Origin of the sequence: Halobacillus amylolyticus, assembly GCF_022921115.1 — a bacterium.
GTDB classification, from domain to species: Bacteria; Bacillota; Bacilli; order Bacillales; family Halobacillaceae; genus Halobacillus_A; species Halobacillus_A amylolyticus.
Window position 1 is genome coordinate 3,940,144 of record NZ_CP095075.1, and the last position, 55,952, is coordinate 3,996,095.

Genomic DNA, 55,952 nt, shown 5'->3' on the forward strand with positions numbered 1-55,952 from the left:
GTTCACTATCTTCCGGAACAACAAATGGTGTAAAGTTTCCATAAGGGACACGCAGGAGCTCGGCCTGTCCGCCTGGGTAACCACCAAATGTATTGGAATAACCAAGAAAACCGCCAGCTTCACCATATTCATTTGAGTTATCACATTGACTTTCAAGATCCATTTTGCAATACATACATTCTCCACAGGCAACGTTAAATGGTATGATCACCCGATCCCCTTTTTTTACTCTAGTGACTTCTGGGCCGACTTCTTCAACAATGCCCATTGGTTCATGTCCAATGATATAATCTTCAGGGAAGTGGGGGATCATGCCGTGGACTAGATGCAGGTCTGATCCACAGATGGCAGTATTTGTGATTCTTACTAAAATATCATCCCTTTTTTTAATGGTTGCATTAGGTACTTCCTTCACTTTGACATCCTTAATTCCCTGGTAAGTAACAGCCTTCATATTGAGTTCTCCTTTTCTAATATAAGCAATAGTGGATAAGTAGCATGTGTGGTTATTCTTTGCCGTTTAGCAAAAGCTATGAGGGAATAAAGGAGGTTTTTATTATGAGTAAGCGTAAAAAACAAGAATCGATTGGTGAACGTTATTATGAAGCGGCTGATTATCAGCGGAGGGATGATACGTCCCAGGGGTTAGCAACTACGCATGAGCAAGTGACTGACACGTTGACCGAGGGAACGTACGATGCCCAAATTGACCAGGTTGATAAGGATGGACGGCTTGTGAGTCATGAAGGAAAGTCAATTACAAGAAAACGCAAGAAATAAAAAAAGAGGGTGGGACAAAACCCAGTCTCCTAAACGAAGAGTAGCCCGCCGAACAAAGTTTTTGTTCGGCGGGCTACTCTTTTATTTTAATCTAAATAAATTCTATTTTGAAAACAAAATAAGGACACACTCTGATAAAATTATAGTTACCACACAATAACCATCGGAGGTGTCCTTATGTTTAAACAGTATAACATGAATCAAGTGATTTTGCCCCTGGATTTAGAAATGAAACTCCAAGAAAATGATATCGCCTATGCCGTCCACGATCTAGTCGAACAGATTCCAAACGAAGCCTTCGCTGCTTTCTTACGGAAGACGGGCTGTCCGGCTTACCATCCCCGAATGATGATGAAAATCATTGTATGCGCCTACACGCAATCGGTTTTCTCCGGAAGGAAAATCGAAGCGCTTCTCCAAGATAGTGTCCGCATGATGTGGTTAGCTCAAGGTTATGAACCGAGCTATCGAACCATTAATCGATTCCGTGTCCACCCCGACGTGCAAGCCCTCCTCCGTGAGTGCTTTGTCCAGTTCCGTTGCCAACTTGTTCAGGAAGAGTTGATTGATGACGAAGCGATTTTCATCGATGGAACCAAGATTGAAGCCAATGCCAATAAGTTTACATTTGTCTGGCGTAAGGCTGTGGAAAATTACAACGCCAATCTGATCGAAAAGTCCAACCGCATGTATGATGAATTGGTTGAAAAGGAAATCATCCCAGAAATCGTACGGGAAAATCCGGAAGAATTATCGGTCAAAGAGCTTACAGATATAGCTGAAAGGTTGGAAGAAAAGGTCGAAGAATGGAGCCAGAAAATCGAAGAGAGCGAAGAAGTGAGCGAACGGAAACAACTTCGTTCCGAGCGCAAAGAGCCAAAGCAATCCCATAAACAGTTTCAGGATTTTGCGGCGCGCAAGCAGAAATACGAAAGCGACACGGAAATCTTTGGAGAACGAAACAGTTATTCCAAGACCGACCATGACGCCACGTTTATGCGAATGAAAGATGATTATATGAAGAACGGGCAACTGAAAGCCGGTTATAATATACAGGTGGCGACCGAAGGCCAATATGCGCTCGCTTATGATGTTTTTCCGAACCCAACGGATACGCGCACGTTCCTTCCTTTCCTGGATCACATCGAACAACACTTCTTTGAACTACCCGATCATCTTGTCGCCGATAGTGGGTATGGAAGCGAAGAAAATTATGAAGAAGTCCAGGAGAATCGCAAGCGCACGCCATTGATCACGTACAATACGTACCGCAAAGAGAAGAAGAAAAGTTTTAAAAAGAAGGCATTTCATTCAGCCAATTGGGAGTACAGCGAAGAAGATGATGCATTCATTTGTCCGAACGGAAAACAACTGACGTTCCGGTATTTTTCCCACAAGACTGATCGTTATGGCTTTGTCCGGAAGTTTAAGGTGTACGAGTGTGAAGACTGTTCCGGTTGCCCTCTCCGTAGTCAATGTACCAAGGCTAAAGAAGGCAACAATCGCAAGATCTATTACAATGAAAAATGGGAAGAACAAAAACATATGGTCAGAGAACTGCTTTCAGAAGAGAAAATGGGCGAACTTTATGGTAAACGTAAAGTCGATGTAGAACCATTTTTTGGATTTCTGAAGGCTAATTTGCGTTTCACTCGAATGTCCGTAAGGGGTCAGGAGAGTGTGAAGAATGAATTAGGATTTGCCTTCATGGCGGTGAACTTGAGAAAGTACACCGCTCAAAGGCAGCAGAGTAAGGCCAATAACTTTCCTCATTCAATAAAAAAAGGTTCCGATCATCAAAAACCGATGATCGGAACCTTTTTTATTATTTCAGGCTAGTTATGTCCCAGCCCCTTCATAAGTCTCAAAGGGAAGGAATGCCAGGTTTGACAGCTTCTTCAGCCCTTTTTATGAAATTCTCTATTTCATATAAATGTTTGGTATGACGGTCAAACTGTTCCTTATTTCTTTCATCCAGAGCCCAGTTTATTTTATACAGATTATAATTTCTTGCCAGTAAAAGGTCATCCATAGTAGCTACATATCCCTGTTTATAATAACTTTCGAGCCTACTTGCTGACATATAAAAGTCATGATCGTCAAATGATAGCGACAAATACCAACCAATTGGATCCACGTAATGCGGTGGAGCTGTCACTTCAATCATGTCGTGCTTCTTAAATGAATCCGTTTGACGGAGTTCTTGATAGGCGGATTCATTGGTATAGTCAAAGGCATGTTTGACGATAAAATACAAGTCCATACAGGATCCCCTCCTACGTTCTATTTTAATTGAAAATGATTATCATTGTCAAAAGGGTGAATTTTATTAACTTTGAATGGGAAAAACTGTGCTAAAATAACGAGAATCATTGATGTAAGTTAAGGGGGGAGCAATATGAATAAGCCTAGGGTTCTAATCATTGAAGATGAAGAGAAAATCGCACGCGTATTGGAGCTCGAACTGAGTTATGAAGGGTATGAAGCGGTCAAAGCTTTTGATGGAGTTGAAGGCTTGAAAAAAATATCAGGAAAATCGTGGGGTTTACTTTTGCTTGATGTAATGCTCCCTAGTTTAGGAAAACGATTGATCCCTTGATGCTGCTATTTGTTTACATAGTTGTTTAAACATATTGTAATCATAATTCCTAACGGTTTGATATAATGATAAAAAGACAAAAATTAAAGAGGGTTACTAATGAGGGGATGGATATGAAACCGATCAAGGAATTGATCCTTGCTATCAAGTTTGACAAAGATCAAGTCATTGAAATACCTAGTGAGCTCCAATTAATTGGGCAGGGTAGAAGTGCGGCTGTGTTTAGGGTGGTTGGTTCAATGAAGGCAGTAAAGGTTTTCTATTCCGAACAGCGGGATTTGGCTGAAAAGGAAGGGAAGATTTATGAGCAGCTTTCAAATTATGTATATTATCCCCAGTTGATTGAAGTGGGCGAAGGATACTTAGTTATAGAGTATTTAGAGGGAATGACCCTTTACGACTGTTTAGTTAGCGGTATTCCAATCACTCCTAGCATGGTAGATATGGTCGATGAGGCGTTGAATTATGCCCGTGCGAAAGGATTGAACCCTTCTGATATTCATCTTAGAAATATTATCCTGACAAATGATCATAAAATAAAATTGATTGATGTGGTAAGGTTTACTCAGGAAAAAGAATGCCCTCATTGGCCAGATCTAAAGAGGGCCTATTATGCTTATTACCAAAGACGCTTTTTTCCTAAGAGGTTTCCACCATTTTTTATTGAGATGGTCATAAGATTATATAGAAGACGGCTTTTGCCGATTTAAGCCATGATGAATGCTTCATCATGGCTTTTTTTGGTTCTATAAAGTAAAAACCTTCCACCTCAGGTCATCCAAATTTTGGATGACCTGAGGTGGAAGGAAATGGTTGGGTTAGTAACGTAGCTTCATGAGGATGTTTTTGATTTCTTCGTCTTGCATGAGGATGGATTCATATTTTTTTGTGATCTCTGTCAGAGCTATATCGTGATAGAAGAATTCAGTGAAAAACTTGACGAGCGGATTTGACATGGTTTTTAAGCCATGCCATGTTTGATTCTCTACACCAGCGAAAAGCATTTCTCTTTCATCAATGATGATGAGTTTATGCCTTTCTAATGCCTCGTGTCTTTCATCAGGCAGGAGCACATGGATATCGCTTAGCAGTGATTGGACTTCTCCAACAGACAATACTTCTACCTTAATCCCTCGCTTATTATGTGATTCTAGTTCGGAAAGCATTGGCTGGATATCGTCACTCCAACCTGATAGGTAAATGGAATGCTCTGCTTGCTCTATAAGCTCTTTAACTAATGAAGTGATGGCCGGTTGACCTTGCAATGTCCACACTCGGTCATCGTTAGGGGTTAAAGTATATTCACGATGTTTAAGCTCTTTCACGTTTTCCTCAAACTCGAGGGTTAATTTTTTTATAGTTGTTTCTAAGGATAGGGCACTATAAAGCTTTTTACGTTCATGAAAGGAAGTGAGCAGCAAGCCTTTTTCCACTAACCTGTTAAGAACTTCATAGACCTTCGATTTTGGAACATGAGAATATTTTACGATTGAACTAGCATCAAGCGGCTGATCACTTGCGGTTAAGACTTCAAATACTTGACTTTCATATTGAGTAAATCCAAATTTTTCTAGCATAGTTACACCCTCATTTAAAAACATTTAGTGCTTAAAGAATACACATATTTATTCATTTCGTAAAATCAATAATTTCCTCTTGTTTTTACGTGGATATTTGGTTACCATTATGGTGGTAACCAAATAGAAAGGGACGTTTTATATGGATAAAAAAGTGTACATGTTAGCGATTGTATCCTTCGTTGTTGGAACAGTTGAATTAATTATAGGGGGGACGTTAGATTTAATTGCAACTGATTTAGGCGTGACGCTAGGTCAAGCCGGCCTGCTGATTACCGTTTTTTCACTTGTATTTGCGATCGCTTCACCGATCTTGCTAACGGCAACCGCTAAATATGAGCGGAAGAGTTTAACTCTCGTATTTCTATTGATCTTTTTTCTAGGAAATATGCTTGCATTCTGGAGTCCGAACTATGCGGTGATCATGCTTGCTCGAGTCATTTCCGCTGCTAGTGGGTCATTGCTCGTTGTACTTGGTGTTACGATTGCGTCGACGATTGTGAAAAAAGAGTATCGGGCGCGTGCAATCGGTACGATTTTTATGGGAATTAGTGGATCGCTTGTGCTCGGTGTACCGATTGGTTTAACAATTGGCAATGCATTCGGCTGGCGTGCCCCGTTTCTGTTTATTGCGATCCTAACCTTGCTTTCAATGGCAGGTGTGGCAATTTTCTTAGGGAAAATTGAACCTAAACCCGTGATTCCCCTTAGGGAGCAGATGCGTACATTAAAGGATAATAAAATTTTCACGGCTCAGTTAACGTCGTTTTTATTTTTGACGGGTCACTTAACGCTTTATGCTTATTTAACACCATTTCTTAAGTCAACGATGGACTTGAATGCGGCTTGGGTGAGCATTGTGTACTTGATCTTTGGAGTTGCAGCAGTACTTGGAGGCGGTATCGGCGGTATTATATCTGACAAGTGGGGGGCAGAGCGCAGTATTATTGGCATCATTACTGTCTTTGCCGTCGCGATTTTTATGATTCCATTTGTTACATTCTCACTCCCGTTATTCTTAGTGGTTATGGTTGTGTGGAGTATGTTGAGCTGGGCGATTACTCCTGCACAGCAAAGCTACTTGATTCACTCAGCTCCGGAAACTTCTGAGATTCAACAGAGTTTGAATAATTCTGCTTTGCATTTCGGAATTGCACTAGGATCAACTGTAGGAGCCTTTGTTATTGAACAGGCTTCTGTCACTCATAATGCCTCTGTTGGCGGGCTATTTGTTATACTTGCCCTAGGAACAGCCTATTTCTCCATTACAAGAAACAACAAGGTACATGTATCACAAAAATCAGTACACACTTCCTGATTATTTAACATTTTATCCCACCTCAGGTCATCCACAATTTGGATGACCTGAGGTGGGTTCATGAGTGTTTTTACACAATATGGCTATTATTAGTGATAGAATGGTATCGTAATTCATTAATATGGGAGGATGATGGATATGTTTAAGAAAATGGCTACAGATGCTTTAGGCTTAAGTGACATCGGCAGTGTTATCAAACCTGAGGATTACGATAAAGTAGACGCTGACGATTATGTCATGCATGAAGATGATGAAAAAATTTACTTCCTAATTAAATCGAAAGCAGATGAATATTGCTTTACAAATAAGGCGCTTATTCATGTCGATGGCACGAGTGCGGCGAGTAAGCAGCGCACACTCCGCAGGTATTCTTACAGTACCAATCAATTCTCAAATGTTGAACTTGAAACAGCGGGTACCATTGATTTAGATGTTGAAATTAAATTTCAGTTAGGCAATACTCAATTTGATATTGATGTGCATAAGAAATTTATCGAAGATCTTAAAGACCTCTATAAATCATTACTTAAAATAGACGAGATTAATCATGAGAATGACATCGTAACTGGTTATGCTAAGCAAAGCTTACAGACAGCTTCCTCAACTTTGCAAAATAGCCGCAGTCAAGAAACTCGTGTGTCAGAAGAATTTAAGGATATTAATGAAGCTGCATTTAACTGGCTGTTAGAAACAAAAGAGAAGTATCATGTGAAAGATTTCGGTCATGTATTTGAGTTGTTCATCCATAACTAGTTTAAACCAGCACCCTCTGTCTTTAGAGGATGCTGGTTTTTTAGCTTATTAATTTTAAACCGACAGCTGCAGTTATGATAATTCCGATACAAACGAGCCGTTTCCATTCGGCTGGTTCATCGAAATAGATCATCCCTAGAATCGCACCGCCAGCGGCACCAGTACCTGTCCAAACAGCATAGGCTGTTCCCATAGGTAGTTCCTTCATCGCTATTGAAAGGCAAACGAAGCTGAGCGCAAACCCGAGTAACATAGCTATGAGGGCTGTAACGGAACGAGACTTATGGTACTGGTTGATCATCGTCACACCAAACATCTCAAACAATCCAGCGGCTATTAAGATAATCCAGCTCATGCTGTTTCACCTTCCTTCTTGTCATGGGAATCAGTTAATACCTTCAATCCAATAATTCCGCTTAACAAAAATAAGATGAGTAGGATTTTTGACCACTGAAATGGCACTCCAAATAGGAGGATTTCGGCCAGGACAGTCCCTGCAGTTCCTAAACCGGTAAATACAGCATAGGCTGTTCCAACTGGGAGCTTCTTACCAGATGCAATAAGTAAGTGAAAGCTGATATAAATAGCTATTAATGTTCCGGACCAATCCAGCCAACTGTCGGCATGTTTCAGTCCAATTACCCAGCCGACTTCGAAGAGTGCGGCTACGATTAATTTCCCCCATTCCTTATTCATGGCGTATGCCTCCCTTTTAAATAAAAAAGGAGATATCTGCTAATGAGATATCTCCCGGGCTTTTTTCCCTCCGTGTCACAGCGTGATTAACTGTGTGTCTTCTCTCGGACCAGTCCGCTCATATGAACGCGGAACCCTAGAAAACAGCTTATAAAGTTATGTTTAGTATAGAATAGAAACTTTGTTCAGGCAAATAATAGGGGAACAATGAAGAAGAAGGAGGTAAAATGATGGGTAGAGATGAGCATAACAGCGGTAAAGGGAAGAAGAAACACAAACTTCCGCAGACTCCAGATCAGCAAAAACATCCTGGCAGGGATATAGAATTCTCTGAGGAAATTGCAGACCATGAGGATTTTGAAGCATTAGAAAGAAGTCGTGAAGCAGATCAACGGGTCCACAACAAAAACCAAAATAAATAAAAAGTAAAAATTGCCAAAATTGCCCACCTCAGGTCATCCAAATTCTGGATGACCTGAGGTGGGAATATTTGTGTTTTGAAGTAATATCTATTTTTTGTACAGTATAAAATGTTTGAACTTAATTTATTTTATGGTAAAATACAAAATTGTGTTGAAATCTGTCAGCTTTATATAGTTACATATAAAAAATGGAGGAGGAATGAATATGAGAAAATTACGCAAATGGTTACCTGTTGTTTGCTTGAGTATCCTTCTTGTGCTTACTGCTTGTGGGGAGTCCGAATCTGGTTCTACTAGTAGTGATGGTGAGGAAGATACTTCAGGAGATAAAGGCACAATTAGTATCGGTATGAACAACTGGGCAGAAAACGTCGCTGTCTCAAATATGTGGAAAATTATTCTAGAAGAAAAGGGCTACAATGTAGAGCTTAAACAAGTACAAAAAGGCTTTCTTTACGAAGCACTCTCAAGTGGTGATTTAGATATTGGGATGGAAATATGGTTACCAAACACAGATAAGGCCTTCTATGATAAATATAAAGAAGATATTGACTGGCGTGATACGTGGTATGAAGGTACGAAACTAGGAATTGCCGTGCCATCCTACATGGAAGATGTTAATACAATTGAAGATCTTAAAAAGCAGCCTGAGAAGTTTCCTGATCAAAGAATCGTAGGAATTGATGCAGGGTCAAGCATTATGTCTTTTACAGAAAAGGTGCTAAAAGAGTATAACCTGGATAACTATACACTTGCATCATCCTCTGGGCCGACAATGATGGCTGAACTGAAAAACTCCATGCAAGAAGAAGAACCGATTGCGGTTACACTTTGGAAACCTCACTATGCATTTGCCCAACTGGATCTTAAATTCTTAGAAGATCCAAAAAATGTTTATGGTGATTCTGAAGACATTTCTTATGCAGCACGATTAGGGTTAGAAGAGGATCAGCCTGAAGTGGTTAAATGGTTCGATAACTTCATGATGAATGACCAACAACTAGGAAGTCTAATGGCTGCATTGAATGACGCGGAGAGTCCTGAAGAGGGAGCACAGAACTGGATCGATAATCATCAAGATGTTATAGCTGAGTGGACTAAATAAGAATGTAAAAACAACCTGCTAACACTAAAGCAGGTTGTTTTTTTGAATTTTATAATCTTATCAGGAGGGCTCTCCAGCGAAGATACTTTAGTTTTGGCTTATCATAGGAAAGTTTTTTATAGTGAATGTTACAATAGAAAGATAAAAAGGAAAATTAAAAGGGGAGATCTAGTGCTACATTCTATAGATCAAGCAAAAAAATCGATTGGACAAGTTATTATCGGAAAAGATGAGGTCATAGAATTGCTTTTTACCGCAATACTCTCAGATGGACATGTTTTATTAGAAAGCGTCCCTGGTTCTGGCAAGACAAAACTTGCCAAGAGTTTTGCGAAAATCATGAATGGTCAATTCAGCCGGGTACAATTTACTCCTGACGTTCTACCAAGTGATGTGACAGGGATTCAGTTTTTTAATCCGAAAACACAGGAGTTCGAACTACGGGAGGGGCCCGTTATGACGAACGTGCTTTTAGCGGATGAGATCAATCGGGCAACTCCGAAGACTCAATCAAGCCTGCTTGAAGTGATGGAAGAGAAGCAAACAACGGTTGATGGAGAGACGTTACATATTGCCCCACCTTTTTTCGTTATTGCGACACAGAATCCTGTAGAGGGAAATCACGGAACATTCCCTCTGCCTGAGGCACAACTTGACCGTTTTATTTTTAAAATAAATATGGGCTATCCGTCAATGAATGAAGAGAAAAATATTCTCAATACCTATCGTTTAGAGGAGCCGATTCAAGAACTGCGGGCATCGCTTAAAATGGAGGAGGTGCTTCGATTACGTGAAGAAGTAAAGAAAATTACAGTTGCCCAAGACACTGTTAATTACTTGCTTGACTTAGTCAGACTAACGAGAAATCACCCAGATATTGATTTAGGTGTCAGTACAAGAGGAGCACTTGTATTTATGAGAGCAGTGCAAGCAAGGGCATTATTGAAAGATCGATCGTATGTCACTCCTGACGATGTAAAAGTGCTTGTTCCTTATGTATTTGAACATCGAATCGTGCTTTCTATGGAGGGGGCCATCAGAAAAACGACGGAACAGGTGGTCGCTGAAATTATTGAACAAGTTCCTGTTCCGGTGGAGGCAGGGGAAAACTCTTGAGGCAATGGCACAAAGAAATAGATAGTGATTCACGTAAACAATATGATTTTTTGATTGCCTCTTTTATTTTAACATTTGTAGTAGCGGTGTATACGGACAGAACCATCCTGCTGATTCCCTCCGGATTAATGTTGACGTTATTTATCGCTAGTAAAGCCTATGACAGGTGGAGCGGTGGGAAGCTTCATTTGGTCAATCGAAGACAGTCGATTCGCATGTTTCCTAATGATCAAGGGAACATCTACTTTAAATTGCAAAATTATTCAAAGGCACCTGTAATTAATGGGAAACTTCAGTTCGTAACAGGGTCTACTGTGGTATCAGAAGCTTATCCTTATCGAGATACACCCGCCGGATACAAGTATTCTTTGCCCCTTTCATTAATGAGAAAAGGTGAGACTACCGTGCAACTCCCTGTAGTTGCGAAACAAAGAGGCGTGGCTAGGATTAGTGATATTACATTCTTTTTTCCTCATTTAATAAAATTTAACCCGAACATGATGAAATACTTGCCTGATTTTGAGACAGAACTAATCGTTTACCCTGAGCTTAAATCAGTAAAGGGAATAGAAGCCATTTTTGAAATAGCACAAGGCAGTCATGCTGCACTTCTTTCTCCATATGAAGATGTGTTAACACCCCTAGGTACGAGGGAGTATGTCTCGAGTGATCCTTTCCATCGAATTCATTGGAAGGCATCTGCCAAAACACAGCAATTAAGGACGAAGGTTCTCGAGAAACAGGTAGATATCAGCTGGTCTATCGTTGTTAATATTTCAGAAGAAACGAAGCTTGGAAATGTGCATATTTCAAAACAGTTGGAAAATCTGCTCTCATATGCAGCTTTTTTAAGCCAATATGCAGTTAGAAAGGGCTACCAGGCAGATATGTATATTAATGGACGTAAACAGCAAAATCCACCTTACTATTATCAGGAAGAAGGTATAGGGAATCAACATTTACGTGAATCTTTAGAAACGTTGGCAAGAATTAGGAAGGATCAATTTATCTTGCCGTTAGATGAGTTAGTACATAGGATGGAAGCTCAATTATATAAAAGGAAAACAATCATTATTATTGGTGAAATTCCCAATGGGGCCCGAAAACAGCTGGAAATTTGGCAGGCTAGAGGGATACGTTTGTTTCAAGTTATGGAAGAACAAGGTCAAGCTGTTGCTGTTCCTTTAGAAAAAAGGAGGGCGGTTCATGCTTGAGAGTCAGAGATCGATTACCCAATTCTACCAATATGTAAGTGAAGGTGTCTTGTTATATTTTTTGTTGTTTCCTTTTATTCATATCAGCGAGCTTGTGGTCAACTTTTGGTTTTATATTCTGTCGCTTCTTCTATCTTTTGTTTGTTTTAAGGTGGCCAGATTAAGGAATCTGACATTTGCTCCTTTCGTGCTTGCAGTACCTGTAGTAGTAGCTGCAGCTATCTTTTTATTTAGTTTTCCTGTATCCATAGCAATCCTTGCGACATCGGTTCTTGTCTGGCGTTTTTTAGTACATGAACATGAACCAAATAAAGAAAATGAAGCGATTATTTTGCTATCAAGTATTGTATTTGTGTTTGTAGAATTGATGGTTACTTATGAACGAGTACTTGTATATGCTTTGATGTTCCAGTTTATCGTCATTTTATTTGGTCATCTAATCGCTCATTTCTATCAAGTTCCACAAAACGAACGAAAAAAAGGGAAACAGAGCCTTTACAGTGGCTTTTTACTATTTATCTCCGGAGCTACCGTAGTGATCTTAGCTTTAAGTCCGGTAAGGTGGATCGTCGAATCCGTTTGGCTTTTAATTACAGGTCTTTTTTTGCAAGGAGTAAAGGGTTTTCTTTTTACCTTAGAATCAGTAGGAATAGATGTTTCGAACATTCAACCGATCGATAAAAAGCCAAGGATTGACATGAATAACCAGTTTGAAGAAGAAGGGACGAAAGAAAATCTTGAAAAGCTAATACCTGATGAAAACCAGGTTAGCGAGGTGGGACAGGTTATTCAATGGGGATCGATTATAGCAATTGTGATCATTGTAACAATCGTTATTTTTGTTATGAGCCGGAAAAGAAAACAACAAGTGGAAGAGAAAAGTAACACTCCTTCTGTTTACTATTCTTCCATTTCAGATGAAGAACTCCAGGAAAACAAGGAAAAACGTTCACTGTTTTGGAGAAGTAAAGAGACAGGGGCCGTTCGTAAGCAATTCTATCAGTTTGAGAAATTCGCCAATAAACAAGGTTTTGGAAGAAAAAAGAGTGAATCAATAGAAGAATGGTTCAGCCGTGTACAGTTCAATGTAGTGAAAACTGATTTATATCAAAAAGTACGATATGGTGAGGCACAGTTGAATGAAAGCGAGAAGGAACGGTTCTTTGAAGAAATTAAACAATTGCGAACAGAAATACACAATAGAATAGAAAGAAGATAGTCAACCACAGGTGTATGTTTAATCGATTTCCTTACCGGAAATAGTCATTATAGATAACCGATTCTATAACTAAAAGGAGTCGATGAACCATATGGATTTGAAAACTGAAATTAAAAAGTTAGAACAAGTACACTTGGAGAAACCTCAACGAGTATTCACTATGTATTTGAATACAGACCCTTCTGATCCCGAACAGCAAGGTGGTGAATGGCGAATTCATCTTAAAAATGGACTAAATAACTTTGAATCATATCTTCAACAGGAGAATGACTCTGAGGAAAAACGAAATTTTGCGGTTGTTAAGGAGAAAGTGCAAAATTATATTGATGAAAATGAACAGCATTTTGCTAAAAGTGTCGTGCTTTTTGCTACAGCAGATGAATCCGTTTGGTTTGCTGAGCGATTGCAAATGCCGGTAACGAGTGAGTTTTATTGGGAAGAGTCCCCTGTGCTTGACCAACTAAAAGAGATGCAGGAGGCCTTTCCAAAAACAGGTGTCGTTTTAACACAAAAAAATAAAATTAAATTAATTGATGCAGAGCTTGGTCGGTTGAATGATACTCAGATGCTTGAGCTTGATTTAGATACTGAAGACTGGAAGCAGCACCAAGGACCGCACCACGCGGATGCATCCATGGGAAAGGGTGGTGCGAAAAGCTCCAAGCAAGATGAATTCCAGGAACGCTTTGAAGCAAATCGTTATCGCTGGTATAAAAATGTCGCACCAAAGCTTGATAAGCTAGCTAAAGATTATGGTTGGAAGCAAATTTATTTAGTCGGTAATAAAGATGAGACCAAGGACCTCAAGGAGCATATGAATAAGGACATTTATGAGATGATTAACAAAAATCTGTTAGATCATGAGGAAATGCATGTCCTTAAAGAAGTAGTGAGTTAGATGCTTAGGTGATACGGACTTGAGAAGTCTGTATCACCCTTTTAGTGTCGTTCAAAAAAGAGAAACTAGGTAAATTCCTAAGATAGTGAGTAAAGTTGAACCTACCCCGTAAAAAAATGCGAAGAAGTACGCTCTCTTTTTAATTAAATCAAATACTTCATAGCTAAATGTAGAGAAAGTTGTGAAACCCCCGCAAAACCCTACAGTTACTAATAACCGTACCCAATCAGAAAGAGGAAGCGAATCTTGGAAGCGGATCATAAGGCCAAGCAGCATCCCGCCGGTAACATTTACAATAGCTGTTCCCCATGGAAGGGGCGCGTTTCTATTGAATCTGCTTATTTCATAACGAAGAACAGCTCCAATCATCCCTCCTATAAATACACTGACTGATGAGATCATTTGCCACCCCCCACCTTAAAACCCATCCATGTCATGGCAAGTCCGCCAACTAATGAAAGCATGATATAAACAACTCCTGTAAATAAATGCTCTTCAAACAGCCTGACACTTTCTACGGAGTAAGTGGAAAAGGTAGTTAAAGATCCAACAAATCCTGTTGTGACTGCTTTCTGAATTGTCTTAGACAATGCTGAAACAAGGAATTTTTGATATAAAAAACTTAGCAGAAAACATCCCGCCAAATTTGCAAACAATGTACCATAAGGGAGAAGTCCCCCTAGATTGAAAGCTTCTGACAGCCAATATCGTATCGCAGATCCTGCCCCGCCGCCTAAAGCAATCCCTAAGTAAACAGAACTTCTCAAAGTGCATCATCTCCCCTCAAGCTTTTATTATTGTATCACGTTAGGAAAAAGCTTAATAATGCGAAAATGTGTGCTGGAAAAGAGAAAAGAAGTTAGAAGTTGGCTCTATTGTGGAACACCATACATATAAGATGGTCAAGCTTATTTCGCAAAAGTGAGAAAGGGTGAAAGATATGCAATTAACATTAGAAGTTAATGGAATGACTTGCGATCACTGTGAGAAAGCGGTAAAAGATGTGTTAAATGCACTTGAAGGGGTTTATGGTGTCGATGTTGATGTAAGTAGTGGAAAAGTGGATGTGACTTATGATGAATCCTATGTAAGCAAAGATTTAATGAAAGAAGCAATTAAAGCTCAAGGTTATCAGCCTGTAGGTTAATAGAACAGCCTGACCCTTCTAATCAGGAAGGGTCAGGCTGTTTTAAATTTTAAACGATTATTGTACCGAGTATGGCAACTGTGTTTTATACCCGTTAAATTGCTGATAAGATTGTTGGATCTTCGGCTGCTCGGCTTGTTCAACAGCATACCAGCCATTTTTGAACATAAGATTGTACAAATTGCGTTGACAGTCCTGTGTTTCTTTAAAAATCGTAGATAGATCTTGGTACAATGTTTCATTACTTGCTTCGTTTAGAGCAACGGAGTATGCACCAGTCATATATTTTTCAGTTGTGAGCTGATCATTAATAAAATCACGCTCGTTCATCTGAGGAGTCTTAGGAACAGATGTTTCAGGGTTCTGAATTTTATTGGAAGGTTGATTCTGATTCATGTGGATCACTCCTTAGTTAGGCTTGTTTTGCATGTTCAAGTGATTAAGAATTCGATCATAATGTCGTTGGTGCATCTGCCCAGCTTGTTCTAAGGCTTGCTGTAGTTCTGGCGTTTGACAATTTTGTGCAAAAAAATGGGCTTTCTTGCATGCATTTAAATTCCAAGATAGCATATCTGAAATATAAAGCTGGTCCTTGGTGCTTACGATAGCAGGTACTTGAGCCATCGGTTGTGATTCCTTAAATTGGCCGAATTGATTTTGCTGCATAATCGTTCACTCTCCTTATCATCATTCATTTTAGTATGATCGATATTCAATTTAATATGAGATAAATAAATAAGTTCCTGTCGAATTTCTGTACGAAATAATACCCATTTTCATGAAAAGGTGATAAAATATCATTATGTTACCGGTTACAAATTAAATTTTTCGTAATATTCTACTCTTATGGTTTACTTAAAGATAAGCTTCTATGGTCGAACATTAGTGGCAGGGGGTTTTTGTATGGAACAACTTCTCCGTAATTTCTTTTTATTTTTATCTAAAAATCGGTTTTTCACTAAGCTAGCCAAACGTTATGGATTGCGGTTTGGAGCAGGCCGATTTGTCGCAGGTGAAACCATTCCTAACGCTGTAACTACGATTCAACAATTGAATGGAAAGAGTCTGTCTGTGACTATTGATCATCTGGGTGAATTTATCGATACAGAAAAGGAAGCAAAAGAGGCTGCAGATGGGTGTATTGCAGCCGTAAAGGCGATAGCCGACAATGGGCTGGATTCCCAGCTGTCCTTAAAACTTACCTCGATGGGGCTTGATATATCAGAAGATATCGTTATCGAAAACATGAGACGAATTCTCAAAGTTGCAGAAGAGAAGGATGTATTTATAACGATCGATATGGAAGACCATGAACGTTGTCAAAGGACGCTTGATATTTTTAAGCAGCTGCGTTCAGAGTTCGAGCATATTGGTACAGTTCTACAAGCATACTTATACCGTACGGCAGAGGATGTTGAGGACTTAAATCAATACAATCCAAATCTTCGTCTTGTAAAAGGGGCATATAAGGAATCACCTAAAGTTGCTTTTCCAGATAAGAAAGATGTTGATGAGAACTATAAGAAAATTATTAAAATGCACTTGTTAAACGGCAACTATACAGCCATAGCCACACATGACGATGCAATGATTGAATATACAAAGCAAATCGTTGAGGAAAGTAATATACCTAAAGATCAGTTTGAATTCCAAATGCTTTACGGAATTCGTGTAGAACGCCAACAGGAATTACAACAAGAAGGCTATAAAATGCGTGTCTACGTCCCTTTTGGGAACGACTGGTACGGATATTTTATGCGTCGTTTAGCTGAGCGGCCGGCCAATGTAGCCTTCGTTCTTAAAGGTGTTATCGGGAAATAGCTCATCTATAGAAAGGCATAAACACGCAATTAGGTTTGTGCTTTTCTTACAGAATTATCTACAAAAAGATTGCGAAATGTCAGAATATATTTTATAGTAAAATTAGATACTTGGAAATGCCAAGGTATTTTTTTAACCATAAAATGAATGAGTGTTCATTCAAAAAGTGAAATAGAATGGGAGGATATCACATGACTCGAAAAATCGAGCGCGCAGCTGTTTTAGGTTCAGGTGTAATGGGAGCCGGAATTGCTGCCCATCTGGCTAATATGGGGATTCCAACATTAATGTTGGATGTTGTACCTCGTGAGCTAAATGAAGCTGAAAAAAAGAAGGGGTTGTCACTAGAAGATCGTGCTGTCCGTAATCGTATTGTCTCAACTAATAAAGCAGCATTGAAGAAACAGAAGCCATCACCACTAACCAGCAAAGCAAGCTTGGACCTAATTGAAGTCGGTAATATGACGGATGATATGGAAAAACTTCAAGAGGTTGATTGGGTGATCGAGGTTGTTGTAGAAAACCTTGACATTAAGAAAAAGGTTTTTGCAGGCGTGGATCGTTATCGCAAACCAGGAAGTATTATCAGTTCAAATACATCCGGGATATCCATAGAAGCGATGGCAGCAGATTGTAGCGAAGATTTTCAAAAACATTTTCTTGGTACACATTTTTTCAACCCGCCTCGTTATTTAAAGTTACTGGAAGTTATCCCTACGAAAAACACCGACCCTGATGTATTAGCTTTTATGAAGACATTTGGTGAAGATGTCCTTGGTAAGGGAGTTGTGGAAGCAAAGGATACCCCTAACTTTATTGCTAATCGAATCGGAACGTATGGCTTACTCGTGACTGTACAAGAAATGCTTAAAGGCAAGTATAGTGTCGGTGAAGTTGATTCTGTCACAGGTCCTTTAATCGGGAGACCTAAAAGTGCAACGTTTAGGACCCTTGATGTCGTAGGACTAGATACATTTATTCATGTGGCAAACAATGTTCATGACCAGGTCGAAGGAAAAGAAAAACAAATGTTCGAAGTTCCTGATTTTATGAAATCCATGCTTGAAAAGGGCAGGCTGGGCGCAAAAAGCGGGCAAGGATTTTTCCTTAAGAAGCGAGGGGCAGAAGGAAGTGAAATTCTCCAGTTAAACACTGAAACACTTGATTATGAACCAAGACAGAAACTTAAAACGCAAGCTACAGAAATTGCTAAGCAGGAAAAAGGAGCAAAGCGAAAATTAAAAGCGATTGTATCTGCTAAAGGTGACCGTGCTGGGGACCTCATATGGTCAATCATGAAGCCTGTTCTTGTGTATTCAGCTGAATTATATGGAGAGATAGCTGACGATGTTCCTTCTATTGATGAAGCGATGCGCTGGGGTTTCGGCTGGGAAATGGGTCCTTTTGAAATATGGGATGCAATTGGAGTCAAAGAATCTGTTGAGCGGATGAAGTCCGAGGGAGAAACAATGCCTTCATGGATTGAAGAAATGGTTAGTGAAGGGCATGAACATTTTTATAAACAAAAAAATGGAAACGTTTACTATTATGACCGAGGTTCTTACGAACAAAAACATTCTAACCCGAAAAGCATAAACCTGAAACGATTAAAGGAGACGAAAGAAGTTGTCAAGAAAAATTCTGGATCAAGCTTGGTTGATCTTGGTGATGGAGTGCTTGGGTTGGAATTTCACTCCCAAAGTAACGCCATTGGGCTTGATATTATTAAGATGATTAATTATGCCATTGATGAAGTGGATCGTAACTATCAGGGGCTGGTAATCGGGAATCAAGGCAAAAACTTCTGTGTTGGCGCGAATCTTGGAATGATGCTAATGGAAGCACAGGATTTCAACTTCTTTGAAATTGAAATGGTTGTGAAGCAATTCCAGGATGCCATGATGAAGATAAAATATTCAGATAAGCCAGTTGTCTCTGCTCCATTCGGCATGACATTAGGTGGAGGTGCAGAAGTTTGCTTGCCTGCTTCGGCGATTCAGGCTTCCAGTGAAACATATATGGGGTTAGTGGAACCAGGAGTAGGCCTCATTCCTGGCGGAGGCGGAAATAAAGAACTCTATATAAAACACCTGCGCAATATTCCACAGGGATTGGATGTTGATTTACAGGAGATAGCTAACAGCGTTTTTGAAAAAATCGCAATGGCTCACGTATCAACATCGGGAGAGGAAGCGAAAGAGAATGGTTTCTTGGATCAGCAGGATGCCATCAGTACCAATGGGGATCATTTACTATACGATGCGAAACAAAAGGTACTTGGGCTAGCTAAATCCGGTTATAAGAAGCCTAAGCGAACAAAGGTACCTGTTGTAGGAGAACAGGGTTATGCAACGATGCTGCTTGGTGCGAAATCTTTAGTGCTAAGCGGATATGCCAGCGAACACGATCTTAAGATAGCTGAAAAGCTTGCTTACGTATTAGCAGGTGGACGCGTAAAAGAAGGAACCCTCGTTGATGAACAATACTTACTTGATTTAGAAAAAGAAGCATTTTTAAGTTTAATTGGTGAAGCCAAGACCCAAGCGAGGATGCAACACATGTTAGTGAAAGGTAAACCACTTCGCAATTAAAACATAAAAGGGGGAAGGACCGTGAAGGATGCAGTAATTGTAGCAGGGGCCAGAACACCTGTGGGCCGTGCAAAAAAAGGAACACTTGCCCATACGCGCCCGGATGATCTGGCCGCCTTAACGATTAGAGAAACATTAAATAGAGCAGGAAATTATGATGGACCAATCGATGATCTCATTATTGGCTGTGCCATGCCTGAAGCCGAACAAGGAATGAATATGGCACGCAATATAGCTGGGCTAGCTGGCTTGCCGCATCAAGTGCCGGCAGTTACAATCAACCGCTACTGTTCATCCGGACTACAGAGTATCGCTTATGCAGCCGAAAAGATTATGCTTGGGCATAGTGAGACAGCACTTGCAGGCGGAGCTGAGTCAATGAGCTTAATTCCCATGGGCGGCCACGTTATCAAACCCAATATTCAACTTGTCGAGCAAGCACCTGAATATTATATGTCAATGGGGCACACAGCTGAGGAAGTTGCGAATCGTTTTCATATTTCTCGTGAAGATCAGGATGCTTTTGCTGTCCAAAGTCATGAACGTGCAGCTAAAGCCTTGAAAGAAGGAAAGTTTGAGGATGAAATTGTTCCAGTTGAAGTAAGGAACAGAGTTCTAGGTGCTGACAATAAACTTGCAGAACATACGACGACTTTTTCCATGGATGAAGGGGTGCGAGAGGGAACGACAGCAGAAGTTTTAGCTAAGTTAAAACCAGCCTTCTCTGTAACGGGTTCTGTGACAGCAGGAAATTCATCACAAATGAGTGATGGGGCAGCATCTGTCCTCGTGATGGATCGTGAAAAGGCTCAAGCTGAGGGTTTGACACCATTGGTAAAGTTCCGTTCTTTCGCCGTAGCAGGAGTGGAACCCGAAATCATGGGTGTAGGTCCTATTGAGGCTGTTCCTAAGGCTCTGAAATTAGCTGGACTTGAGCTTTCTGACATTGGTTTGTTTGAACTAAATGAAGCTTTTGCTTCTCAATCTTTACGAGTGATTCGCAAGCTTGGTATAGACATAAATAAGGTCAATGTAAATGGTGGAGCGATTGCATTAGGTCATCCGCTTGGCTGTACAGGGACAAAGCTTACATTAAGTTTAATTCATGAAATGAAAAGAAGAAACGAGCAATTTGGAGTTGTCACCATGTGTATTGGCGGTGGAATGGGAGCTGCAGGAGTATTTGAGCTATTATAAGAGGGGGAACTAGGATGAGTGAAACGAAGGAAATAATCAAAGGCGGCGGTTTTCTAGTAGAGGATTTATCAGCGGATGATGTAATTACACCTGAGGATTTTACTGATGAGCATCATATGATTGCGAAGACGACAGAGGATTTCGTTTTAGGTGAAGTAGTTCCAAAGATTGAAAAGCTAGAAAATCAAGAGTTTGAACACTCTGTAGCATTGCTGAAAAAAGCTGGTGAGCTTGGCTTACTAGGTGCTGATGTGCCAGAAGAATATGGCGGCCTGCAATTAGATAAGATCAGTTCCTCTCTCATTACAGAAAAAATCTCTAGGGTTGGCGGCTTTTCTGTCACACATGGAGCTCATGTTGGAATTGGTTCACTTCCTATCGTGTTTTTCGGGAACGAAGACCAGAAACAAAAGTATTTGCCCCAATTAGCTACAGGAGAGAAATTGGCTGCCTATGCTCTTACTGAACCTGGATCAGGATCTGATGCCTTAGGTGCGAAGACAAAAGCAACGCTTAATGAAGCGGGTACACATTATGTCTTAAATGGTGAGAAACAGTGGATTACGAATTCTGCCTTTGCTGATGTGTTCGTTGTTTACGCAAAAGTTGATGGAGAAAAGTTTACCGCATTTATAGTTGAACGTGATTATAAAGGGGTTTCTACAGGACCTGAAGAGAAGAAGATGGGGATCAAGAGTTCCTCAACACGTACATTAGTGCTTGAAGATGTCGAAGTTCCTGTTGAGAATGTACTTGGTGAAATCGGAAAAGGACATGTGATCGCATTTAATATTCTTAACGTGGGTCGCTATAAGCTGGCTATAGGCGGTGTTGGCGGAGCGAAAAAAGCCATCGAAGTAGCCGTGAAATACGCTAGCGAACGAAAACAGTTTAAAACACCGATCTCAAGTTTTCCGTTAATTCAAGAAAAGCTGGCATCTGTAGCGGTGAACACCTATGCTAACGAAAGTTCCGTCTACCGTACGGTCGGGTTGTTTGAACAAAGCATGGGTAAATTAACTAAGGAAGAATTAAAAGATGGGGCCGCAGTGGCAAAGGTGATTGCAGAATATGCTATTGAATGTTCCTTAAATAAGGTGTTTGCTACTGAATTGTTGGATTTTGCTGCTGATGAAGCCGTTCAAATTCACGGCGGATATGGGTTTATGCAAGAGTACGAAGTTGAGCGCATGTATCGCGATTCACGGATTAATCGTATTTTTGAAGGGACAAATGAAATTAACCGAATGATTGTTCCAGGCACATTGCTTAAGAAAGCCATGAAAGGTGAACTGCCGCTGTTACAAAAAGCCCAGGCGCTACAAGAGGAAATCATGACAATGATGCCTGAGGAGCCAGGCGATGAAGCCCTTGAAAAAGAAAGGTATATCCTGAAAAATGCCAAGAAAATTGCCTTGTTAGCAGCTGGACTTGCCGCACAGAAATACGGTGAAAAACTAGAGAATGAACAAGAAATACTCGTGAATATCGCGGACATTACCGGCGAGATTTATAACATCGAATCTGCCATCTTACGGACAGAGAAAGCCATTCAAAAACAGGGAGAAGATAAAAACAAACAAAAGCTTCTTTACACACAAGTTTATGTACAGGAGGCCTTCAACCGAATTGAAGGCCACGCGAAAGAAACATTAATTGCTGCCGAGTCTGGTGATTCGTTACGCATGATGCTTGGTGCTTTACGTAAACTAACACGCCATACACCTACGAATGTGATTGCTAAAAAGCGTGAAATTGCTAGTTCATTAATTAAAGAACAAAAGTATGTGGTTTAAATAACGGAAAGCCCTGGCTGTGAAGTTACTCATAGTCAGGGTTTTACTTTTCTGCTGTTCTTGTGTCAAGCTGCGGCGCCCAGACACGCAAGACTAGCAGTTCGCCTTCATGAAGAAAAACCACTTCACTGCGCCGCTCCGCTTATACTTGGCCCCACACGACGTGGGGTCGTTCGGCGTTGAAACAGGACGTTTCGGTTTTAGCCGAACTTCCCCTACCCGGGCACCTGCGCTTTTGTTGAAAGGAATTACTGTCATTATGAACTATCAAATGATATTTTTAGTGTTAGTGTGGTAGAATAAGAATCAACCATGAGTGAAGGAGGATAAATAATGTCATTAACCTTCTATTGGTATCCTAATTGTGGAACATGCAAGAAAGCTAAAAAATGGTTGGACGATCAAGGGTTAAATTATGAAACAGTACATATCGTTGATCAAACACCAAGTGAAGACGAGCTTCAAGAACTTATTAATCATAGTGAAATCCCAGCCCGTAAGTTTTTTAATACAAGCGGGAAGAAGTATCGCGAACATAATATGAAAGATAAGTTAAAGAATGCATCAGAAAAAGAAATGATTCAGTATCTTGCTTCTGATGGTATGTTAATTAAACGGCCGATTGTAACAGACGGAAAGAAAGTGACCATTGGATTTAAAGAAGAGCAGTTCACTGCCACATGGGTCCAGTGAGCAGAAGGCTGGAAATAAAAGCACAAAGCTTTTATGTTTATAATTATTATTTATTATTTTTAATTTGGAGGGATAGGTATGAGTTTACCTAAAGATTTACGTTATTCTGAAGAGCATGAATGGGTGAAAGAGGAAGACAGCAAAGTTCGTATTGGAATTACCGACTTCGCACAATCTGAACTTGGGGATATTGTCTTCGTAGAACTTCCAGAAGTAGGCGACGATATTGAAGCAGATGAGCCATTCGGCAGTGTTGAATCTGTTAAGACAGTGTCAGAGTTATATGCGCCGCTAAGTGGAAAAGTGGTAGAAATTAATGAGGAGCTTGAAGACAGTCCGGAATTCGTTAACGAATCCCCATATGATAAAGCGTGGATGATCGTTGTTGAACCAAATGATTCATCTGAAATGGACGAGCTAATGTCTCCTGAACAGTATGAAGAAATGATTAACGAAGACTAGGAGAACATTTTCTTAGAAGAAGGTACAGGCAAGGTTACCTGTGGTCTTTGCCTGCATGATCATAGACTGATATTAATCATGTGCAGACCATGCTAACACAGCATGGTCTGCTTCTGTATAGTGGGTGATAGGGTTGAATGAAGAAAGAATTGTGATCGTTGAAGGGATTACTGATAAAAAGAAGCTGAACAAAGTCTTGAAAGACCCTGTTGAGATTATATGTACACACGGGACGTTAGGTGTTGAGCGAATGGAGGAGTTAATCCTCGATAACAACCTTGATCATCGTCCTGTATTTATCTTGGTTGACGAAGACGATTCTGGCTATAAACTTCGAAAGCAGCTAACAGAGGAACTCCCTCATGCGCTCCATATTTATATTGATAAAGCTTTTAGAGAAGTTGCAGCCACACCAGAGCCCGAATTGGCTCGTGCTCTGCTTAGCCGGCATTTTAACGTTAAGCCGATTTACTTAATTTAGGAGGGGCAACTTGCTTTCTTTAGAACGATTAAATGTAGCTAAACAACTCTGCGAGCAAAAGCAAGCACTTACATTTATTCACAGCCCTTTTTGTGGAACCTGTCACGTTGCCAGGAAAATGTTAGACACAATTGAAGACTTGTACCAGACAGAGCTTTTTTATGAATTAAACGCCTCTTTGAATCCAGACCTGATGCAGGACTATAAGATCGAAAGTGTTCCTTGTCTGCTAATAATGAAGAGCGGGTATGTGATAGAAAAAGTGTATGCCTTTCACTCTGTGCCAAATATGCTTGACAAAGTATCAGAATATGTAGAAAGATAGCCTTATTTCCCGGGAAATGAAGAACGATTCTATGCAATCAGGGAAGGTTTCTGCCCCCTTTACCTCGAAAACTTTAAATAAAGTTACTAAGGGGGGCTTGTTTTGGTTGAAATGATAGAGGAATGGATCAAACGGGTGAATAACAGAAAAGACTTACTCCCAAAATGGAAGAAGAGACAAGTGTTTTTAAAGATTCAAGATCATCGGTCTGAGTTTATTAATGTATCTATTACAAGAGAGGGGATGAAACTTGTGCATGAAAACACCGTCAGTAGCGCACTTACGATTTCGTCCTCTAATAAAGTTTTCCAACAGCTTTTTGGTGGTAATTTGAAATTAACTTCACTACCACGTTCCATCGTTAGACTTGAAGGCGAATATAGGGATATCCTTTTAGTTGAATCACTACTGGTGCTTTCTCATTAAATTAAAGTACCAATCGCCTCTACAATAGTTAATAAAGATGCTTTATCACCAAACTGATGTGTGATGTAACCATCTTTATTAATTATGATCGTGGTTGGTACTCCTGCACAATTGTACGCATCGTACACTTTACGATGATTGTCTACTAGGGTTGGCTGGGCGAGGAACTTTTCAGCGAAAATTTCACCATCTTCAATATTTCTCTCACGTCCCTGTACATTAATTGTTACCATTTGTACTTTTTCATGATTTATTGATTGAAAGAGCTGTTCTTTTCTTGGTAAATCGACCCCACAGTCTGGACACCAAGAGACCCAAAATGTTAATACGATTACTTTGCCAAGGTCATTACTTAATTGGTACGTTTCATTAGAATCTATATATGGTAACTGAAAGTCTATAGCTTTTTTCAATTTTTGTTCACCTCTCATTTTAATTGACTTAAATGCATGACCATGCTAACATATTTTTTAAGCGAATAGCGACATCTATACTTATCCAGAGTGGCTAAGGGACTGGCCCTATGATGCCCGGCAACCGGTTTGAATGAACACGGTGCTAACTCCAGCAAAGCATCTCGCTTTGAAAGATGAGAAGAGAATCAATGAGGACATCTCTTCTTATGACGAAGAGATTTTTTTGTGTTTTTTTGTTGACAGTGGATATACAGGGTGCTAGAATCCTGTTTGTGATGCTTAGTCAACCTAAAGCAGTAATGCATTAAAATATATATCTCTTATCCAGAGAGGTGGAGGGACTGGCCCGTTGATGCCCGGCAACCGTCAAGTTTTTGTTAACTTGAAAAGGTGCCAATTCCTGCAAAGTTAACAACTTTGGCAGATAAGAGAACAGACCACCAGGACGTGTAAACGCCTTTCTGTTCTCTTGCAGAAAGGCGTTTTTTGTATAGAGGAGGAACAATTTTGATTTCGATAAAGGATTTGTCTAAGGTCTTTCATACGAAAGATCAAGACGTTCGTGCAGTAGATAAAATGGATCTTTCCATTGAAAAAGGGGAGATTTTTGGGGTCATTGGGTATAGTGGCGCAGGTAAAAGTACGTTTATCAGGCTTTTGAATCGTCTTGAAGAGCCGAGCGATGGAAATGTCACTATTGATAATCAAGATGTGACGAAATTGAACAAGAATAAGCTTCGTTTAGCTAGGCAAGAGATGGGCATGATTTTTCAACACTTTAACCTACTATGGTCAAGAACGGTTTTCGATAACATTGCCTTTCCATTAGAAATAGCAGGAATGAAAAAAGAGGACCGTAAAAATCGGGTCAACGAATTGATTGATCTTGTCGGGTTATCTGGAAGAGGAGGCTCTTATCCATCCCAGCTAAGTGGTGGCCAAAAGCAACGTGTAGGGATTGCTCGTGCTTTAGCTAACAATCCGAAAGTGCTGCTGTGTGATGAGGCTACTTCAGCTCTAGATCCGGAAACAACGGATTCTATTTTAGATTTGCTAGTGGATATTAATAATAAATTAGGGCTAACAATTGTACTGATCACTCATGAAATGCACGTAATTCGCAAAATATGTCATCGTGTTGCTGTAATGGAACAAGGGCAAGTCGTCGAGTCGGGCGATGTATTAGACGTATTTTTATATCCGAAACAGCAAGTAACTAAACGTTTTGTTGATCAAGTAATGGGGGACCCTGATCGAAAACACTCACTCGAGCTTATTAATGAAACCTATAAAACAGGTGAGATTATTAAACTTCATTTTGTTGGTGAAAGCACCAATCAGGCGCTGATTAGTGAATTGTCTAGAAAATTTGATGTGGATATTAATATCCTCCATGGAAAAATAACCCAGACGCAAAAAGGAGCATATGGAACGCTGTTTGTCCAATTCAATGGAGACAAAGGAGAAATTGATCGGGCCATTGCTTATATTAAAACCACCTCAGTTCAACTGGAGGTGAGTCCGAATGTTTAATAACCTGTTTCCTAACGTGAAGATAGAGGATATGATCACGGCAACGAATGAAACGTTGTACATGACGATTATTTCTGTTGCGGGAACTTTTATTCTCGGGCTAATTCTTGGTTTACTTTTATACTTGTCAGGTCCCGGGGGCATTTGGAAAAATAAAGCCCTAAATTGGGTCACTGCAGCAGTAGTAAACGTTTTTAGGGCTATTCCGTTTATTATCTTAATCCTGCTATTATTTCCTTTTACTGACTTTCTTATGGGAACGATTCGCGGTCCAAAAGCGGCATTGCCTGCGCTGATTATAGGTGGTGCACCATTCTACGCGAGACTGGTGGAGATTGCATTGAAAGAAGTGGATAAAGGTGTACTTGAGGCTGCTAAATCGATGGGGGCTAAGTATTCCACGATTATCTTTAAAGTTCTGCTTCCAGAGTCGATGCCAGCACTTGTTTCAGGTATTACAGTTACAGCCATAGCTTTAATTGGTTATACAGCAGTGGCTGGCGTGATCGGAGCCGGTGGACTAGGCGACTTTGCTTATTTCTACGGTTTTCAGCGTAGTGACTTTGATGTGGTGTTATTCTGTACAATATTAATTGTAATCATTGTATTCATTTTCCAATTCATCGGCGATTTTATATCCCGTAAGTTGGATAAAAGATAGTTTTTAATTAGAAAAGGGGATGGAAAAGTTGAAAAAATTATGGACTAGTATTTTGGCGGTATTATTTATTTTAGTTCTAGCAGCATGTGGTTCTTCTGAAGAGGAGAATTCATCTGGTGACAACAGCGAGGGTGGAGAAGGGCAAACAGAAATTACTGTAGGGGCCACAAGTGTGCCGCACTCTGAAATTCTGGAGCAGGCAAAGCCGATCCTTGAAGAAAAAGGAATCACTCTAAAGATTGAAGAATATCAAGACTATATTTTACCGAACAAGGATTTAGCAGCAGGGGTTCTTGATGCTAACTACTTCCAGCATATCCCTTACTTGAATGCCCAGGAAGAGCAACATGGATATGATTTTGCAAACCTTGGTGGCATTCATATTGAGCCTATGGGTATCTATTCCAAGAATATTTCTAGTTTAGATGAGATTCAAGAAGGAACAACGGTCATTATGAGTCGGTCTGTTGCCGATCACGGTCGTATTCTTTCCTTACTTGAAAAAGAGGGATTAATCAAGTTGGACGAAAGTGTCGATAAAGTAGAGGCGACTGTTGATGATATTGTAGAAAACCCTAAAAATTTGAAATTCGATACAGGAATAGATGCAGCTTTTCTTCCGGAAACGTATAAGCGTTCAGAAGATGCACTTGTAGCTATTAACACGAATTACGCTATTCAGGCGGGGTTAAACCCGACTGAGGATGCTCTTATATTGGAGGACTCTGAGTCTCCATATGTAAATGTAATTGCAGCAAAGAGTGAAGATAAAGATTCTAAAGCATTAAATACTCTAGTAGAAGTGCTCCATTCTGAAGAAATTCAGACCTTTATTATGGAAGAATATGAAGGTGCAGTTGTTCCTGTAGACGGTTCTGCAGAATAATGTAAGGAATAAAATGCGTGACCCCGTTTATACTATTCGGAGTCACGCATTTCATTTAGGGAGGCATTATTCATGGAACAAGAAGTAAATTGGACAACAGCTTTTTTACAAGAGTATAAGCATGGAATAGGAATCTTTGCCGATAAAATGCCGGAAGTTGCTCATCATTTTAATGAGTTTTCGGAAAGCTGCTTTAAAGAAGGAGAACTTTCTAAAAAGCAAAAACAGTTAATGGCTTTAGGGATAAGCATTGTTGCACAAGATGAATATTGCATGGTTTACCATACGAAGGGCTGTGTAGATCAGGGAGCAAGTGAACAGGAAGTTATGGAAGCATGTGGTGTAGCCGCAGCGTTTGGGGGCGGTGCTGCACTGAGTCAGGCAGTAACACTTGTACAAGATGCTTACACAGATTTATCAAAAACCAAACACTAGGAAATAGGTTGAAAATTGGAGAAAATCCAATGTATGATAAATATATAGTTGTATGAACTTGTATTTTTATTCAAAATCAGGATACAAACCAATTTTTAAGTTTATACCGACTTTGGCGAGGGTAGAGTACTGTGGTATGCTAAATTGTGTAAAAAATCTGAAAGGGTTGATTTATTATTAGTGACTATCTGAGTTTGAATTACACTGCTGAAATGGAAAAAGCGATGCATCAAGCACACAACATAAGCTACGCAGAGTACAGCAGCAGGTTGGATGAAAGATTAAAAGTCGAGGAAAAGCGCCAACGAGAATTCGAACAAAGTCAGAAAATGGTCGCACAAGTAGATCGTCAACTTCATAAATAGACGAGTGAAGAATCAGGTGGTTTAAGTCCACCTGATTTTTTTGTTATGTATCTTTATGTTAATATAATAAGGAAAGAATTAGAATGAAATGCGTGATAAGGTCTATCCTTATCCAAATGTTGAAGTGTTCCCGAATCAGTGGAAATGAGTTGATATCAGATTCTAAATGATATAAGATTGTAATGAGAATAAATTGAGAATGGTTTTTGATCCACAACAACCAACACATTCAATAATAATAGATTTACTGGAGGTATTATTTATGGCAGGATCAACGCTTGAAATCAAAGATCTTCACGTAGAAATTGAAGGTCAGCAAATCTTAAAAGGTGTAAATCTGACAATTACAGGTGGAGAGTTCCACGCTGTTATGGGGCCTAACGGAACGGGTAAATCGACACTTGCCTCTGCTGTTATGGGACACCCGAAATATGAAGTGACTCAAGGTGAAATTCTCCTTGATGGAGAAAACGTTCTTGAAATGGAAGTGGACGAGCGTGCTCAAGCAGGCTTATTCTTGGCTATGCAATACCCAAGTGAAATCAGCGGTGTAACGAACTCCGACTTCCTTCGTACAGCGATTAATGCTCAGCGTGAAGAAGGCGATGAAATTTCTTTAATGAAATTCATTAAGGAAATGGATGGCACGATGGATACCCTTGATATGGATAAGAATATGGCCCAGCGTTACCTTAATGAGGGATTCTCTGGCGGTGAGAAAAAACGTAATGAAATTCTTCAGCTGATGATGGTTAAGCCAGCCATTGCTATTTTGGATGAAATTGATTCTGGTTTAGATATTGACGCATTAAAGGTGGTAGCAAAAGGGATCAACCAGATGCGTAATGATACATTCGGATGCTTGATGATTACACACTATCAACGTCTTCTTAATTATATTACACCAGACAAAGTACACGTGATGATGCAAGGGCGTGTTGTTAAATCGGGTGGACCTGAATTAGCACAACGTCTTGAAGAAGAAGGTTACGATTGGATCAAGCAAGAGCTTGGCATCGAAGACGAAACAATCGGTCAACAAGCGTAATAGATAGGAGGGATCATTATGACTGTAGAAGTCTCACTACCATACGACAAAGAATATGTAACACAATTCTCTCAAGGCTTAAACGAACCAGAGTGGATGAAAAATCTTCGTCTGCGTGCATTGGATAAATCGGAATCTTTACAGATGCCAAAGCCTGATAAAACAAATGTGAGTAAATGGAACTTTTCTGATTTCAAACATGATGTAAATGGAGATAAGATTCAATCACTTGGAGATCTCCCTAGAGAGATTCAAAATTTCTTGGATCAAGATAAAGAACAACAAAACCTAGTAATTCAGCGTAATCATACTGTCGCTTATGGAAGCTTGGATCCAAAGTTAAAAGAACTTGGCGTGATTTTTACAGATATGAGTACAGCTCTACGTGAGCATGCTGATTTGGTTCAACAATACTATATGACAGAAGCTGTTCATGTTGATGAGCACCGCTTGACAGCATTGCACGCTGCTCTTATGAATGGTGGAGTTTTCTTATATGTCCCTAAGAATGTGGAGATTGAAGAACCTTTACAGGCTATTTTCTGGCAGGAAGACCCAGAAGCTTCACTAATAAACCATGTCTTAGTCGTGGCAGAAGAGAATAGTTCAGTAACGTATGTTGAGAACTATATTTCTCATAATAAAGAAGAAAAAACATCTGCTAATAATATCACAGAAGTTTTTGCTAAAGCTGGTTCTAAAATTGACTTTGGAGCGGTTGATAACTTTGATGTGGGTACAACCGTTTATACAAATCGACGCGGGGTTGCTGATCGTGATGCAACGATCGAGTGGGCACTCGGGCAGATGAATGAAGGCGATACAATTTCAGAGAATATCACGCATTTAGTTGGTGATAACTCTGTTTCTAATGCCAAGACAGTCGCGATCGGTCGTGGAGAACAAAAGCAGAACTTCACAGCAAACATTACGCACTTTGGAAAAGGATCAGAAGGATATATTCTTCAACATGGTGTTATGAAAGATAAGTCTTCAGGCATCTTTAATGGAATCGGGAAAATTGAGCATGGTGCCACTAAGTCAAATGCGGAGCAGGAATCACGTGTTCTTATGTTAAGTAAGGATGCACGTGGGGATGCAAACCCTATTTTGCTTATCGACGAAGATGATGTAACGGCAGGTCACGCAGCTTCTGTCGGTCGTGTAGATCCAATTCAGCTTTATTACTTGATGAGCCGCGGGATATCTAAGGTAGAGGCTGAGCGTTTAGTTATTCACGGCTTCCTGGCACCTGTTGTAAATCAGCTCCCTGTAAAAGCTGTAAAAGAGCAGTTAACGAAAGTGATTGAAAGGAAAGTTTATTAATGGATATCAAAGCGGTTCGTGATGCTTTCCCGATTCTGCATCAGGAAGTGAATGGACACCCGCTTGTATATTTAGACTCTTCCGCTACATCTCAAAAGCCTACAAAGGTAATTGAGAAACTGGATGAGTATTATCGCGGCTACAATTCCAATGTACACCGTGGTGTGCATACACTTGGGACACGGGCAACAGATGAGTATGAAGGTGCTCGTGAAAAGGTTCGTAGATTTATTCATGCAGCAAGTACGCAAGAGATCATTTTCACTAGAGGAACAACAACAGCGATTAATACAGTCGCTGTAAGCTATGGGCATGCAAACCTGGGTGAAGGTGATGAGATTGTAATCACACCGATGGAACACCATAGTAATATTATTCCTTGGCAGCAATTGGCTAAAGCAACTGGAGCAACTTTGAAGTATATGCCTTTACAGGATGATGGAACCGTTTCTTTAAACGATGTTGAGAAGACGGTCACTGAAAATACGAAAATTGTAGCCATTGCTCATGTGTCAAACGTTCTTGGAACAATTAACCCTATTAAGGAAATTGCTGCTGTAGCCCACCGTAATGGGGCTGTCATGCTAGTTGATGGAGCTCAAGGTGCTCCACATTTGAATGTGGATGTACAGGATCTTGACTGTGACTTTTATGCTTTTTCAGGTCACAAAATGTGTGGTCCTACAGGAATCGGTGTTCTGTACGGGAAGCGGTCCCTACTAAATGAGATGGAGCCTGTCGAGTTTGGTGGAGAGATGATCGACTTTGTTAATCTTTATGATTCAACGTGGAAGGAGCTCCCTTGGAAATTTGAAGGGGGTACGCCAATTATTGCAGGTGCTGTAGGTCTTGGTGCTGCAATTGATTTCCTTAATGAAGTTGGATTAGATGAAATAGCCGAGCATGAGCATAAGCTTGTTGAGTATGCACAGCAGCAAATGAACACAATCGAAGGGTTAACGATCTATGGTCCTGATAAACGAGCAGGCTTAGTGACTTTCAACCTGGCAGATGTACATCCGCATGATTTGGCAACAGTACTTGATGCGGAGGGGATAGCTGTTCGTGCTGGTCACCATTGTGCTCAGCCATTAATGAAGTGGCTAGACGTTTCTGCTACAGCCCGAGCCAGCTTCTATCTTTACAACACAGAAGAAGATATCGATCGACTCGTTCAGGGATTACAAACAACAAAGGAGTATTTTGGCGATGTCTTTTAATAACCTAGATACACTCTACCGCCAAGTTATAATGGATCATTACAAAAATCCTCGTAATCGTGGTACAGTAGAGGGAGATCACCTTACTGTTGATATGAATAACCCAACGTGTGGTGATCGAATACAACTTCAGTTGCAAGTAAACGAAGGCGTAGTTGAAGATGCTAAATTTGATGGGGAAGGCTGTTCAATCAGCATGTCCTCAGCATCGATGATGACACAGGCCATTAAAGGTCAGAAAATTGAAGATGCAGTGAAGATGTCACACATGTTTTCTGAGTTAATGCTTGGAAATGAAGTTGAGGATGAAAACATCGACCTTGGAGACATTGAAGCTCTACAAGGTGTAGCTAAGTTTCCAGCACGTATTAAATGTGCTACGCTTGCATGGAAGGCAATGGAAAAAGGTGTGGACGACGAACAAGAAGCTTAATTGTTTTTATATACTAAAAGGAGGTATTTAAATGGCTAAAAAAGAGCCAGAGGTTGGAGAATATCAATACGGCTTTCATGAAAAAGATGTCTCTATTTTTCGTACTGAAAAAGGCTTGACAGCAGAAGTTGTTAAGCAAATCTCCGATTACAAAGAAGAACCACAGTGGATGCTTGATTACCGTCTGAAGTCGCTTGAGCAGTTCTACAAAAAGCCAATGCCTCAATGGGGCGGTGACTTGTCCGAACTGGACTTTGATGATATTACCTATTACGTCAAACCATCTGAAGGTTCTGAACGTTCATGGGATGAAGTACCTGAAGAAATCAAGAACACTTTCGATCGTCTTGGAATTCCTGAAGCAGAGCAAAAATATCTAGCTGGGGTTTCCGCACAGTACGAATCTGAGGTTGTCTATCACAACATGGAGAAAGACCTTGAAGATCTAGGTGTTATCTTCAAAGATACAGACTCTGCACTGAAGGAAAACGAAGAGCTCTTTAAAGAGTACTTTGCTAAAGTAATTCCATCATCTGATAACAAATTCTCAGCGTTAAACTCGGCGGTATGGTCTGGCGGTTCCTTCATTTATGTTCCAAAAGGACAAAAAGTAGAAACGCCATTACAGGCTTATTTCCGAATTAATTCTGAGAACATGGGACAGTTCGAGCGTACACTGATCATTGTTGACGAAGGCGCATCTGTTCACTATGTAGAAGGTTGCACGGCTCCAACTTATTCTTCCAGTTCCCTGCACAGTGCGGTTGTTGAAATCTTTGTTAAAAAAGATGCCTATTGCCGTTATACAACGATTCAGAACTGGGCAAATAACGTTTATAATCTTGTTACTAAGCGTGCTGTGGCTGAAGAAAATGCAACAATGGAGTGGGTAGATGGAAACTTAGGCTCTAAGCTTACCATGAAATATCCATCTGTTCTTCTAAAAGGTGAAGGTGCCCGAGGAATGACGCTTTCTATCGCCCTTGCCGGTAAGGGACAGCACCAGGATGCTGGAGCAAAAATGCATCACTTGGCTCCTAATACTTCCTCTACTATCGTTTCGAAATCAATCTCTAAACATGGTGGTAAAGTAACATACCGTGGGATTGTACAATTTGGACGTAAAGCGGAAGGTGCCCGCTCAAATGTTGAGTGTGATACGTTGATTATGGATAATAAATCTACGTCAGATACGATTCCTTATAACGAAATCATGAATGAAAACATCTCTCTAGAACACGAAGCGAAAGTTTCTAAAGTATCTGAAGAGCAACTGTTCTATCTGATGAGCCGCGGCATTTCCGAAGAGGAAGCAACTGAAATGATCGTAATGGGCTTCATTGAACCATTTACGAAAGAACTTCCAATGGAATACGCTGTAGAAATGAATCGTCTTATCAAATTCGAGATGGAAGGTTCTATTGGTTAATAAAAGAACCACTGCCGCACGGATGTTTACATCTGTGCGGTTTTTTTAATTTCGGCTATTTTCTAGGAGTTTGTTGCTAGTTAAAGTAATTTATTTACCTTTATAAAAGGATGGATCAACAGGTAGCAGAGGGAAATATGCGAGCCCCCTGAGGTCTTCATATACAACAACAATCTTTACTAAAATTCTCTTTATGACCACTTGAAGAGTTGCATTCTCTTTCTAAATCATGTTTTCGTCATAGAAAACATGATACTATAATATTATCTCTAATACAGATAGAAGGTTGTCCATGTTTATCGCAATTGCTTTAGTAATCGGGTTTTTAGCATCTTTTGTTGGAAGCGTAGCGGGATTAGGCGGAGGGTCTATATTAGTTCCTGCTCTTTTATTCTTAGGTGATCACCATCATATGTTTGACTGGGTCACGCCACAGAAGATTGTAGGAATCTCACTAGTTGTCATGATTTTCACAGGACTTTCATCAACATTGTCCTATCTTAAGCATAAACGAGTAGATTTGAAGGCAGGATTACTTCTGTTGATTGGGAGTATTCCAGGGGGCATCTTTGGGTCGTGGCTCAATCAATTTTTTCGAACAGATAGTTTTGCATTAATATTTGGAAGTGTAATGATCGTTATATCGCTATTATTTTTCCTGCCTAGGAGTCGAGGGAAAGGAAACAGGTTCTCAATCAATGGTATAAAGAGGACGGCTGTACTAAATGATCAAACAATTTCCTATACATTTCCATTAGGGATTGGTTTCGTTTTATCCTTTAGTGTGGGGGTATTATCAGGACTGCTTGGAATCGGAGGGGGCTCGCTTACTGTACCCGTTTTGATCCTGCTTTTTAGATTCCCACCACATATTGCAACAGCTACATCGATGTTTATGATATTCTTTGCAAGTATAACAAGTTCAGCAACACATATTTATTTAGGTCATGTCGAATGGAGCCGTGCCTTGTACTTTATCCCGGGTGCTTATGCAGGTGGTATGTGCGGTGCATTTGTTAATCGGAAATTAAATGGGCAAGCAGTGGAATGGTTTTTACGTATTTTGCTTATCCTAGTTGGAATACGGTTAATTTGGCAAGGGATTGGATAAGGAGACTGATAATGAAAGAAAAGATCTTTTTATACTATACCAGCGACTTGCATAGTCACTTTGAGAATTGGCCTCAAATTGTCGGCTATTTCAATCAACGAAAAAAGATACATCATATAAATGAAGAAAGTTACTGGCTGTTAGACAATGGCGACCATGTGGATCGTTTTCACCCGATAACAGAAGGGTTGATGGGCAAAGGCAATGTCGAGCTTTTGAATCAGGCAGGCTACAGCTTCGCGAACTTAGGTAATAACGAAGGAATTACATTATCCTATGAAGATTTATATTCATTATATGATGAAGCTGATTTTGATGTGGTTTGCGCCAACTTACATTCGCAAGAACCCACCCAGCCAGATTGGTTAAAACCATACAAAATTTTTCAAACGAAGCATGGAGTTAAGGTAGCTGTTCTTGGTTTAACTGCACCATTTGAAACATTTTATAGGATGTTGGGCTGGTCGATTACTTCGCCTTTTGATGTATTAGACCGTCTTATTACAGAGATTCAGGAACAAGCTGACATTGTTGTGCTACTCTCGCATCTCGGTATGTACGATGATGAAGAGATCGCGAGACATTATCCGGGAATTGACGTTATTATTGGTGGACATACTCATCACCTTTTTCAAAACGGTGAGCATAAAGGGAATGCTATCTTAACTGCTGCTGGAAAACACGGCACACATTTAGGAGAAATCATATTAGAGTGGGATCATGCGGCACAATCCTTAAGTAAAAAGGAAGCTTATGCAGTATCTACGGAAAATATGAATAAGGATGCCGTTGCAAATGAACAACTGGAAGAGATGAGAAGACGTGCGGTTGAGCATCTGCAAACTCCTGTAGCTTACTTGGAGAAGACTTTAAAAATTGCCTGGTTTAAGGAAACACCGCTTATGAGAAAATTCACGAAAGAAATGCAGCGTTGGACAGGTGCTGACCTCGCAATGTTGAATGCTGGTGTGTTGCTTGATCATCTAGGTGAAGGGCAAGTGACATCTGAGGATATCCATAGAATATGTCCGCATCCAATGAATCCGTGTAAAGTGGAGCTTGCTGGGGACGAACTGCTTGAGGTCATTCGAGTGGCTCATACAAGAAAATTAACGGAAATTCGCTTGAAAGGTTTAGGTTTTCGAGGTGAAGTGATTGGTAAAATGGTGTTTACGGGTGTTGACATCGAGGTTGTTGAAGGTTCTGACGGTGAATTTCATGTGAAAAGCGTACGTATGAATGGAATGAATATTGATAAACAAAAAACTTATACCTTGGCTACCGCAGATACTTTTACATTCGGAAGGCTTTTTCCTGAAATTGCCTATGCTAAAAATAAAACGTATTATATGCCAGAACTGCTTCGCGATGTTCTTGCAAAATCTCTAAGCACTTAAAAATGAGTTCCAAGGCTTTGCAATCATTCTTTCAAGATATAATGAAGCGATGATCAGCCGTCTGATGGTTCAAATCATAAAATGTGATACAACTTATACAACTTGATGCTTAAACCCCTCTTTCCCGACATATAGATAGGGCAGGAGGGGTTGTTTTATGGGAACTAAAAAGACGAATCCACCCTCAATAGGGAAAAGAATTCTTATCACATTTATTTGTTTTGCTATCATTACAGGTTCATGTTTATGGTTAATTGACAGAGGAATTACACCAGTTTTACAAGGAATTGCCGAAACAAAGGCACAGCAGTTAGCAAGAGACGCTATCAATGAAGCAGTGAGCAGACAGATAGCAGAAGATTTACAATTTGAAAATTTGGTTAGGATTGAAAAGGATAATGAGGGAAATATCACCTATATGGGCTGGAATTCCGCAGTTGTCAATAAAGCATTAAGAAATACTACACTACGAGTGCAAAATTTCCTTAGACGAATGGAGCAAAATGAATTGCCGTTGGAAGATACGACATTAGATTCAGATATAAATAGAAACGGAAAAGAAAAAGATAAGGGAGAAGAGCCAGCCACATTGATTGAAGTTCCGATTGGCTTAGCCACGAACAACACGATCCTGGCTAACCTTGGGCCAAAGGTTCCAGTGCAGCTTCAAGTCATCGGCGATGTTCAATCACAATTTGTAAATGAGATTAAGGAATATGGGATTAACTCAGCTTTTTTTGAGTTATCCCTTAACTTTAAAGTGAGTTTACGAGTGGTTATTCCTTTTTCAGGAGAAACGATCATTGTAGACAATGACATTCCTATCGATACGAGTACCATAGTGGGAGAGGTTCCTGAGTTTTATAATGGCGACGGAGAGGAGGAATCTCCAACCTTTTCACTACCAATGACAGGCTTGCAATAATCGATAGATCTTGGTAAACTATTTAAGAAATTAAATATGCGTGACCTTATCAGATCGGTGAGGTAGAGGCGCAGGCTTCATTAGTAATTCAGTGTGAGGATGACAACGATGACCACGTTTACGAAAGGGGAGACCTGCCGAAGTTTATTGCAGCAGTCACGCTGCATTATTCTGGTGTGTACCTGAACAAGGGATACACTGTCATGCATGCTTTTAAGGTGCATGGTGCGCTACTGATCGAAATGGAGGATAATCAAATTGCTGCTGTAGGGCAATGATAGGTTATTTTCTATCATTGTCTTTTTTGCGTTTAAAAGCTTTTCAAAATTCCTCAATTTTATCTCCAGTAGTCTTCCGCAAAGCACCTCTTTATCATCTTAAGATAAACGGAGGGGAAACATTTTGGAAGGAACAATTTATTCACTTATTCCACCATTACTCATGCTTGTTCTTGTTATTGCAACGAGAAAAGTTATCCTGTCCCTGGCGGCAGGTATCATTGTCGGAGCTTTAATGCTTACACAATTCAATGTAGTAGATGGTCTGCAAATGATTTGGACTGTATTTGCTACCATTTTTTATAGCGAAGGTGCTATCAACACAGGTAATATTTATCTGCTAACTTTCTTATTACTGCTTGGTGTTGCAACAGCTTTTATGACAGCTTCCGGTGGTAGCAGAGCTTTTGGTAAATGGGCAGTAGCCCGTATTAAAACTCGTAAAGGGGCAAAGCTTGTTCCAGTCTTATTAGGTATTACCATTTTTATCGATGATTATTTTAACGCGTTAGCTGTTGGGCAGGTGGCGAGGCCTGTTACAGATCGTCATAAAATTTCTCGGGCAAAATTAGCGTATTATATAGATTCCACCTCGGCGCCAATTACCGTTATTTCACCGATTTCAAGCTGGGGAGCTTATATTATTGGAACAATTGGCAGTATTTTAGCAGCTAATGAAATTGCCAATTATCAAGCGTTTGAGGCCTTTATTAGAATGATTCCATACAATTTTTACGTTTTTGCAGCCCTGTTACTCGTCTTCTTGACTGTATTTATGAAAATAGATATTGGTTCAATGCGTACGCATGAAAAGCGAGCCGTGCAGACAGGTGAGCTGATCGACCCTAATAAAACAGGAGATGTTCCGGGAGATTTAAACGATGAATTCGAAAGGCACGACCATGGACGGATCTCCCATCTAATTTGGCCTATTGTGACGTTAATCTTAGTAACTGTTGCATCAATGGTTATTACAGGGATACGAAATTCAACAGAAGCAGTAAACCTGATAAGTATTTTTGCTAACACTAATGTAAACATTTCTTTATTCATAGGCGGTGTATTAGCTGTTCTTGTGGCAGGAGGTCTTTATATTAGACAGGAAGAGCCCAAGTCGGGTATCAATCATGTCTTAACGGAAGGTGTGAAGGCAATGCTTCCGGCCGTGTATATCCTCATCTTTGCATGGATGATTGGCGATGTAATTGGTCAGCTTGGAACAGGTGAGTATTTAGTTACCCTTGTTAACCAGTCATCGATTAACACAGCATTCTTACCTTTCCTTATTTTTATTGTGGCAGGTTTCATGGCCTTAGCTACAGGAACATCTTGGGGCACGTTTGGGATTATGCTTCCAATCGCAGGTGAAATTGCCGCTGGAATTGATGTGAATTTAGTATTACCAGCTTTATCCGCAGTTCTTGCTGGGTCTGTGTTTGGTGATCATTGTTCACCGATCTCTGATACAACTATCCTTTCTTCAACTGGGGCTGGCTCCAATCACATTGACCATGTGATGACACAGTTGCCATATGCATTCATTGCGGCTATCGCTGCTGCTGTTGGTTATTTAATACTTGGATTTACTGGACAACTGCTGTTGGCGTTCTTGTTGACATTAATTGTGATAGGTATCTCAGCAGTATTGATCCACTATATTTTTCTAGGAAATTATTCGATAAAGTAAATATATTGGAAGAGGAGTGCTCTTGAAGTGCTCCTCTTTTTTATGGGAAATTTATTTCAGTCCCAAATAAAGAAGCAGAAGCTACTGATCTTCCCTATAGATGTACCCATAATATAGCTTTGACATCTCTTTAACAGTATGGTTATAATCTAAGTATAAATAATCAGAAAAAAATAAAGATTTAAAACATTCTCTTTCACTTGCTTGTCACATACAAGTATAGAAGGAGAATTCTGATTATTAAAGGGAGGTCTTCAGACATGGAAAATCGATCACAATGGGGGTCAAGGGCAGGATTCTTATTTGCTGCCATGGGTTCAGCAATTGGTTTAGGCAACATTTGGCGCTTTCCTGCTACAGCTTATGAAAGCGGCGGCGGAGCATTTATTATTCCTTACTTATTTGCTTTATTAACTGCTGGTATACCATTATTAATTTTAGAGTACACGGTGGGGCACAAATATCGCGGCTCTGCTCCTAAATCACTTGGGAGAGTGCGAAAAGGCTTTGAATGGATTGGTTGGTGGCAAGTTACCATAGCATTCGTTATTTCGACCTATTATGCCGTAATTATTGCTTGGGCAATTATGTATGCTTATTACTCATTTAATCTTTCTTGGGGTGATGATCCGACAAGCTTTTTTGTTGGAGAGTTTTTAACGTTAACAGATCCAGGTACATTTGGAGGACTTGTACCTAAAGTTTTACTTCCTCTTCTTATCGTATGGGTAATTACATTAGGGGTCCTTTCAAAAGGCGTTAAAAAAGGAATTGAGAAAGCTAATAAAATTTTCATTCCAACCTTAGTTGTGTTATTTATCATCATCGTTATTCGTGCTATTACACTTGAGGGGGCTGCATCTGGTTTGTCTGCGTTCTTCACCCCTGATTGGTCGAGTATAGCCGACCCGCAAGTATGGGTTGCGGCATATGGACAAATATTCTTTAGTTTATCCATCGCTTTTGCTATTATGATTACTTACTCTTCGTATTTACCGAAGAAATCAGATATTACAAACAATGCCTTTATTACAGGTTTTGCAAACTCTTCCTTTGAAATTCTTGCAGGGATTGGAGTATTTGCAGCCATTGGATTTATGGCTTTCACCTATGATACAACTGTAAGTCAACTGGCTGCTGAAAAGGGAGTCGGAGGGGTCGGCCTTGCATTCATGGTATTCCCGGAAATTGTTAGTCAAATTCCAGGTATTCCAAGAATCTTTGGCTTTCTGTTCTTCGCTTCCCTCGTGTTAGCTGGATTGTCGTCACTTATCTCTATTACTGAGACCTATGTAGCTGCGGTATCTGAGAAATTTAATATCTCAAGAGGTAAGTCTATTATGTTCGGCGGCGGCTTTGCTGCGGCTCTCTCTCTTCTTTATGCAACACAGGGAGGACTGAACCTATTAGATACAGTTGACCACTTCATTAACAATTTTGGTGTGGCCTTAGCTGGATTGTTTGAAGTTGTAGCTTTAGCTTGGTTTGCTAAAGGTCTTAAGGGATTTCAATCTCATGCAAATGAAATATCTGATATTAGATTGGGAACGTGGTGGCGCTTCTGTTTAGGTGTCATTACGCCGATCGTCCTTGGTTATATGATGCTGCAAAACCTGCGAGCAGAATTATCGGCTGCATATGGAGGGTACCCGATTGATTTCCTATTCAACTTTGGATGGATCGTCGCAATTGGTGCAATCTTTGTTGGTTCATTAATGTCAATGAAAAAATGGCCGAACAATGAATTGGATCAAACAGATTCAGATGATGATAAGAAGGAGGTTGCTCGCTAATGGCTATTGTCATGTTTATTATAACTATTGTTATTATTTGGGGTGGCCTGACTCTCAGTATTGCCAATGCAGTAAGAAAGTCTAAATCAAGGAATAGTTAAGATAAAAGCCCGGGTATTCTGTTAGTACAGAATACTCGGGCTCTTTTCCTATTGTTCACGGGCTAATTTTTCCCATCTCTTTAAATAGGGATAAGGATCAAAGGACCATTCATGCTCGCCATTATCCTGGTACATTCCGTAGTGTAAATGTGGAGGGAATTTTCCTGATGTTCCTGGTGGTCCATAACCAGTGGCGCCAACGCTGCCTATTACATCCCCAGGCTTAACTACATCTCCAACGTTCACTCCATCTTTAAAGCCATTTAAATGAGCATAATAGTGATAAATGTTAAAAATATCGCGGATGCCAATTCTCCAACCACCATATTCATTCCAGCCTTTCATCTCAACAACTCCATAGGTCGTCGACTTAACGGGGACACCATAGTTTGCAAAGATGTCCGTTCCTTCATGAATCCGGCGTCCTCCAAAGCCACGTGCATCGCCCCATGTGTTATTGTAGCTGTAATTGGCTTCCAGTGGTAACGGGAAATCTCTATCTTCGAGAGAGACCGTTTGGAATTTTTTAAATACCTTAGCTGTATTCATAATTGTTTGTACGGTTAGATCACGTTTGTAATAATTCCAGAGAGCTATCCTTATATCATCTTTTGTTGTTCCGTATGATTTAATATAGTTCCCTAAAGACCAAAGAATATCTTCATCATTTGTGATGTCGATTTTTTTATCGCCATTTCCGCTAGCGCCCCATCCCGATGGAAAAAACATCGAAGGATAATCGATCCCATTCCAAAATAACGGATCAGGTTGAATGGCTGTTACCCTGTACTCAGGGGGATCGTCGTGTATTTGCCGTTCATATTGATCAATAGCAGCAAAATAGTACCATGGGATATCGGTTACAGCTGATGTTTTTTTATAGAGGGCCATGCGTTCAGATTCTTCACTTGCGAAAACATAATTTACCAAAAACAGCTGACATATACCTGCGATCAGAATAGTTAAAAGTACTTTGGAACGAATGTTCATTTCATTCACCTTCAAATTAAGTGGTACAGTTAGCTTGCCATTTATAATCTAGACTTATGCTTGGAAATGTCAGGCAAGTGCTATTCTGCCTCATTGTCATTCGTTTGCTCTACCCTACCCTGGGGTGCTTGTTTCATTTTATTAACAATGTCATCAATGACTTCCTCGTATTGATCATCGTAAACGGTTGATGTGCTTAAGCTTTGAATATCACCAAATGCAGAAGGGTTATCAGAAACGTATACATGATAGAAACTCGGAACTAATGAATAGGCCGTTTTTTGAACCATATCTGCTGATAAGTCTCTTTCCTGTCCTTCGGGAGCTTGATAAGCAACAAGAACCTCTTCATCGGTAACCAGTGTAGCTACATCTTCAAAGCCATCATATTGGAGAATCATCCGGGTAATCATATCCGCAACCTTTTCGCGGTTTACCTTAATGCTTTGGTTCTTTTCAGCATTTTGATCAAACTGACCTTGTTTATATCGTACATAGCCCACTTGGCCATCCATGGAGCGGTCATTATAATCATCCATCTCATTACTGTGCAGGGCTTGATCAGGTTCTTGGTTTTTCGCCTCCTCTTCCTGTGCCTCGGTACAACCCGCCAACAACATAAAACTGAGTCCCATTAATATAGGGAGTAATCTATAGGTCTTCATGTTTGAATCCTCCTGTTATATATCAACTTGTTATTAGGTTGGACTGATTTTAAAGAATGATACAAAATTTTTAGTGATCTATTTCCGTCATTGTTTCTAAATATGGTACACTAATGACAAGGTAAGAGGTGATCATAGTGATTGAACTATTTGGAAAAACATATGAAATTAAAGAGGATTATCGGGAAGCTTTTAATGAGGAAGATTTGGAAGGGCGTTTTAGTGATATTTTAAGCAAATATGATTTCATCGTCGGAGATTGGGGCTATGGTCAACTTCGGCTCAAAGGCTTTTATGACGATCAGAATTCTAAAGCAACTTTTGAAACGAAAATAAGCACACTTGAGGATTATTTGTACGAATACTGTAATTTTGGCTGTGCTTACTTTGTTTTAAAAAAAGTTAATCAATAAACCGGTGTGCATAAAGGCACACCGGTTTTTAAGAACCTTCAAAAAACATCCTCCGTCGCTGTTTTGGCAACGACGGAGGGATGACTGTTATAGAAAATTAAATTAAATTAGGTCGTGTAAACATGCCCTTAGCTGCTCTGCATCAATTTCGTTCATTTGAAATATGTGCTCAAGACGGCCAGGCTCATCTAAGGTTTGGTGGTCAACTAGCCCTAGCCTTTTGCTTTCAAGGTCTAATAGCATGGTTTTATCAGCGAACTGGTCTGCATGTAAAAAAGCAAATTCAAAGCGGCTGCTGCCTGCAGAAAATACTACAAATCGAGTAGTAGTATTTTCCGTTTCGTCCTTGAAAATCTGATAATTAGCCATTTGGTCAACTCCTAATCGCGGATTATCTTTAAGTGAGGTTTATAATCTAAGTGATGGTTGGCTTTTACAAAACGAACAGTACGAGTTTTAGCACGCATGACTATGGAATCTGTTTCTACTAAGTCACCACCGAGAAACTTGACGCCATTTAACAGTTCACCTTCAGTCACACCTGTAGCAGCAAAGATAGCGTCATCACTTTTAACGAGGTCGTTTAGTGTGAGGTGTTGCAATGGATTTTCAAGTCCCATTGTCTGGCATCGTTCAGTTTCTTCTTCATTTTGTGGTACGAGCCGTGCCTGCATGTCACCACCAAGGCTTTTAATCGCAGCGGCAGAAATAACGCCTTCTGGTGCACCGCCGGTTCCAACGAAAAGATCAACTCCAGTCTGGGGTAGACAAGTAGCAATAGAGGCACCTACATCACCGTCACCAAAGAGTTTTACCCGTGCCCCTTTTTTAATAACTCGATCCATAATATCTTGATGTCTCTCACGCTCCTGAATGATAACCGTGAGATCTGCGACACGTTTATTATTGGCTCTTGCTACAATATCAATCGTACGTTCGATCGGATCGTCAATGTGTATTAGTCCTTTAGCATTCTTACCTACTGCGATTTTATCCATGTACATATCGGGGGCATGTAATAATGTCCCGCGTTTAGCAGCGGCAATAACAGCCACAGCATTATTATGTCCTTTTGCAACAATATTTGTTCCTTCTAATGGATCAACAGCAATGTCGACTTTGGGGCCCGTTTTGTCACCAAGTTCTTCTCCGATATACAGCATAGGAGCCTCGTCCAATTCTCCTTCACCTATGACAACAACGCCGTCCATCGATACTGAGTCAAACATTGTTCTCATGGCTGTCGTGGCCGCATCATCGGCATTCATTTTATCACCGCGGCCCATCCATTGAGCGGAAGCGATCGCTGCTGCCTCCGTCACACGTACTAGTTCTAATGCGAGTTCTCTATCCAATATGTTCGCCTCCGATTCCTTTAATTCCACTATATACTATAGCAGAATTTGCACAAAAACGTAAATATACATCCTATTATCCCTAGAAACGACAATTGTGTTATTCTAATTTAAGTGAAAGAGTGAAAAATAGGGAGGATTGCTTCATGTACTTTGTCGATCGGAAAAAAATTGAAGAGTTATTATCATATATGGAGACTTTAATCTCGGAACAAAAAGAACATGCATACCGCACATTCACTGACTATTTATTGTTAGAAAGGATGACGCACATAACCGTTGAAATCATCATTGACGTAGGAAATCATATGATCGATGGATTTATTATGCGCGATCCAGGTAGTTATGAGGATATTATTGATATTTTAACCGATGAAAAAGTTCTTCCTAAACAAGAAATCGAAGCATATAAAGCTATCATCAAACTTCGCAAAATAGTGGTTCAGCAGTATTTAACTGTTGACCATGAGGCAATCATAACTATTTGGGATACACACAGTAAATCATTTACACAGTTTCCAGAGCGTATTCGTAGGTATTTAGATGAGGAACTCGGGCCTGTAAGTGCTTTTTCAAAAGAGTAGGTGCAATACTCCTGTTTAATAGCGCGAATATAATAGTAAATGAAGTCATGCAGAGAGCAGGTGCTATATAAATGAAACAATATAAAGCCTATTTTATTGATCTAGATGGAACGATGTACAGGGGAAATGAACCGATTCCCGGGGCAGCTGAGTTTGTCGAGTTTATACGAAATCAATCTGTACCGTTTATGTTTTTGACCAATAACTCGTCTTCAAGGCCTGAGCAGGTGGCAGAAAAGTTGAACAACATGGGTATTACTGCCCGGGATGGACTGGTGTTTACATCCAGTTTAGCTACTGCTAATTACGTCACATCATTACAAGAAAAGGCGAAGGTGTATGTAATAGGGGAAGAAGGGTTATATGCAGCTCTCGAACAAGAAGGTCATGAAATAACAGAGCAAGGGGCCGATTATGTCATCATCGGTATTGACCGAAATATCTCTTATGAAAAACTTTCAATGGCTTGTTTAAATGTTCGAAATGGCGCGAAGCTAATTAGTACGAATAAAGATGCTGCCATTCCGACTGATAGAGGGATGCTTCCGGGAAATGGGGCGTTAACATCGGTGATTTCGGTTAGCACTGGGATAGAGCCTACATTTGTAGGAAAACCCGAAGCTATTGCGATGGAGCTGGCACTTAGCAGGGTGGGTCTTGAAAAAAGTGAGGTGCTCATGGTTGGAGATAACTATGAGACAGACATTTTAGCGGGGATAAACGCTGGACTTGACACATTAATGGTTGAGACTGGAGTCACTTCGTTTAAGGATATCCAACATATGATAAAACAGCCCACTTATAAGGTGAAAGATTTATATGATTGGTTGAAGCAATAAGACAGAAGCAAAGTCAGGTGGGTGACTTTGCTTCTCAAGTAAGATAGGGACCAAAGAAAATAGTGATAAACAGAAGGTGGACTCCAACGAAATAACCCAGGCGGACAGTGATCGACCAATCTTTTGAATTCATTCGCATGATGCCGTGCGTTATTAGGGCAAATATAAAGATGTAGAAGATGGAACTACCTGCAAAACTCAAATATTCGGGAGCTTGTGATAGAAGTCTTGATGTGAAAATAAGATCTTTAAACAAAAGAGCGGCTCCGAGATAAATAGAAGCTCCTAAGAAAAATACCCATGCTCGATCTCTATCAAAGGATCTGTTAGAGCTAAACATCATAACGGCAACGAAAACTAACGGCCAAATATACCAAATGACACCAACAGCTATAGCCAAGAAGCTGGAGGAAAGCATTCCTAAGGTTTTTCCTAAAGCACCAATAAGATATGCTCCTGAGACCTGCTTCGCTTGTTGGATGATCTCTGGATTTGATGAGGAGAGAAGCAGGCGGTTTTCGTCCCCTTGCATATCCAGCCAAGCGATCGCCTCCTTATTAATCCATTCAGGAGTAGCTGAAGAATTGGGAGTGTTGCTTAATCGGGTCGTATTCGTTACACCATTATCCGTTAACGTGGCTTCATAGATATTAAATTGCTTACCCTTACGATAACCAGTTTCTGTATGACCGAACGCTTTAAATAAAAGATTAGTGTGACCATCCTCTGACTTCATTTCAAAATCTGAGACTTCTGTCAGTTTTGCTTGCCCGACCGGATCTGAGAATTCAATTTGTGTAAACTTTGGATGCTCATTCAATGGTTGTTGAGAAAAATAATAATGGTAGACAGGCTCCCCAGACATGCTCTGTTTCTGTAAAGTTTGTAAAAGCAAAGTATATTGGTCATCTGTAATAGTGAATTGAATAGATTCAGCTACTTCTGAAGGTTTCGTTTTAAATTGTGCTGATGCCATTTCTGATGCTTGATTCTCTGTCAGTTCGTAAAAAGTAACATCAATGCCTGCTTGATCTGTTTTTTGTGTCAGTAAATAGGTGTCCGAATCCGTTTGATATGTGCTGATCTCGACATTTTCATTGTCTAGAGTAAGGAGAGGGAAAGACTCCATAGTCTCCGGCTGTAAAGTGGAAATTTCCTGTCCTTGACGGTAAATCACTTTATTATTCAGCGGGATAAACTGAGAAGCATCAGCGATCTTTTCTTTGGTTTCCCCGTCATATATAGCATAGTAATCTGAATAAATTAACTGTTCACCATCAAAATATGCTCGTGTCCATTTATCGTATGGGATATCATAAGAGTTTTCTGAAACCACTTGATAGGTTTCGTTAAGTAATTTTTGTTGAACTCCTTCTTTCGTTACATAAGATACTGAAATATTTCCATCTCTAGTGTCGGTTATGTGTGGTTCAATGAGCGTTGGTGTACTTCCTATCTCCACTTCCCGACTCCAACTTTCGTTTGGTGGTTCGGTTACTTCTTGATAATTCTCGGCAAATAAAATAGATACGCCGATTAAAATAACGAGTAAAGGGCCGATCCAAACCCACTTTTCCTTTAACTTCCTCATAAATCCAATCCCTTCCACAGATGTCATTTAACTACTATTATTACATACGAATAAAAAAGCTAGAGGTTTCAGAAAGTTTAAAAAGCCACGCGCTAGGCGTGGCTTTTGAGGATGGATGTTTATTATGTTATTCTTCTTCTGCTTCACCGACGGCGCTGTGAGCAAGTCTGCTTGAAGCGGCAGCAGCGATGGCACCAACAATGTCATCTAAGAAGGTATGACACTGTCCTGATGATTTATCATTGAGAGCCTGTAGGATTCCTGGTTTTTGCTTATCGATATAGCCATAATTAGTAAATCCAATTGATCCATATACATTTACGATCGAGAAAGCAATAATTTCATCCACTCCGTATAATCCTTCATCCACTTCTATAGTCGATTGAAGGGGTTCTTCAAGCTTCTTTTGTTCAGCAAGCTTATCGAGCTGGATGCCTGTTACAATTGCATTCTGTACCTCACGTTTTTTAAGTACTTGATCGACATTATATCGACAATCCTCCATTGTGAGGCTAGGGTGGTATTTGGATTGAAGGTAATGGACAAGTTCTGCCATATCATCAATGGTTACACCACGATCTGTCAGCCACTCTCTTGCCGTTTTTTCTAACACCGATATTGATCGATCTTCTGCAGTCATGACATCAACCTCCTTGTACTTAGTTACAACAATTTGAACTGTTTCTGTTTGTGAAGATGAACTGGGTATACTTGCATTATATCAAAAAATCAAACTGACATTCCATAATATGTTTTATTGCTCCATTTCGTTTATAATACGGGTAGGAATAATCTGAAAGGATGGATAGAATGACTAAGCCCTATTTATTTATAACCAGAAAGCTCCCTGATGAAGTGGTGGACCCCTTTCGAGAACATCTCGATATTACAATGTGGGATAGTAAGGAAGAAGCAGTTAAGCCAGAAAGGCTCTTGAAAGAAGCGAAACAAGCAGATGGACTACTGACAATGCTTAGTGATTCCATTCATGAGGATGTACTTCGTCAGGCTGAAAACTTAAAAGTAGTCGCTAATTTAGCTGTTGGTTTTGATAATATTGATATTGAAGCCGCAAAGAAACACAATATTACCGTTACGAATACCCCTGACGTCTTGACAGAAACTACAGCTGATTTAACATTTGGCTTATTAATGGCGACAGCTCGTCGGATGATGGAAGCTGCAGCCTTTGTAAAGGAAGGGGAATGGAAGCATTGGTCTCCCTTGCTGATGGCTGGATCGGATATCCATCATAAAACGATAGGAATTGTCGGCATGGGTCGTATCGGTGAAGCGGTTGCTAAGCGAGCGAGAGGTTTCGATATGAACGTACTTTACTACAATCGCACACGTAAACAAGAGGTCGAGGATAAGTTAGGTGTCGAGTATGTAAGCTTTGATCATCTGATAAATAAAGCTGATTTTGTTGTTTCACTAGTCCCCCTGACAGAGGAAACGGAGAAATTATTCAATGAGGTAGTTTTTAATAAAATGAAGCGTGAGGCTATTTTTATTAATGTTTCTCGAGGGAAAGTGATGGATGAAAAGGCATTATTTCATGCTATTACGTCAGGTGAGATTAAGGGAGCAGGACTCGATGTGTTTGAAGAAGAACCAATCTCGGCAACTCATCCACTCTTATCACTTAATGAAGTGGTTTGTTTGCCCCATATTGGATCAGCAAGCCGTGAAACAAGGTATAACATGATGAAATTAAGTCTTGACAATGTTCTTAATGTTCTGCAGGGGAAAGATCCGTCAACTCCTGTTAATTAGTAGATAGTAAAAAAGCCGCACACAGTTTTGGTGTACGGCTTTTACAATGATTTAGAATACTTGTTCGACTTCATGAATCCCCGGAACTTCTTGGGAAAGTGCACGCTCAATTCCTGCTTTTAATGTAATCGTAGAGCTTGGACAGTTCCCGCATGCTCCCATAAGACGCAGGCGGACAATCCCGTCCTCAACGTCAACTAATTCAACGTCCCCTCCGTCACGGAGTAAAAATGGGCGAAGTTTATTTAGTACTTCTTGAACTTGTGATTCCATGTTCAATCTTCCCCTTTCGTTATGTTCTATTATAAAACGAAACCAATAAAAAATCTATGGATGTCTCTTCAATATTATTTACTTGAGAACTATTTTCATTTTATCTTTTTTATCTTCTTTTGTAAAATGATTATAGAAAACATTCCATCAAGAGGGAGGGTCCTAGATGAGTGAAAAGGCGGTTAAATTAACAGTGTATGGGGCAGAAGAGAGGTGCGCCAGTTGTGTCAATGCACCTGGGTCCAAGGAAACGTTTGAGTGGCTGGAGGCAGCTATCGACCGAAAGTATGGGAAAGGCCAGGTGGAATATTCGTATGTAGATATTCATACGGAACACTGTAGTGAGAGGGGACAAAAGTATGTAAAGCAAATTCTAGCCGATGAGCTTTTTTATCCATTGGTAGTCATAAATGGCGAAATAGCCGCCGAAGGTATTCCCCGCTTGAAATCGGTCTGTTCCGTGCTTGAACAACATGGGTTGAAAGGACTTTCTGAAGCCTGATAGACGAAGGAAATATGGTGTCTTTTTATCATTTTATGTGGTAGCATTATATTCTAGTGGGGTTTCATCCAGGGCAAAGAGGTGAAGCGGATGAATCCAATTATTGAATTTTGCGTAAATAATTTAATCAGCGGGGCTGACGAAGCAATGGAAGAGCTTGAAAAAGACCCTGATCTTGATGTTATAGAGTACGGTTGCCTTAGCCATTGCGGTATATGTTCTCAAGGACTGTATGCTTTGGTTAATGGTGAGCGAGTGATGGCTGACACACCAAAAGAGCTTGTCGACAATATTTATCAACACCTGGAAGAGAATCCCCTATTTTAAAGGTGTCCAGCTTTTTGCTTAGAAAAATCCCATTATGATCCTTTTCATAATGGGATTTTTCTTGTAAAGGAGAATCGTGTTTATTTGATCAAGCAGGGGGAAATTTAGTATACTGGCTTTAATGAATAAGAAAGGAGAGGCTCTAGATGATTCTTAATATCACTGAAGCAGCGAACCATCGAATTAAAGAAATGTTGAAGGAAGAAGATTCGAACAATGCACACCTTCGTTTTGGAGTGAAAGGTGGGGGCTGTAGTGGATTGTCATATGCGATGGGCTTCGAAGATGAGATAAATGAAGAATTAGATACAACGGAAATGTCGGATGGGATTCCCGTAGTCATTCATACACAAGATATTCCAATCGTTGAAGGGACGACCATTGATTTTAAGGAAAATATGATGGGCGGCGGGTTTACGATTGATAACCCGAACGCGATCGTTTCTTGCGGCTGTGGTTCTTCTTTTAAAACAGCAACAAATGCTGGTACACCAGATCCTAACTGCTAAGTGGCACGTCCATCCTTCTTTACGTTCTAGTGAATGTGAAGAAGGATTTTTTAATAGGGAGCGAAATAATCAAATGTGCAATTATCATGATTTATGTGCAGTTAATCGAAATTATGTGCAAATACGTATTTTTTCGTGCAATTACATTTTCTGAACTTTTGACCCGTTCATAGAAAAAGGCTACCCTCAGTTAACTGAAGATAGCCTTTGATTAGATAAGTTAGGAAAACATGCTTGTGGAATGCTTAGGTTGTACTCGTGCACTAGGGTCGAGATAGGCTTTGGCATTATTTACAGCAGTTGGACCTTCTCCAAAACCGGAAGCAATCAGTTTAACTTTACCCGGGTAAGTGCAAATATCCCCTGCCGCATAGATACCTTCTATATTGGTTTCCATTTTAGAATTAACGACAATGCTATTTTTTTCAATTTCGAGCTCCCAATTCTTTATTGGACCTAAGGATGAAATGAATCCGTAGTTGACGACTACTTCATCAACATCGATTGTTTCAACGTGATCTCCTTTTACTTCATGAAGCTCAACTTGACTGATCCGATCCTCACCGATCATTTTTTCAGGCGTGAACGGTGTCATCAATTTAACACTTGAGTTCATCAACTGTTCGACACTATGTTCATGAGCGCGGAACTTGTCACGACGGTGAACGAGTGAAACTTGTTTCGCGATCGGTTCAAGCATCAATGCCCAGTCAACGGCTGAATCGCCGCCGCCGCATATCATAACATTTTTATCAGCGAACTTATTCATATCGTTCACATGGTAATGCAAGTTTGTTTCTTCAAATCTTTCTGTATCATCAATTTTCAGTCTTCTTGGCTGGAAAGCACCATTCCCTGCTGTGATGATGAGTGTGCGTGTATAATGTACCTCCTTATTGGTTGTAAGTTTAAGGGAATTATCCTCAAGACGCTCAACGCTTTCAACCGCTTGATCAAGAGAAATAGCCGGATCAAATGCTAACGCCTGTTCTTCTAAGTTATCTACAAGCTCCTGTGCGCGTACTCGTGGAAATCCTGCTACATCAAATATATATTTTTCAGGGTAAAGAGCAGTAAGCTGCCCACCCAAATGAGGTAAACTCTCTATTATTTTAACGCTTGCTTGTCGCATACCGCCATAGAATGCTGTGAATAAACCAACAGGGCCCCCGCCAATTATCGTTATATCATATACTTTGTCATCCATTAGTTTGCCTCCTCTTCTTAGAAAATTACACTTTTTCTATTTTATCATAAATTTTATTTCAATGGCATTTTTGCTGTTCTGAAAGCCTTTTCCGAAAGTGGGAATATTAATAACTTTCGGAAAATATCTTAAGTCTTGAAAATTGATAGGAAAAAGTCTAAGATAAATTTAGAAAACATTTTACGATTTTATGACAAATTTTGAATAAGAATTGATGGGCCTTTTTTTATGATGAAGTGTGTGAAACGAGTCACAAAGAATGATTTCTTACTTATGCAAACATGTTGTTAAAAAATACGAGATGGAAGTGATAATCATGAACAATCCGAATATCGTGATCATTGGAGCCGGCTACGGTGGAATTATGACGGCAGTTAAGTTGCAAAAAAGCCTAAATGTAAATGAAGCTAACATAACTTTGGTCAACAAGCACAGCTATCATTACCAAACTACCTGGCTTCACGAAAATGCGGCTGGGACTTTGCATCACGACCGTACGAGAATGCAAATTAATGATCTCATCGACACGAGTAAAATTAACTTCGTTCAGGATACTGTAACCAAGGTTCAACCTGACGATAAGAAAGTGCTTCTAGAGAACGGCGAACTATCCTATGATTATCTGGTTGTCGGATTAGGGTTTGAAGCAGCAACGTTCGGTATTCAAGGCCTAAAGGAAAATGCATTTACAATCAGCAGTATTAATAGTGCGCGTCTTATCCGCCAGCATATTGAATATAACTTCGCTAAATACAACAATGAAGCGGACAAGAAAGAAGAACGCTTAAATCTTGTTGTAGGTGGTGCCGGCTTCACAGGAATTGAATTTGTCGGTGAGCTTGCGAACCGTGTTCCTGAGCTTTGTAAAGAGTACGACGTTCCGCGTGAAAAAGTGCGGATCATTAATGTGGAAGCGGCCCCAACTGCATTGCCAGGGTTTGATCCCGAGTTGGTGGAATATGCAATGAACTCCCTTGAGGCACGCGGTGTTGAGTTCAAGATTGGTGCGATGATCAAGGAAGTAACGGAAGATAAACTAATATTTGAAAAAGATGAAAAACGTGAAGAAATTTCAACGAATACAGTTGTGTGGGCAGCTGGAGTCCAGGGAAACTCCCTAATCGTTGATGCTGGTTTTGAAACCAATCGCGGGCGAATTCCGGTTCGAGGAGATTTGCGAGCACCGAATTATGATGACGTATTCGTCGTGGGTGATTGTGCATTAATCATGAACGAAGAGACAGAACGTCCCTATCCTCCAACAGCACAAATCGCTATTCAACAAGCAGAGCACACAGCAGAAAATCTTAAAAAGCTTGTGCAAGGAAACAATCATTTAGAATCATTCACACCTGAAATCCAAGGTACAGTTGCTTCATTAGGACATAACGATGCGATTGGTGTTGTATTTGATGATAAGAAGCTATTTGGCTGGTCAGCGTCAGCAATGAAGAAACTGATTGACAATCGTTATCTTCTTAAACTAGGCGGGATCGGACTTGTTCTTAAAAAAGGGAAGCTTAATTTCTTTAAATAATTTAGATGAATTAAAGCAAAGGCAGGACATCTGCCTTTGCTTTTTTAGAGTTAGGAATATATAATTTGAATGCAGTAATGTTTTTGAAAATATTAGCCATCCCTTACATATTTCATTTTCGAATTAAGGCTCAAGGATTCAGGGGAGTGGTGTTTACTTAGGTTAGTTCGGAGCTGGCACAGGACGTGCGGTTTTTAACCGAATTCCTTAACTTCGTTCCTAGTCGAACTCTCCCTAAATGTGTCTACCCGGGCACTTCCGCTTTTCTTAATTAGGAGGATTTGTTTTGAATATTGTTCAGTTTGTTGTATCTATGCTTTTGTTTTTTGTGCTATTTTTTGGTATTGGTTTTTTATTAAATATGATTTTGAGGACCTCCTGGGTAATGGCTGTTGTCTATCCAGTCATTGTACTGCTAATTGTAGATAACTTTGAAATAAGCCGTTATTTTACTGAGGCCTCATCAGCTTTTCAGACCGTTTTTGTACAGCTCGCTAATCTACAAGTTGTCGATATTGTTATTCTTGCCAGTGGGTTTGCAGGCACGATTACAGCTGGTATTGTAATCAGGTTATTAAGGAAACATGGCTATCAAATGTTCTAATGTTAACCACGATGTCGAACTTCGACATCGTGTTTTTTGTATAGTTGAGGTAAATGTTGGACATGATGACATCGTGAGGTGATAATTCATGAGAAAACATTTACGTACTCTTATTTTTGTAACATTATTCGCTGTAGGCATCTATTTTACTTTGGTAAACATAACAAATATGACGTTGAAAGATGTAGACAACTGGCTATACAGCAATGAAAAAGCGTCTGCTTTTGAAGGAGAAATGATGAGCGAAAGAGGAACAAGTCTTGAAAGTAAATCGCTTAAAGTAAAGAAAGCACAGAAGCGTTATGTGTCTACATCTACTGTGGAAGCACCAGGATCGCTGCTGGATGCAATTGATGTGTCGCAATACCCTAGTAATACAGTTATGGCAACAGGGTATACAGCAGGTTACGAATCAACTGGAAAAACGCCAGGGCATCCCCAATATGGCATAACTTATTCAGGTGTCAGTGTAAAAAGAGATTTATATTCTACTATAGCAGCAGATCTATCGGTCTATCCGATTGGAACCATTTTGTTCATTCCGAATTATGGGTATGGAGTCGTTGCGGATAAAGGTTCTGCGATACAGGGTAATGAAATTGATTTATATTATCCAACTGTAGATGATGTTTATGAGCATTGGGGTAAGAAGTCAGTAGAGGTTTATGTTATTAAGGAAGGCGATGGATCGCTTACAGAAGAGGATTTGGCTTTACTCAATAAAAATGAAGCGTTACAAGTGTTTAGGACACAAATACAGAAAGAGTAAGCAACAAAAACCGGCCTTGCAGTATGGAGGCCACTGAAAAAGTGATATTTGTTAATTCTAATAAGGAATCCACTCGACATATTGACAAATAAAAGAAGATGGTCACCTATACATAGTAGGTGACCATCTTCTTTTTCGCTATAAACAGACTTTTTCAGTGCTCTCGCAGTATGGAGGCCGGTTTGTTAGGTTTTAATAGATAAGGGCATTCAGAACAGGGCATTCAGAACCAGGGTGAGACCAATGCCCGTCAGTGCTCCGAAAAAGACTTCGATTGGCCGATGTCCTAAAAGCTCTTTCAACTCTTCCTTCTTTTGGAATTCTCCTTTAT

Annotated in this window: 66 protein-coding genes, 1 pseudogene and 4 riboswitches (2 of these 71 only partly in view); of the genes and pseudogenes, 48 read left to right on the forward strand and 19 right to left on the reverse strand. The window is 40.0% G+C overall.

Translation table 11 applies throughout. The features are described from left to right. Positions 1-454 carry the start of a zinc-dependent alcohol dehydrogenase gene (locus MUO15_RS19770; protein WP_245032061.1) on the reverse strand. The gene continues 683 nt to the left of window position 1, outside the view, so the window shows 454 of its 1,137 coding nt (coding positions 1-454); it begins with the start codon at positions 452-454; the stop codon falls past the left edge of the window. Positions 455-558: 104 nt separating this feature from the next. On the opposite strand from MUO15_RS19770, the gene MUO15_RS19775 reads away from it, so the two are divergent. Together MUO15_RS19775 and MUO15_RS19780 are read left to right on the forward strand one after the other, a co-directional pair. Continuing rightward, on the forward strand, positions 559-780 hold the full coding sequence (locus MUO15_RS19775) for a YozQ family protein (protein WP_245032063.1): 222 nt from the start codon (positions 559-561) through the stop codon (positions 778-780). Between the two features lie 177 nt (positions 781-957). After that, positions 958-2,619 (forward strand): IS1182 family transposase, encoded by a 1,662-nt coding sequence (locus MUO15_RS19780; RefSeq protein ID WP_245029576.1) that lies wholly within the window; start codon positions 958-960, stop codon positions 2,617-2,619. Positions 2,620-2,644: 25 nt separating this feature from the next. Here MUO15_RS19780 and MUO15_RS19785 read toward each other — a convergent pair whose 3' ends face one another. Continuing rightward, a complete protein-coding gene (locus MUO15_RS19785) occupies positions 2,645-3,043 on the reverse strand; it encodes a hypothetical protein (RefSeq protein ID WP_245032065.1) in 399 nt (132 codons plus the stop codon). A 135-nt stretch (positions 3,044-3,178) separates the two neighbouring features. On the opposite strand from MUO15_RS19785, the pseudogene MUO15_RS19790 reads away from it, so the two are divergent. Together MUO15_RS19790 and MUO15_RS19795 are read left to right on the forward strand one after the other, a co-directional pair. Then, a pseudogene (locus MUO15_RS19790) lies at positions 3,179-3,358 on the forward strand (response regulator); the annotation flags it as partial. A 134-nt stretch (positions 3,359-3,492) separates the two neighbouring features. After that, positions 3,493-4,089 carry a serine/threonine protein kinase gene (locus MUO15_RS19795; protein WP_245032067.1) on the forward strand — a complete coding sequence of 199 codons (597 nt, stop codon included), beginning with the start codon at positions 3,493-3,495 and terminating at the stop codon, positions 4,087-4,089. 108 nt (positions 4,090-4,197) lie between these two features. On the opposite strand, the gene MUO15_RS19800 is transcribed toward MUO15_RS19795, so the two are convergent. Continuing rightward, on the reverse strand, positions 4,198-4,956 hold the full coding sequence (locus tag MUO15_RS19800) for a TrmB family transcriptional regulator (protein WP_245032069.1): 759 nt from the start codon (positions 4,954-4,956) through the stop codon (positions 4,198-4,200). Between the two features lie 142 nt (positions 4,957-5,098). Between MUO15_RS19800 and MUO15_RS19805 the strand changes: the two genes are divergently transcribed. Beyond that, positions 5,099-6,274, forward strand: a complete 1,176-nt coding sequence (locus MUO15_RS19805; RefSeq protein ID WP_245032071.1) for an MFS transporter — start codon at positions 5,099-5,101, stop codon at positions 6,272-6,274. A gap of 138 nt (positions 6,275-6,412) precedes the next feature. Further along, positions 6,413-7,027, forward strand: coding sequence for a PH domain-containing protein (locus MUO15_RS19810; protein ID WP_245032073.1), 615 nt, complete (start codon positions 6,413-6,415; stop codon positions 7,025-7,027). A 40-nt stretch (positions 7,028-7,067) separates the two neighbouring features. On the opposite strand, the gene MUO15_RS19815 is transcribed toward MUO15_RS19810, so the two are convergent. Beyond that, positions 7,068-7,382: a DMT family transporter gene (locus MUO15_RS19815; protein WP_245032075.1), complete on the reverse strand. Its 315-nt coding sequence runs from the start codon at positions 7,380-7,382 to the stop codon at positions 7,068-7,070. After that, positions 7,379-7,723, reverse strand: a complete 345-nt coding sequence (locus tag MUO15_RS19820) for a DMT family transporter (RefSeq protein ID WP_245032077.1) — start codon at positions 7,721-7,723, stop codon at positions 7,379-7,381. The genes MUO15_RS19815 and MUO15_RS19820 overlap by 4 nt, the downstream gene beginning before the upstream one ends. Before the next feature lie 49 nt (positions 7,724-7,772). Continuing rightward, positions 7,773-7,874: riboswitch (guanidine-I (ykkC/yxkD leader) on the reverse strand. A 79-nt stretch (positions 7,875-7,953) separates the two neighbouring features. On the opposite strand from MUO15_RS19820, the gene MUO15_RS19825 reads away from it, so the two are divergent. From MUO15_RS19825 to MUO15_RS19850, 6 genes are all read left to right on the forward strand, one after another. Beyond that, positions 7,954-8,145 (forward strand): YfhD family protein, encoded by a 192-nt coding sequence (locus MUO15_RS19825; protein WP_245032079.1) that lies wholly within the window; start codon positions 7,954-7,956, stop codon positions 8,143-8,145. Between the two features lie 205 nt (positions 8,146-8,350). Continuing rightward, positions 8,351-9,250: a glycine betaine ABC transporter substrate-binding protein gene (locus MUO15_RS19830; protein ID WP_245032081.1), complete on the forward strand. Its 900-nt coding sequence runs from the start codon at positions 8,351-8,353 to the stop codon at positions 9,248-9,250. Positions 9,251-9,421: 171 nt separating this feature from the next. Then, a complete protein-coding gene (locus tag MUO15_RS19835; protein ID WP_245032083.1) occupies positions 9,422-10,366 on the forward strand; it encodes an AAA family ATPase in 945 nt (314 codons plus the stop codon). Next, positions 10,363-11,580, forward strand: a complete 1,218-nt coding sequence (locus MUO15_RS19840) for a DUF58 domain-containing protein (protein WP_245032085.1) — start codon at positions 10,363-10,365, stop codon at positions 11,578-11,580. The genes MUO15_RS19835 and MUO15_RS19840 overlap by 4 nt, the downstream gene beginning before the upstream one ends. Next, positions 11,573-12,799: a hypothetical protein gene (locus MUO15_RS19845; RefSeq protein WP_245032087.1), complete on the forward strand. Its 1,227-nt coding sequence runs from the start codon at positions 11,573-11,575 to the stop codon at positions 12,797-12,799. The genes MUO15_RS19840 and MUO15_RS19845 overlap by 8 nt, the downstream gene beginning before the upstream one ends. A gap of 91 nt (positions 12,800-12,890) precedes the next feature. After that, the gene (locus tag MUO15_RS19850) at positions 12,891-13,697 is read left to right on the forward strand and encodes a VLRF1 family aeRF1-type release factor (protein ID WP_245032089.1); all 807 of its coding nucleotides are present in this window, start codon (positions 12,891-12,893) and stop codon (positions 13,695-13,697) included. A gap of 51 nt (positions 13,698-13,748) precedes the next feature. Here the strand turns inward: MUO15_RS19850 and crcB (MUO15_RS19855) are convergent, their stop codons facing one another. Both crcB (MUO15_RS19855) and crcB (MUO15_RS19860) read right to left on the reverse strand, forming a co-directional pair. After that, on the reverse strand, positions 13,749-14,099 hold the full coding sequence (gene crcB, locus MUO15_RS19855; RefSeq protein ID WP_245032091.1) for a fluoride efflux transporter CrcB: 351 nt from the start codon (positions 14,097-14,099) through the stop codon (positions 13,749-13,751). Then, positions 14,096-14,464, reverse strand: a complete 369-nt coding sequence (crcB, locus tag MUO15_RS19860; RefSeq protein WP_245032093.1) for a fluoride efflux transporter CrcB — start codon at positions 14,462-14,464, stop codon at positions 14,096-14,098. The genes crcB (MUO15_RS19855) and crcB (MUO15_RS19860) overlap by 4 nt, the downstream gene beginning before the upstream one ends. A gap of 173 nt (positions 14,465-14,637) precedes the next feature. Here crcB (MUO15_RS19860) and MUO15_RS19865 point away from each other — a divergent pair, with 173 nt between their 5' ends. Then, positions 14,638-14,844 carry a copper ion binding protein gene (locus MUO15_RS19865; RefSeq protein WP_245032095.1) on the forward strand — a complete coding sequence of 69 codons (207 nt, stop codon included), beginning with the start codon at positions 14,638-14,640 and terminating at the stop codon, positions 14,842-14,844. 57 nt (positions 14,845-14,901) lie between these two features. Here MUO15_RS19865 and MUO15_RS19870 read toward each other — a convergent pair whose 3' ends face one another. After that, positions 14,902-15,240 carry a spore coat protein gene (locus MUO15_RS19870; protein ID WP_245032097.1) on the reverse strand — a complete coding sequence of 113 codons (339 nt, stop codon included), beginning with the start codon at positions 15,238-15,240 and terminating at the stop codon, positions 14,902-14,904. Between the two features lie 12 nt (positions 15,241-15,252). After that, a complete protein-coding gene (locus tag MUO15_RS19875) occupies positions 15,253-15,510 on the reverse strand; it encodes a hypothetical protein (RefSeq protein WP_244753927.1) in 258 nt (85 codons plus the stop codon). Between the two features lie 237 nt (positions 15,511-15,747). On the opposite strand from MUO15_RS19875, the gene MUO15_RS19880 reads away from it, so the two are divergent. From MUO15_RS19880 to MUO15_RS19920, 9 genes are all read left to right on the forward strand, one after another. After that, positions 15,748-16,665 carry a proline dehydrogenase family protein gene (locus MUO15_RS19880; RefSeq protein ID WP_245032099.1) on the forward strand — a complete coding sequence of 306 codons (918 nt, stop codon included), beginning with the start codon at positions 15,748-15,750 and terminating at the stop codon, positions 16,663-16,665. Between the two features lie 191 nt (positions 16,666-16,856). Further along, positions 16,857-19,256: a 3-hydroxyacyl-CoA dehydrogenase/enoyl-CoA hydratase family protein gene (locus MUO15_RS19885; protein ID WP_245032101.1), complete on the forward strand. Its 2,400-nt coding sequence runs from the start codon at positions 16,857-16,859 to the stop codon at positions 19,254-19,256. A 21-nt stretch (positions 19,257-19,277) separates the two neighbouring features. Beyond that, a complete protein-coding gene (locus tag MUO15_RS19890; RefSeq protein ID WP_245032103.1) occupies positions 19,278-20,453 on the forward strand; it encodes an acetyl-CoA C-acetyltransferase in 1,176 nt (391 codons plus the stop codon). Positions 20,454-20,467: 14 nt separating this feature from the next. Next, positions 20,468-22,249: an acyl-CoA dehydrogenase family protein gene (locus MUO15_RS19895; protein WP_245032105.1), complete on the forward strand. Its 1,782-nt coding sequence runs from the start codon at positions 20,468-20,470 to the stop codon at positions 22,247-22,249. Positions 22,250-22,582: 333 nt separating this feature from the next. Next, on the forward strand, positions 22,583-22,942 hold the full coding sequence (locus MUO15_RS19900; RefSeq protein WP_245032107.1) for an arsenate reductase family protein: 360 nt from the start codon (positions 22,583-22,585) through the stop codon (positions 22,940-22,942). Between the two features lie 78 nt (positions 22,943-23,020). Further along, complete coding sequence (gcvH, locus tag MUO15_RS19905; protein ID WP_245032109.1) at positions 23,021-23,404, forward strand: glycine cleavage system protein GcvH; 384 nt, start codon at positions 23,021-23,023, stop codon at positions 23,402-23,404. Positions 23,405-23,537: 133 nt separating this feature from the next. Beyond that, entirely contained in the window at positions 23,538-23,885 is a 348-nt protein-coding gene (locus MUO15_RS19910; protein ID WP_245032111.1) for a toprim domain-containing protein, read from the forward strand. Between the two features lie 10 nt (positions 23,886-23,895). Further along, complete coding sequence (locus tag MUO15_RS19915) at positions 23,896-24,210, forward strand: thioredoxin family protein (protein WP_245032113.1); 315 nt, start codon at positions 23,896-23,898, stop codon at positions 24,208-24,210. Between the two features lie 102 nt (positions 24,211-24,312). Further along, positions 24,313-24,636 carry a hypothetical protein gene (locus tag MUO15_RS19920; RefSeq protein WP_245032115.1) on the forward strand — a complete coding sequence of 108 codons (324 nt, stop codon included), beginning with the start codon at positions 24,313-24,315 and terminating at the stop codon, positions 24,634-24,636. Here the strand turns inward: MUO15_RS19920 and MUO15_RS19925 are convergent. Beyond that, positions 24,633-25,049 carry a TlpA family protein disulfide reductase gene (locus tag MUO15_RS19925; protein ID WP_245032117.1) on the reverse strand — a complete coding sequence of 139 codons (417 nt, stop codon included), beginning with the start codon at positions 25,047-25,049 and terminating at the stop codon, positions 24,633-24,635. The two genes, MUO15_RS19920 and MUO15_RS19925, sit on opposite strands and share 4 nt — an antisense overlap. A gap of 78 nt (positions 25,050-25,127) precedes the next feature. Beyond that, a riboswitch (SAM riboswitch) is annotated at positions 25,128-25,232 on the forward strand. 137 nt (positions 25,233-25,369) lie between these two features. Further along, positions 25,370-25,483: riboswitch (SAM riboswitch) on the forward strand. Between the two features lie 76 nt (positions 25,484-25,559). Between MUO15_RS19925 and MUO15_RS19930 the strand changes: the two genes are divergently transcribed. The 16 genes from MUO15_RS19930 to MUO15_RS20005 all read left to right on the forward strand — a co-directional run bounded on the left by MUO15_RS19930 (position 25,560) and on the right by MUO15_RS20005 (position 41,680). Beyond that, positions 25,560-26,585 (forward strand): methionine ABC transporter ATP-binding protein, encoded by a 1,026-nt coding sequence (locus MUO15_RS19930; protein ID WP_245032119.1) that lies wholly within the window; start codon positions 25,560-25,562, stop codon positions 26,583-26,585. Further along, positions 26,578-27,246, forward strand: coding sequence for a methionine ABC transporter permease (locus MUO15_RS19935; protein ID WP_245032121.1), 669 nt, complete (start codon positions 26,578-26,580; stop codon positions 27,244-27,246). Before MUO15_RS19930 ends, MUO15_RS19935 begins: the two co-directional genes overlap by 8 nt. 28 nt (positions 27,247-27,274) lie before the next feature. Next, positions 27,275-28,132: a MetQ/NlpA family ABC transporter substrate-binding protein gene (locus tag MUO15_RS19940; protein WP_245032123.1), complete on the forward strand. Its 858-nt coding sequence runs from the start codon at positions 27,275-27,277 to the stop codon at positions 28,130-28,132. Positions 28,133-28,204: 72 nt separating this feature from the next. Beyond that, positions 28,205-28,567, forward strand: coding sequence for a carboxymuconolactone decarboxylase family protein (locus MUO15_RS19945; protein ID WP_245032125.1), 363 nt, complete (start codon positions 28,205-28,207; stop codon positions 28,565-28,567). Positions 28,568-28,761: 194 nt separating this feature from the next. After that, positions 28,762-28,932, forward strand: coding sequence for a YuzK family famiily protein (locus MUO15_RS19950; protein WP_245036122.1), 171 nt, complete (start codon positions 28,762-28,764; stop codon positions 28,930-28,932). Between the two features lie 262 nt (positions 28,933-29,194). After that, complete coding sequence (gene sufC / locus MUO15_RS19955; protein WP_245032127.1) at positions 29,195-29,980, forward strand: Fe-S cluster assembly ATPase SufC; 786 nt, start codon at positions 29,195-29,197, stop codon at positions 29,978-29,980. Positions 29,981-29,998: 18 nt separating this feature from the next. Beyond that, positions 29,999-31,306 (forward strand): Fe-S cluster assembly protein SufD, encoded by a 1,308-nt coding sequence (gene sufD / locus MUO15_RS19960; protein ID WP_245032129.1) that lies wholly within the window; start codon positions 29,999-30,001, stop codon positions 31,304-31,306. Beyond that, entirely contained in the window at positions 31,306-32,526 is a 1,221-nt protein-coding gene (locus MUO15_RS19965; RefSeq protein ID WP_245032131.1) for a cysteine desulfurase, read from the forward strand. Before sufD ends, MUO15_RS19965 begins: the two co-directional genes overlap by 1 nt. Next, positions 32,516-32,959, forward strand: a complete 444-nt coding sequence (gene sufU, locus MUO15_RS19970; protein WP_245032133.1) for a Fe-S cluster assembly sulfur transfer protein SufU — start codon at positions 32,516-32,518, stop codon at positions 32,957-32,959. The genes MUO15_RS19965 and sufU overlap by 11 nt, the downstream gene beginning before the upstream one ends. A 31-nt stretch (positions 32,960-32,990) precedes the next feature. Next, positions 32,991-34,388 carry a Fe-S cluster assembly protein SufB gene (sufB, locus tag MUO15_RS19975; RefSeq protein WP_245032135.1) on the forward strand — a complete coding sequence of 466 codons (1,398 nt, stop codon included), beginning with the start codon at positions 32,991-32,993 and terminating at the stop codon, positions 34,386-34,388. 292 nt (positions 34,389-34,680) lie between these two features. Continuing rightward, positions 34,681-35,499 carry a sulfite exporter TauE/SafE family protein gene (locus tag MUO15_RS19980; RefSeq protein ID WP_245032137.1) on the forward strand — a complete coding sequence of 273 codons (819 nt, stop codon included), beginning with the start codon at positions 34,681-34,683 and terminating at the stop codon, positions 35,497-35,499. Between the two features lie 11 nt (positions 35,500-35,510). Beyond that, positions 35,511-36,896, forward strand: a complete 1,386-nt coding sequence (locus tag MUO15_RS19985) for a bifunctional metallophosphatase/5'-nucleotidase (protein WP_245032139.1) — start codon at positions 35,511-35,513, stop codon at positions 36,894-36,896. Positions 36,897-37,053: 157 nt separating this feature from the next. Beyond that, entirely contained in the window at positions 37,054-37,821 is a 768-nt protein-coding gene (gene yunB, locus MUO15_RS19990) for a sporulation protein YunB (RefSeq protein WP_245032141.1), read from the forward strand. A 55-nt stretch (positions 37,822-37,876) separates the two neighbouring features. Further along, positions 37,877-38,062, forward strand: a riboswitch (Lysine riboswitch). Positions 38,063-38,223: 161 nt separating this feature from the next. After that, complete coding sequence (locus tag MUO15_RS19995) at positions 38,224-39,786, forward strand: Na+/H+ antiporter NhaC family protein (protein ID WP_245032143.1); 1,563 nt, start codon at positions 38,224-38,226, stop codon at positions 39,784-39,786. 260 nt (positions 39,787-40,046) lie between these two features. Continuing rightward, on the forward strand, positions 40,047-41,579 hold the full coding sequence (locus MUO15_RS20000) for a sodium-dependent transporter (protein WP_245032145.1): 1,533 nt from the start codon (positions 40,047-40,049) through the stop codon (positions 41,577-41,579). Between the two features lie 11 nt (positions 41,580-41,590). Next, on the forward strand, positions 41,591-41,680 hold the full coding sequence (locus MUO15_RS20005) for a MetS family NSS transporter small subunit (protein WP_245036109.1): 90 nt from the start codon (positions 41,591-41,593) through the stop codon (positions 41,678-41,680). A 48-nt stretch (positions 41,681-41,728) separates the two neighbouring features. On the opposite strand, the gene MUO15_RS20010 is transcribed toward MUO15_RS20005, so the two are convergent. Further along, positions 41,729-42,670 (reverse strand): M23 family metallopeptidase, encoded by a 942-nt coding sequence (locus MUO15_RS20010; RefSeq protein WP_245032147.1) that lies wholly within the window; start codon positions 42,668-42,670, stop codon positions 41,729-41,731. A gap of 80 nt (positions 42,671-42,750) precedes the next feature. After that, complete coding sequence (locus tag MUO15_RS20015) at positions 42,751-43,335, reverse strand: YhcN/YlaJ family sporulation lipoprotein (protein ID WP_245032149.1); 585 nt, start codon at positions 43,333-43,335, stop codon at positions 42,751-42,753. Between the two features lie 137 nt (positions 43,336-43,472). Between MUO15_RS20015 and MUO15_RS20020 the strand changes: the two genes are divergently transcribed. Further along, the gene (locus tag MUO15_RS20020; RefSeq protein WP_244753892.1) at positions 43,473-43,748 is read left to right on the forward strand and encodes a YutD family protein; all 276 of its coding nucleotides are present in this window, start codon (positions 43,473-43,475) and stop codon (positions 43,746-43,748) included. 102 nt (positions 43,749-43,850) lie between these two features. Here the strand turns inward: MUO15_RS20020 and MUO15_RS20025 are convergent, their stop codons facing one another. Together MUO15_RS20025 and glpX are read right to left on the reverse strand one after the other, a co-directional pair. After that, entirely contained in the window at positions 43,851-44,117 is a 267-nt protein-coding gene (locus MUO15_RS20025; protein WP_245032151.1) for a DUF3055 domain-containing protein, read from the reverse strand. A gap of 11 nt (positions 44,118-44,128) precedes the next feature. After that, complete coding sequence (gene glpX / locus MUO15_RS20030; protein ID WP_245032153.1) at positions 44,129-45,103, reverse strand: class II fructose-bisphosphatase; 975 nt, start codon at positions 45,101-45,103, stop codon at positions 44,129-44,131. 146 nt (positions 45,104-45,249) lie between these two features. Here glpX and hepT point away from each other — a divergent pair, with 146 nt between their 5' ends. Then, entirely contained in the window at positions 45,250-45,687 is a 438-nt protein-coding gene (hepT, locus tag MUO15_RS20035) for a type VII toxin-antitoxin system HepT family RNase toxin (protein ID WP_245032155.1), read from the forward strand. A 71-nt stretch (positions 45,688-45,758) separates the two neighbouring features. Beyond that, positions 45,759-46,526 carry a TIGR01457 family HAD-type hydrolase gene (locus MUO15_RS20040; RefSeq protein WP_245032157.1) on the forward strand — a complete coding sequence of 256 codons (768 nt, stop codon included), beginning with the start codon at positions 45,759-45,761 and terminating at the stop codon, positions 46,524-46,526. 34 nt (positions 46,527-46,560) lie between these two features. Here the strand turns inward: MUO15_RS20040 and MUO15_RS20045 are convergent, their stop codons facing one another. Both MUO15_RS20045 and MUO15_RS20050 read right to left on the reverse strand, forming a co-directional pair. Then, complete coding sequence (locus tag MUO15_RS20045; protein ID WP_245032159.1) at positions 46,561-48,117, reverse strand: hypothetical protein; 1,557 nt, start codon at positions 48,115-48,117, stop codon at positions 46,561-46,563. Between the two features lie 127 nt (positions 48,118-48,244). Continuing rightward, a complete protein-coding gene (locus MUO15_RS20050; RefSeq protein ID WP_245032161.1) occupies positions 48,245-48,757 on the reverse strand; it encodes a phosphatidylglycerophosphatase A family protein in 513 nt (170 codons plus the stop codon). Between the two features lie 170 nt (positions 48,758-48,927). Here MUO15_RS20050 and MUO15_RS20055 point away from each other — a divergent pair, with 170 nt between their 5' ends. Beyond that, entirely contained in the window at positions 48,928-49,893 is a 966-nt protein-coding gene (locus MUO15_RS20055) for a 2-hydroxyacid dehydrogenase (protein WP_245032163.1), read from the forward strand. Positions 49,894-49,944: 51 nt separating this feature from the next. On the opposite strand, the gene MUO15_RS20060 is transcribed toward MUO15_RS20055, so the two are convergent. After that, complete coding sequence (locus MUO15_RS20060; RefSeq protein ID WP_244753884.1) at positions 49,945-50,166, reverse strand: NifU family protein; 222 nt, start codon at positions 50,164-50,166, stop codon at positions 49,945-49,947. Positions 50,167-50,332: 166 nt separating this feature from the next. Between MUO15_RS20060 and MUO15_RS20065 the strand changes: the two genes are divergently transcribed. The 3 genes from MUO15_RS20065 (at position 50,333) to MUO15_RS20075 (ending at position 51,504) form a co-directional block, all read left to right on the forward strand. Further along, positions 50,333-50,668 (forward strand): YuzD family protein, encoded by a 336-nt coding sequence (locus tag MUO15_RS20065; RefSeq protein ID WP_245032165.1) that lies wholly within the window; start codon positions 50,333-50,335, stop codon positions 50,666-50,668. 90 nt (positions 50,669-50,758) lie between these two features. Beyond that, entirely contained in the window at positions 50,759-50,995 is a 237-nt protein-coding gene (locus MUO15_RS20070; RefSeq protein WP_244753882.1) for a YuzB family protein, read from the forward strand. Between the two features lie 146 nt (positions 50,996-51,141). Continuing rightward, entirely contained in the window at positions 51,142-51,504 is a 363-nt protein-coding gene (locus MUO15_RS20075) for a HesB/IscA family protein (RefSeq protein ID WP_245032167.1), read from the forward strand. 220 nt (positions 51,505-51,724) lie between these two features. On the opposite strand, the gene MUO15_RS20080 is transcribed toward MUO15_RS20075, so the two are convergent. Next, positions 51,725-52,711, reverse strand: a complete 987-nt coding sequence (locus tag MUO15_RS20080) for an NAD(P)/FAD-dependent oxidoreductase (protein ID WP_245032169.1) — start codon at positions 52,709-52,711, stop codon at positions 51,725-51,727. A 316-nt stretch (positions 52,712-53,027) separates the two neighbouring features. Between MUO15_RS20080 and MUO15_RS20085 the strand changes: the two genes are divergently transcribed. From MUO15_RS20085 to MUO15_RS21830, 3 genes are all read left to right on the forward strand, one after another. Then, positions 53,028-54,248, forward strand: a complete 1,221-nt coding sequence (locus MUO15_RS20085) for an NAD(P)/FAD-dependent oxidoreductase (protein ID WP_245032171.1) — start codon at positions 53,028-53,030, stop codon at positions 54,246-54,248. A gap of 286 nt (positions 54,249-54,534) precedes the next feature. Next, a complete protein-coding gene (locus MUO15_RS20090; RefSeq protein WP_245032173.1) occupies positions 54,535-54,852 on the forward strand; it encodes a YuiB family protein in 318 nt (105 codons plus the stop codon). 88 nt (positions 54,853-54,940) lie between these two features. Continuing rightward, entirely contained in the window at positions 54,941-55,621 is a 681-nt protein-coding gene (locus MUO15_RS21830) for a 3D domain-containing protein (RefSeq protein ID WP_305853257.1), read from the forward strand. A 209-nt stretch (positions 55,622-55,830) separates the two neighbouring features. Here the strand turns inward: MUO15_RS21830 and MUO15_RS20100 are convergent, their stop codons facing one another. Then, a protein-coding gene (locus MUO15_RS20100) for a divergent PAP2 family protein (RefSeq protein ID WP_245032175.1) crosses the window boundary here: on the reverse strand, positions 55,831-55,952 show its final stretch. 352 nt of this gene lie beyond the right edge of the window; the window shows 122 of its 474 coding nt (coding positions 353-474); its start codon lies beyond the right edge, outside the window; it ends in the stop codon at positions 55,831-55,833.

What these genes read in the sequence shown, in the direction of transcription:
- MUO15_RS19775 (WP_245032063.1), top strand. Translation starts at nt 559, where the DNA reads ATGAGTAAGCGTAAAAAACAAGAATCGATTGGTGAACGTTATTATGAA.
- MUO15_RS19780 (WP_245029576.1), top strand. Translation starts at nt 958, where the DNA reads ATGTTTAAACAGTATAACATGAATCAAGTGATTTTGCCCCTGGATTTA.
- MUO15_RS19785 (WP_245032065.1), bottom strand. Translation starts at nt 3,043, where the DNA reads ATGGACTTGTATTTTATCGTCAAACATGCCTTTGACTATACCAATGAA.
- MUO15_RS19795 (WP_245032067.1), top strand. Translation starts at nt 3,493, where the DNA reads ATGAAACCGATCAAGGAATTGATCCTTGCTATCAAGTTTGACAAAGAT.
- MUO15_RS19800 (WP_245032069.1), bottom strand. Translation starts at nt 4,956, where the DNA reads ATGCTAGAAAAATTTGGATTTACTCAATATGAAAGTCAAGTATTTGAA.
- MUO15_RS19805 (WP_245032071.1), top strand. Translation starts at nt 5,099, where the DNA reads ATGGATAAAAAAGTGTACATGTTAGCGATTGTATCCTTCGTTGTTGGA.
- MUO15_RS19810 (WP_245032073.1), top strand. Translation starts at nt 6,413, where the DNA reads ATGTTTAAGAAAATGGCTACAGATGCTTTAGGCTTAAGTGACATCGGC.
- MUO15_RS19815 (WP_245032075.1), bottom strand. Translation starts at nt 7,382, where the DNA reads ATGAGCTGGATTATCTTAATAGCCGCTGGATTGTTTGAGATGTTTGGT.
- MUO15_RS19820 (WP_245032077.1), bottom strand. Translation starts at nt 7,723, where the DNA reads ATGAATAAGGAATGGGGGAAATTAATCGTAGCCGCACTCTTCGAAGTC.
- MUO15_RS19825 (WP_245032079.1), top strand. Translation starts at nt 7,954, where the DNA reads ATGGGTAGAGATGAGCATAACAGCGGTAAAGGGAAGAAGAAACACAAA.
- MUO15_RS19830 (WP_245032081.1), top strand. Translation starts at nt 8,351, where the DNA reads ATGAGAAAATTACGCAAATGGTTACCTGTTGTTTGCTTGAGTATCCTT.
- MUO15_RS19845 (WP_245032087.1), top strand. Translation starts at nt 11,573, where the DNA reads ATGCTTGAGAGTCAGAGATCGATTACCCAATTCTACCAATATGTAAGT.
- MUO15_RS19850 (WP_245032089.1), top strand. Translation starts at nt 12,891, where the DNA reads ATGGATTTGAAAACTGAAATTAAAAAGTTAGAACAAGTACACTTGGAG.
- crcB (WP_245032091.1), bottom strand. Translation starts at nt 14,099, where the DNA reads ATGATCTCATCAGTCAGTGTATTTATAGGAGGGATGATTGGAGCTGTT.
- MUO15_RS19865 (WP_245032095.1), top strand. Translation starts at nt 14,638, where the DNA reads ATGCAATTAACATTAGAAGTTAATGGAATGACTTGCGATCACTGTGAG.
- MUO15_RS19870 (WP_245032097.1), bottom strand. Translation starts at nt 15,240, where the DNA reads ATGAATCAGAATCAACCTTCCAATAAAATTCAGAACCCTGAAACATCT.
- MUO15_RS19875 (WP_244753927.1), bottom strand. Translation starts at nt 15,510, where the DNA reads ATGCAGCAAAATCAATTCGGCCAATTTAAGGAATCACAACCGATGGCT.
- MUO15_RS19880 (WP_245032099.1), top strand. Translation starts at nt 15,748, where the DNA reads ATGGAACAACTTCTCCGTAATTTCTTTTTATTTTTATCTAAAAATCGG.
- MUO15_RS19885 (WP_245032101.1), top strand. Translation starts at nt 16,857, where the DNA reads ATGACTCGAAAAATCGAGCGCGCAGCTGTTTTAGGTTCAGGTGTAATG.
- MUO15_RS19895 (WP_245032105.1), top strand. Translation starts at nt 20,468, where the DNA reads ATGAGTGAAACGAAGGAAATAATCAAAGGCGGCGGTTTTCTAGTAGAG.
- MUO15_RS19900 (WP_245032107.1), top strand. Translation starts at nt 22,583, where the DNA reads ATGTCATTAACCTTCTATTGGTATCCTAATTGTGGAACATGCAAGAAA.
- gcvH (WP_245032109.1), top strand. Translation starts at nt 23,021, where the DNA reads ATGAGTTTACCTAAAGATTTACGTTATTCTGAAGAGCATGAATGGGTG.
- MUO15_RS19935 (WP_245032121.1), top strand. Translation starts at nt 26,578, where the DNA reads ATGTTTAATAACCTGTTTCCTAACGTGAAGATAGAGGATATGATCACG.
- MUO15_RS19945 (WP_245032125.1), top strand. Translation starts at nt 28,205, where the DNA reads ATGGAACAAGAAGTAAATTGGACAACAGCTTTTTTACAAGAGTATAAG.
- sufC (WP_245032127.1), top strand. Translation starts at nt 29,195, where the DNA reads ATGGCAGGATCAACGCTTGAAATCAAAGATCTTCACGTAGAAATTGAA.
- sufD (WP_245032129.1), top strand. Translation starts at nt 29,999, where the DNA reads ATGACTGTAGAAGTCTCACTACCATACGACAAAGAATATGTAACACAA.
- MUO15_RS19965 (WP_245032131.1), top strand. Translation starts at nt 31,306, where the DNA reads ATGGATATCAAAGCGGTTCGTGATGCTTTCCCGATTCTGCATCAGGAA.
- sufU (WP_245032133.1), top strand. Translation starts at nt 32,516, where the DNA reads ATGTCTTTTAATAACCTAGATACACTCTACCGCCAAGTTATAATGGAT.
- sufB (WP_245032135.1), top strand. Translation starts at nt 32,991, where the DNA reads ATGGCTAAAAAAGAGCCAGAGGTTGGAGAATATCAATACGGCTTTCAT.
- MUO15_RS19980 (WP_245032137.1), top strand. Translation starts at nt 34,681, where the DNA reads ATGTTTATCGCAATTGCTTTAGTAATCGGGTTTTTAGCATCTTTTGTT.
- MUO15_RS19985 (WP_245032139.1), top strand. Translation starts at nt 35,511, where the DNA reads ATGAAAGAAAAGATCTTTTTATACTATACCAGCGACTTGCATAGTCAC.
- yunB (WP_245032141.1), top strand. Translation starts at nt 37,054, where the DNA reads ATGGGAACTAAAAAGACGAATCCACCCTCAATAGGGAAAAGAATTCTT.
- MUO15_RS20000 (WP_245032145.1), top strand. Translation starts at nt 40,047, where the DNA reads ATGGAAAATCGATCACAATGGGGGTCAAGGGCAGGATTCTTATTTGCT.
- MUO15_RS20005 (WP_245036109.1), top strand. Translation starts at nt 41,591, where the DNA reads ATGTTTATTATAACTATTGTTATTATTTGGGGTGGCCTGACTCTCAGT.
- MUO15_RS20010 (WP_245032147.1), bottom strand. Translation starts at nt 42,670, where the DNA reads ATGAACATTCGTTCCAAAGTACTTTTAACTATTCTGATCGCAGGTATA.
- MUO15_RS20015 (WP_245032149.1), bottom strand. Translation starts at nt 43,335, where the DNA reads ATGAAGACCTATAGATTACTCCCTATATTAATGGGACTCAGTTTTATG.
- MUO15_RS20025 (WP_245032151.1), bottom strand. Translation starts at nt 44,117, where the DNA reads ATGGCTAATTATCAGATTTTCAAGGACGAAACGGAAAATACTACTACT.
- hepT (WP_245032155.1), top strand. Translation starts at nt 45,250, where the DNA reads ATGTACTTTGTCGATCGGAAAAAAATTGAAGAGTTATTATCATATATG.
- MUO15_RS20040 (WP_245032157.1), top strand. Translation starts at nt 45,759, where the DNA reads ATGAAACAATATAAAGCCTATTTTATTGATCTAGATGGAACGATGTAC.
- MUO15_RS20045 (WP_245032159.1), bottom strand. Translation starts at nt 48,117, where the DNA reads ATGAGGAAGTTAAAGGAAAAGTGGGTTTGGATCGGCCCTTTACTCGTT.
- MUO15_RS20050 (WP_245032161.1), bottom strand. Translation starts at nt 48,757, where the DNA reads ATGACTGCAGAAGATCGATCAATATCGGTGTTAGAAAAAACGGCAAGA.
- MUO15_RS20055 (WP_245032163.1), top strand. Translation starts at nt 48,928, where the DNA reads ATGACTAAGCCCTATTTATTTATAACCAGAAAGCTCCCTGATGAAGTG.
- MUO15_RS20060 (WP_244753884.1), bottom strand. Translation starts at nt 50,166, where the DNA reads ATGGAATCACAAGTTCAAGAAGTACTAAATAAACTTCGCCCATTTTTA.
- MUO15_RS20065 (WP_245032165.1), top strand. Translation starts at nt 50,333, where the DNA reads ATGAGTGAAAAGGCGGTTAAATTAACAGTGTATGGGGCAGAAGAGAGG.
- MUO15_RS20070 (WP_244753882.1), top strand. Translation starts at nt 50,759, where the DNA reads ATGAATCCAATTATTGAATTTTGCGTAAATAATTTAATCAGCGGGGCT.
- MUO15_RS20075 (WP_245032167.1), top strand. Translation starts at nt 51,142, where the DNA reads ATGATTCTTAATATCACTGAAGCAGCGAACCATCGAATTAAAGAAATG.
- MUO15_RS20080 (WP_245032169.1), bottom strand. Translation starts at nt 52,711, where the DNA reads ATGGATGACAAAGTATATGATATAACGATAATTGGCGGGGGCCCTGTT.
- MUO15_RS20085 (WP_245032171.1), top strand. Translation starts at nt 53,028, where the DNA reads ATGAACAATCCGAATATCGTGATCATTGGAGCCGGCTACGGTGGAATT.
- MUO15_RS21830 (WP_305853257.1), top strand. Translation starts at nt 54,941, where the DNA reads ATGAGAAAACATTTACGTACTCTTATTTTTGTAACATTATTCGCTGTA.